The sequence below is a fragment of the Rhizobium sp. GW821-FHT14E12 genome (assembly GCF_058803745.1).
Window position 1 is genome coordinate 339,047 of record NZ_JBXAPH010000004.1, and the last position, 55,917, is coordinate 394,963.

Annotated in this window: 56 protein-coding genes and 1 tRNA gene (2 of these 57 only partly in view); 30 read left to right on the forward strand and 27 right to left on the reverse strand. The window is 60.7% G+C overall.

Going from position 1 to position 55,917, the window contains the following annotated elements; all coding sequences use genetic code 11:
• The 3 genes in view from AC1RO0_RS18500 to AC1RO0_RS18510 are tightly spaced (at most 60 nt apart) and all read left to right on the forward strand, a layout consistent with a single transcriptional unit that may run on beyond the window.
• On the forward strand, positions 1–2,222 hold the 3' portion of the coding sequence (locus AC1RO0_RS18500) for a DUF2339 domain-containing protein (protein ID WP_498594287.1). The gene continues 547 nt to the left of window position 1, outside the view; 2,222 of the gene's 2,769 nt are visible here — the last part of the coding sequence; its start codon lies beyond the left edge, outside the window; it ends in the stop codon at positions 2,220–2,222.
• Between the two features lie 60 nt (positions 2,223–2,282).
• Positions 2,283–2,936, forward strand: coding sequence for an HD domain-containing protein (locus AC1RO0_RS18505; protein WP_498594433.1), 654 nt, complete (start codon positions 2,283–2,285; stop codon positions 2,934–2,936).
• A gap of 9 nt (positions 2,937–2,945) precedes the next feature.
• Positions 2,946–3,794 (forward strand): MOSC domain-containing protein, encoded by an 849-nt coding sequence (locus AC1RO0_RS18510; RefSeq protein ID WP_498594288.1) that lies wholly within the window; start codon positions 2,946–2,948, stop codon positions 3,792–3,794.
• A gap of 121 nt (positions 3,795–3,915) precedes the next feature.
• On the opposite strand, the gene recO is transcribed toward AC1RO0_RS18510, so the two are convergent.
• The 10 genes from recO to rpoZ form a co-directional block, all read right to left on the reverse strand.
• The gene (gene recO / locus AC1RO0_RS18515) at positions 3,916–4,695 is read right to left on the reverse strand and encodes a DNA repair protein RecO (protein ID WP_498594289.1); all 780 of its coding nucleotides are present in this window, start codon (positions 4,693–4,695) and stop codon (positions 3,916–3,918) included.
• Between the two features lie 58 nt (positions 4,696–4,753).
• Positions 4,754–5,263 carry a response regulator gene (locus AC1RO0_RS18520; protein ID WP_498594290.1) on the reverse strand — a complete coding sequence of 170 codons (510 nt, stop codon included), beginning with the start codon at positions 5,261–5,263 and terminating at the stop codon, positions 4,754–4,756.
• Positions 5,264–5,799: 536 nt separating this feature from the next.
• Entirely contained in the window at positions 5,800–6,747 is a 948-nt protein-coding gene (gene era, locus AC1RO0_RS18525) for a GTPase Era (RefSeq protein ID WP_498594434.1), read from the reverse strand.
• Positions 6,748–6,755: 8 nt separating this feature from the next.
• Entirely contained in the window at positions 6,756–7,475 is a 720-nt protein-coding gene (gene rnc, locus AC1RO0_RS18530; protein ID WP_042470223.1) for a ribonuclease III, read from the reverse strand.
• Complete coding sequence (lepB, locus tag AC1RO0_RS18535; protein WP_007693088.1) at positions 7,472–8,218, reverse strand: signal peptidase I; 747 nt, start codon at positions 8,216–8,218, stop codon at positions 7,472–7,474. The genes rnc and lepB overlap by 4 nt, the downstream gene beginning before the upstream one ends.
• A gap of 114 nt (positions 8,219–8,332) precedes the next feature.
• A complete protein-coding gene (acpS, locus tag AC1RO0_RS18540) occupies positions 8,333–8,737 on the reverse strand; it encodes a holo-ACP synthase (protein WP_498594291.1) in 405 nt (134 codons plus the stop codon).
• Between the two features lie 40 nt (positions 8,738–8,777).
• Entirely contained in the window at positions 8,778–9,365 is a 588-nt protein-coding gene (locus tag AC1RO0_RS18545; protein WP_498594292.1) for a DUF2062 domain-containing protein, read from the reverse strand.
• Positions 9,366–9,585: 220 nt separating this feature from the next.
• Positions 9,586–9,735 (reverse strand): DUF3563 family protein, encoded by a 150-nt coding sequence (locus AC1RO0_RS18550; protein WP_007693095.1) that lies wholly within the window; start codon positions 9,733–9,735, stop codon positions 9,586–9,588.
• A gap of 191 nt (positions 9,736–9,926) precedes the next feature.
• On the reverse strand, positions 9,927–12,152 hold the full coding sequence (locus AC1RO0_RS18555; RefSeq protein ID WP_498594293.1) for a RelA/SpoT family protein: 2,226 nt from the start codon (positions 12,150–12,152) through the stop codon (positions 9,927–9,929).
• 100 nt (positions 12,153–12,252) lie between these two features.
• On the reverse strand, positions 12,253–12,657 hold the full coding sequence (gene rpoZ, locus AC1RO0_RS18560; protein ID WP_007693102.1) for a DNA-directed RNA polymerase subunit omega: 405 nt from the start codon (positions 12,655–12,657) through the stop codon (positions 12,253–12,255).
• Between the two features lie 309 nt (positions 12,658–12,966).
• Here rpoZ and AC1RO0_RS18565 point away from each other — a divergent pair, with 309 nt between their 5' ends.
• Entirely contained in the window at positions 12,967–13,554 is a 588-nt protein-coding gene (locus AC1RO0_RS18565; RefSeq protein ID WP_498594294.1) for a LabA-like NYN domain-containing protein, read from the forward strand.
• 141 nt (positions 13,555–13,695) lie between these two features.
• Here AC1RO0_RS18565 and smpB read toward each other — a convergent pair whose 3' ends face one another.
• Both smpB and dapA read right to left on the reverse strand, forming a co-directional pair.
• Entirely contained in the window at positions 13,696–14,175 is a 480-nt protein-coding gene (gene smpB, locus AC1RO0_RS18570; RefSeq protein ID WP_007693105.1) for an SsrA-binding protein SmpB, read from the reverse strand.
• 114 nt (positions 14,176–14,289) lie between these two features.
• On the reverse strand, positions 14,290–15,174 hold the full coding sequence (gene dapA, locus AC1RO0_RS18575) for a 4-hydroxy-tetrahydrodipicolinate synthase (protein WP_498594295.1): 885 nt from the start codon (positions 15,172–15,174) through the stop codon (positions 14,290–14,292).
• 332 nt (positions 15,175–15,506) lie between these two features.
• Here dapA and AC1RO0_RS18580 point away from each other — a divergent pair, with 332 nt between their 5' ends.
• Positions 15,507–17,447 (forward strand): lytic transglycosylase domain-containing protein, encoded by a 1,941-nt coding sequence (locus AC1RO0_RS18580; RefSeq protein WP_498594435.1) that lies wholly within the window; start codon positions 15,507–15,509, stop codon positions 17,445–17,447.
• 83 nt (positions 17,448–17,530) lie between these two features.
• Positions 17,531–18,424, forward strand: coding sequence for an alpha/beta fold hydrolase (locus AC1RO0_RS18585; RefSeq protein WP_498594296.1), 894 nt, complete (start codon positions 17,531–17,533; stop codon positions 18,422–18,424).
• Between the two features lie 126 nt (positions 18,425–18,550).
• Here AC1RO0_RS18585 and AC1RO0_RS18590 read toward each other — a convergent pair whose 3' ends face one another.
• From AC1RO0_RS18590 to AC1RO0_RS18600, 3 genes are all read right to left on the reverse strand, one after another.
• Positions 18,551–19,618 (reverse strand): porin, encoded by a 1,068-nt coding sequence (locus tag AC1RO0_RS18590; protein WP_498594297.1) that lies wholly within the window; start codon positions 19,616–19,618, stop codon positions 18,551–18,553.
• 475 nt (positions 19,619–20,093) lie between these two features.
• On the reverse strand, positions 20,094–21,185 hold the full coding sequence (locus AC1RO0_RS18595) for a porin (protein WP_498594298.1): 1,092 nt from the start codon (positions 21,183–21,185) through the stop codon (positions 20,094–20,096).
• Positions 21,186–21,789: 604 nt separating this feature from the next.
• Entirely contained in the window at positions 21,790–22,311 is a 522-nt protein-coding gene (locus tag AC1RO0_RS18600; protein ID WP_498594299.1) for a DUF6428 family protein, read from the reverse strand.
• A 46-nt stretch (positions 22,312–22,357) separates the two neighbouring features.
• Here AC1RO0_RS18600 and AC1RO0_RS18605 point away from each other — a divergent pair, with 46 nt between their 5' ends.
• The 4 genes from AC1RO0_RS18605 to arsK all read left to right on the forward strand — a co-directional run bounded on the left by AC1RO0_RS18605 (position 22,358) and on the right by arsK (position 25,572).
• Positions 22,358–22,720 (forward strand): ArsR/SmtB family transcription factor, encoded by a 363-nt coding sequence (locus AC1RO0_RS18605; RefSeq protein ID WP_498594300.1) that lies wholly within the window; start codon positions 22,358–22,360, stop codon positions 22,718–22,720.
• Positions 22,721–22,807: 87 nt separating this feature from the next.
• Positions 22,808–23,233: an arsenate reductase (glutaredoxin) gene (gene arsC, locus AC1RO0_RS18610; RefSeq protein WP_498594301.1), complete on the forward strand. Its 426-nt coding sequence runs from the start codon at positions 22,808–22,810 to the stop codon at positions 23,231–23,233.
• A 9-nt stretch (positions 23,234–23,242) separates the two neighbouring features.
• Positions 23,243–24,298, forward strand: a complete 1,056-nt coding sequence (gene arsB, locus AC1RO0_RS18615; protein WP_498594302.1) for an ACR3 family arsenite efflux transporter — start codon at positions 23,243–23,245, stop codon at positions 24,296–24,298.
• Positions 24,298–25,572: an arsenite efflux MFS transporter ArsK gene (gene arsK / locus AC1RO0_RS18620; RefSeq protein ID WP_498594303.1), complete on the forward strand. Its 1,275-nt coding sequence runs from the start codon at positions 24,298–24,300 to the stop codon at positions 25,570–25,572. The genes arsB and arsK overlap by 1 nt, the downstream gene beginning before the upstream one ends.
• 41 nt (positions 25,573–25,613) lie before the next feature.
• On the opposite strand, the gene AC1RO0_RS18625 is transcribed toward arsK, so the two are convergent.
• Positions 25,614–26,246 carry an FMN-binding negative transcriptional regulator gene (locus tag AC1RO0_RS18625; RefSeq protein WP_498594304.1) on the reverse strand — a complete coding sequence of 211 codons (633 nt, stop codon included), beginning with the start codon at positions 26,244–26,246 and terminating at the stop codon, positions 25,614–25,616.
• A gap of 72 nt (positions 26,247–26,318) precedes the next feature.
• On the opposite strand from AC1RO0_RS18625, the gene pdxR reads away from it, so the two are divergent.
• Positions 26,319–27,782 carry a MocR-like pyridoxine biosynthesis transcription factor PdxR gene (gene pdxR, locus AC1RO0_RS18630; protein WP_498594305.1) on the forward strand — a complete coding sequence of 488 codons (1,464 nt, stop codon included), beginning with the start codon at positions 26,319–26,321 and terminating at the stop codon, positions 27,780–27,782.
• Between the two features lie 89 nt (positions 27,783–27,871).
• On the opposite strand, the gene AC1RO0_RS18635 is transcribed toward pdxR, so the two are convergent.
• The 3 genes from AC1RO0_RS18635 to AC1RO0_RS18645 all read right to left on the reverse strand — a co-directional run bounded on the left by AC1RO0_RS18635 (position 27,872) and on the right by AC1RO0_RS18645 (position 30,571).
• Positions 27,872–27,961, reverse strand: a tRNA-Ser gene (locus AC1RO0_RS18635).
• A 128-nt stretch (positions 27,962–28,089) separates the two neighbouring features.
• Positions 28,090–29,307, reverse strand: a complete 1,218-nt coding sequence (locus tag AC1RO0_RS18640; protein WP_498594306.1) for an NAD(P)/FAD-dependent oxidoreductase — start codon at positions 29,305–29,307, stop codon at positions 28,090–28,092.
• Between the two features lie 145 nt (positions 29,308–29,452).
• Entirely contained in the window at positions 29,453–30,571 is a 1,119-nt protein-coding gene (locus tag AC1RO0_RS18645; RefSeq protein ID WP_498594307.1) for a Gfo/Idh/MocA family protein, read from the reverse strand.
• 233 nt (positions 30,572–30,804) lie between these two features.
• On the opposite strand from AC1RO0_RS18645, the gene AC1RO0_RS18650 reads away from it, so the two are divergent.
• The 5 genes from AC1RO0_RS18650 to iolB all read left to right on the forward strand — a co-directional run bounded on the left by AC1RO0_RS18650 (position 30,805) and on the right by iolB (position 37,472).
• Positions 30,805–31,680, forward strand: coding sequence for a MurR/RpiR family transcriptional regulator (locus AC1RO0_RS18650; RefSeq protein WP_498594308.1), 876 nt, complete (start codon positions 30,805–30,807; stop codon positions 31,678–31,680).
• Between the two features lie 184 nt (positions 31,681–31,864).
• Positions 31,865–33,799 carry a bifunctional 5-dehydro-2-deoxygluconokinase/5-dehydro-2-deoxyphosphogluconate aldolase gene (locus AC1RO0_RS18655; RefSeq protein WP_498594309.1) on the forward strand — a complete coding sequence of 645 codons (1,935 nt, stop codon included), beginning with the start codon at positions 31,865–31,867 and terminating at the stop codon, positions 33,797–33,799.
• 25 nt (positions 33,800–33,824) lie between these two features.
• Positions 33,825–35,675 carry a 3D-(3,5/4)-trihydroxycyclohexane-1,2-dione acylhydrolase (decyclizing) gene (gene iolD, locus AC1RO0_RS18660; RefSeq protein WP_498594310.1) on the forward strand — a complete coding sequence of 617 codons (1,851 nt, stop codon included), beginning with the start codon at positions 33,825–33,827 and terminating at the stop codon, positions 35,673–35,675.
• Between the two features lie 68 nt (positions 35,676–35,743).
• Positions 35,744–36,661 carry a myo-inosose-2 dehydratase gene (iolE, locus tag AC1RO0_RS18665; protein WP_498594311.1) on the forward strand — a complete coding sequence of 306 codons (918 nt, stop codon included), beginning with the start codon at positions 35,744–35,746 and terminating at the stop codon, positions 36,659–36,661.
• A gap of 13 nt (positions 36,662–36,674) precedes the next feature.
• A complete protein-coding gene (gene iolB / locus AC1RO0_RS18670; RefSeq protein ID WP_498594312.1) occupies positions 36,675–37,472 on the forward strand; it encodes a 5-deoxy-glucuronate isomerase in 798 nt (265 codons plus the stop codon).
• Positions 37,473–37,523: 51 nt separating this feature from the next.
• Here the strand turns inward: iolB and AC1RO0_RS18675 are convergent, their stop codons facing one another.
• The 3 genes from AC1RO0_RS18675 to AC1RO0_RS18685 all read right to left on the reverse strand — a co-directional run bounded on the left by AC1RO0_RS18675 (position 37,524) and on the right by AC1RO0_RS18685 (position 40,068).
• Complete coding sequence (locus AC1RO0_RS18675) at positions 37,524–38,891, reverse strand: MATE family efflux transporter (protein WP_498594313.1); 1,368 nt, start codon at positions 38,889–38,891, stop codon at positions 37,524–37,526.
• Positions 38,892–38,957: 66 nt separating this feature from the next.
• Positions 38,958–39,395 carry a glyoxalase superfamily protein gene (locus tag AC1RO0_RS18680; protein WP_498594314.1) on the reverse strand — a complete coding sequence of 146 codons (438 nt, stop codon included), beginning with the start codon at positions 39,393–39,395 and terminating at the stop codon, positions 38,958–38,960.
• 226 nt (positions 39,396–39,621) lie between these two features.
• The gene (locus tag AC1RO0_RS18685; RefSeq protein ID WP_498594315.1) at positions 39,622–40,068 is read right to left on the reverse strand and encodes a baeRF12 domain-containing protein; all 447 of its coding nucleotides are present in this window, start codon (positions 40,066–40,068) and stop codon (positions 39,622–39,624) included.
• Between the two features lie 226 nt (positions 40,069–40,294).
• Here AC1RO0_RS18685 and AC1RO0_RS18690 point away from each other — a divergent pair, with 226 nt between their 5' ends.
• Both AC1RO0_RS18690 and AC1RO0_RS18695 read left to right on the forward strand, forming a co-directional pair.
• Positions 40,295–40,696, forward strand: a complete 402-nt coding sequence (locus AC1RO0_RS18690) for a PilZ domain-containing protein (RefSeq protein WP_034519021.1) — start codon at positions 40,295–40,297, stop codon at positions 40,694–40,696.
• An 84-nt stretch (positions 40,697–40,780) separates the two neighbouring features.
• The gene (locus tag AC1RO0_RS18695) at positions 40,781–41,893 is read left to right on the forward strand and encodes a pyridoxal phosphate-dependent aminotransferase (protein ID WP_498594316.1); all 1,113 of its coding nucleotides are present in this window, start codon (positions 40,781–40,783) and stop codon (positions 41,891–41,893) included.
• A gap of 139 nt (positions 41,894–42,032) precedes the next feature.
• On the opposite strand, the gene AC1RO0_RS18700 is transcribed toward AC1RO0_RS18695, so the two are convergent.
• Entirely contained in the window at positions 42,033–42,296 is a 264-nt protein-coding gene (locus tag AC1RO0_RS18700; protein WP_007693152.1) for a sel1 repeat family protein, read from the reverse strand.
• 459 nt (positions 42,297–42,755) lie between these two features.
• Here AC1RO0_RS18700 and AC1RO0_RS18705 point away from each other — a divergent pair, with 459 nt between their 5' ends.
• The 4 genes from AC1RO0_RS18705 to AC1RO0_RS18720 all read left to right on the forward strand — a co-directional run bounded on the left by AC1RO0_RS18705 (position 42,756) and on the right by AC1RO0_RS18720 (position 45,514).
• Positions 42,756–43,094 (forward strand): DUF2147 domain-containing protein, encoded by a 339-nt coding sequence (locus tag AC1RO0_RS18705; protein ID WP_498594317.1) that lies wholly within the window; start codon positions 42,756–42,758, stop codon positions 43,092–43,094.
• Between the two features lie 93 nt (positions 43,095–43,187).
• Positions 43,188–43,571 carry a VOC family protein gene (locus tag AC1RO0_RS18710; protein ID WP_498594436.1) on the forward strand — a complete coding sequence of 128 codons (384 nt, stop codon included), beginning with the start codon at positions 43,188–43,190 and terminating at the stop codon, positions 43,569–43,571.
• A gap of 140 nt (positions 43,572–43,711) precedes the next feature.
• Complete coding sequence (locus AC1RO0_RS18715) at positions 43,712–43,888, forward strand: hypothetical protein (protein ID WP_007693156.1); 177 nt, start codon at positions 43,712–43,714, stop codon at positions 43,886–43,888.
• A gap of 123 nt (positions 43,889–44,011) precedes the next feature.
• Positions 44,012–45,514: an AMP nucleosidase gene (locus tag AC1RO0_RS18720; protein WP_498594319.1), complete on the forward strand. Its 1,503-nt coding sequence runs from the start codon at positions 44,012–44,014 to the stop codon at positions 45,512–45,514.
• 20 nt (positions 45,515–45,534) lie between these two features.
• Here AC1RO0_RS18720 and AC1RO0_RS18725 read toward each other — a convergent pair whose 3' ends face one another.
• Positions 45,535–45,765, reverse strand: a complete 231-nt coding sequence (locus AC1RO0_RS18725) for a hypothetical protein (RefSeq protein WP_498594320.1) — start codon at positions 45,763–45,765, stop codon at positions 45,535–45,537.
• Positions 45,766–45,920: 155 nt separating this feature from the next.
• Here AC1RO0_RS18725 and AC1RO0_RS18730 point away from each other — a divergent pair, with 155 nt between their 5' ends.
• Genes AC1RO0_RS18730 through AC1RO0_RS18745 form a run of 4 tightly spaced genes read left to right on the forward strand, consistent with a single transcriptional unit; the run spans position 45,921 to position 48,301 of the window.
• Positions 45,921–46,280 carry a YciI family protein gene (locus tag AC1RO0_RS18730; RefSeq protein ID WP_498594321.1) on the forward strand — a complete coding sequence of 120 codons (360 nt, stop codon included), beginning with the start codon at positions 45,921–45,923 and terminating at the stop codon, positions 46,278–46,280.
• A 10-nt stretch (positions 46,281–46,290) separates the two neighbouring features.
• A complete protein-coding gene (locus tag AC1RO0_RS18735) occupies positions 46,291–46,653 on the forward strand; it encodes a YciI family protein (RefSeq protein ID WP_498594322.1) in 363 nt (120 codons plus the stop codon).
• 18 nt (positions 46,654–46,671) lie between these two features.
• Complete coding sequence (locus AC1RO0_RS18740; protein ID WP_498594323.1) at positions 46,672–47,049, forward strand: YciI family protein; 378 nt, start codon at positions 46,672–46,674, stop codon at positions 47,047–47,049.
• A 10-nt stretch (positions 47,050–47,059) separates the two neighbouring features.
• Positions 47,060–48,301 (forward strand): RNA polymerase sigma factor, encoded by a 1,242-nt coding sequence (locus AC1RO0_RS18745; protein ID WP_498594437.1) that lies wholly within the window; start codon positions 47,060–47,062, stop codon positions 48,299–48,301.
• Positions 48,302–48,307: 6 nt separating this feature from the next.
• Here the strand turns inward: AC1RO0_RS18745 and AC1RO0_RS18750 are convergent, their stop codons facing one another.
• On the reverse strand, positions 48,308–49,267 hold the full coding sequence (locus AC1RO0_RS18750) for a lysylphosphatidylglycerol synthase domain-containing protein (RefSeq protein WP_498594438.1): 960 nt from the start codon (positions 49,265–49,267) through the stop codon (positions 48,308–48,310).
• 93 nt (positions 49,268–49,360) lie between these two features.
• On the opposite strand from AC1RO0_RS18750, the gene AC1RO0_RS18755 reads away from it, so the two are divergent.
• The 3 genes from AC1RO0_RS18755 to AC1RO0_RS18765 are packed head-to-tail and all read left to right on the forward strand — an operon-like array spanning position 49,361 to position 52,546.
• Positions 49,361–50,380, forward strand: coding sequence for a glycosyltransferase family 2 protein (locus tag AC1RO0_RS18755; RefSeq protein ID WP_498594324.1), 1,020 nt, complete (start codon positions 49,361–49,363; stop codon positions 50,378–50,380).
• On the forward strand, positions 50,373–51,869 hold the full coding sequence (locus AC1RO0_RS18760) for a glycosyltransferase family 39 protein (RefSeq protein ID WP_498594325.1): 1,497 nt from the start codon (positions 50,373–50,375) through the stop codon (positions 51,867–51,869). The genes AC1RO0_RS18755 and AC1RO0_RS18760 overlap by 8 nt, the downstream gene beginning before the upstream one ends.
• 56 nt (positions 51,870–51,925) lie before the next feature.
• Positions 51,926–52,546 carry an NUDIX hydrolase gene (locus AC1RO0_RS18765; protein ID WP_498594326.1) on the forward strand — a complete coding sequence of 207 codons (621 nt, stop codon included), beginning with the start codon at positions 51,926–51,928 and terminating at the stop codon, positions 52,544–52,546.
• Here the strand turns inward: AC1RO0_RS18765 and AC1RO0_RS18770 are convergent, their stop codons facing one another.
• Entirely contained in the window at positions 52,547–53,914 is a 1,368-nt protein-coding gene (locus AC1RO0_RS18770) for an aspartate aminotransferase family protein (RefSeq protein ID WP_498594327.1), read from the reverse strand. It abuts the gene before it with no gap.
• Positions 53,915–53,996: 82 nt separating this feature from the next.
• On the opposite strand from AC1RO0_RS18770, the gene AC1RO0_RS18775 reads away from it, so the two are divergent.
• The gene (locus AC1RO0_RS18775; RefSeq protein ID WP_498594328.1) at positions 53,997–55,337 is read left to right on the forward strand and encodes a glutamine synthetase family protein; all 1,341 of its coding nucleotides are present in this window, start codon (positions 53,997–53,999) and stop codon (positions 55,335–55,337) included.
• Between the two features lie 6 nt (positions 55,338–55,343).
• Here the strand turns inward: AC1RO0_RS18775 and AC1RO0_RS18780 are convergent, their stop codons facing one another.
• Positions 55,344–55,917 carry the 3' portion of a diacylglycerol/lipid kinase family protein gene (locus tag AC1RO0_RS18780; RefSeq protein ID WP_498594329.1) on the reverse strand. The gene runs 374 nt beyond the window's last position, so the window shows 574 of its 948 coding nt (coding positions 375–948); its start codon lies beyond the right edge, outside the window; its stop codon occupies positions 55,344–55,346.

Genomic DNA, 55,917 nt, shown 5'->3' on the forward strand with positions numbered 1-55,917 from the left:
ATGCGATGATCCCCGGCGTGCTGACGGCAGCGGGCGTCGTCGCGCTGTTCGGCTCGACTTACGCCGCGCATGGCATTTACGGCTTCATCGGACCAGCGACAGCTTTCGTTCTCCTGGCTCTGATCTCCCTTGCCACGCTCGGCCTGTCGCTGTTGCATGGCCAGGCGCTTGCCGGCCTCGGCTTGCTGGCCTCGATGGTCACCCCGGCCCTGATCGCCTCGACAGCACCAAAGCCGTGGGTGTTGTTCGGCTATCTCATCCTCACCTGGCTCGCCACAGCGATTGCCTCCCGGTTGCGCCGCTGGCAGATCGCGCCCGCCTTGGCCAACGTCTTCCTCAGCTTCTGGGCGTTGCTCTACATTCTCAATAGCCCCGAAGTCGAACTCATCCCCGTGACCCTGGCCATGCTGGCGATGATCGCCGGTACGATCTTCATCTGGCCGGGACGTTATGAAGCCGCAACAGCGCCTAGTGAAGAGCCTCCAGCGCCAGCCGAGCTAAGCGACTCAGAAGAGTCGCCAGCCTCGCAACCCGTGAGCAATCCGGTCCTGTTCCTGGCCCGAGAACCGCTCGGCATGACGCTGACGGCGTCCATCGGCGCCAGTGCCGTCGCCCTGTCGCTGCTCGGCTACAGCCTGTTGAACGGATACCCGCTCCCCAACGCCACCCTTCTGTTTGGAGCCATCGTTGCGGCGGTCGCCGCCTTCGGAGCCAGCCGTTTGCATGCGGCCTGGGCGGCAATCCTGTCGGCTGTCGCTGCCGGCCTTGGCATGTCCATGGTACTAACATCGCCGATGAATGCCGTGGATTGGAGTCTCGCGGAGGTCTCGCCGGCGCTTTATGATGTCGTAGTCTATGAAGGTCTCGGCCTCGGTGCAGTCTTCGTGCTGATCGGCGCCTTCTTCCTCAAACGGTTCGGCGAGAGCGAGAAGCCCTTTGCAGCGCTCTGGAGCGTCGTCATCGCGGCCACACCGCTGGCGATCGCCGTGATCAGCTACATCACCTTCGGCAACTGGACCCGCGACTGGCTGCACGGACTCTATGGCATCGGGCTCGCCGTTGTTCTGATGGCGCTTGCCGAATGGCAGTATCGCCGCTCCGCCGAGGGCAGCTTGGCACTGCCGACAAATATCCTCGCGGCCGGCTCCTTTGCCGCTGCCGTCTTTGCCCTGCATACGCTTGCCCATGACGCCGTGCCGACGATCCTGCTGCCGGTACTAGGCGTTGCCTATCTGCTGGCCGGGCGGATCCGCTCGTGGCTGGTGCTGCCATGGACGATGGTCGCGGCGCTGATCATCACCATGGGACGCATCGCCTGGCAGCCAACCATCGTCGATCCGGGTGAACTCGGCACGACGCCGGTCTTCAACATGCTGCTGGCCGGCTACGGCATCCCCGCCGCACTCGCGGTCTGGTCCGCATTCGAAGTCAGGCGCTCGCCAAGCCTCAGGCTGCGCAACGCATTGCAAGCGCTGGCGAGCCTTCTGGTACTGCTGACCATCGCCATCTTGGTGCGTCATGCGATGAACGGCGGCGTGCTGAATTCAAACGTTCCGACGCTTGGCGAACAATCGATCTACACATTGCTGGCGATCGGCGGCTCGGCAACGCTGATGGCGCTCGATCTCAGCGCATCGAGCCCCGTCTTCCGCTATGGCGGCATGGCGGTCGGCGTCCTCTCCGTCATCTCGATCCTGACGTTGCATCTGCTTGGGCTCAATCCGTTCATCACCGGTGAGAGCACGGGCCGGATCCCCTTCTTCAACCTGCTGCTGCTTGGCTATCTTCTGCCAGCGCTCGCCTATGCCGGATTGGCGCTCTATGCACGGAGCAGGCGGCCCCTGCCTTATGTGACGATGCTGGCCGTCGCCGGCGCCGTCATGACCTTTGCCTGGGCGACACTGTCGGTGCGCCGCTTCTGGCAGGGCGAATATATCCCGTTCTGGAACGGCTTCATTCAAGGGGAGCTCTATTCCTACTCCGTTGTCTGGCTGGCGATCGGCATCGCCCTTCTCTGGCTCGGCGCACGCTTCGATGCCCGTAGTCTGCGCATTGCATCCGCCGCGCTGGTCTTCGTCGCCGTCGTCAAGGTCTTCCTGATCGACATGGCAAATCTGGAGGGCTTCCTGCGGGCGCTGTCCTTCATCGGCCTCGGTGCGGTGCTGATCGGCATCGGCCTGTTCTATCAGAAGCTCCTGACGGGCAAGAAAGCGCCGGAGTGATTGCAGAGAATCTCCGCGCTCGATAGGAACAAGGCAGATCATTTCGAGGCGGGGCTGACGATGGACACCAACAGGATGGCGCGGGCCTTTGCCCCGTTCGAAACGCTGGCAGCGGACCTTATCCCGCATGCAGCCGACGGCGACGATGGTTCGCATGACATCGCCCATATCCTACGCGTATTCAGGAACGCCATGGCCATCCAGGCCGAGGAAGGCGGCAATGCCCGCATCCTCGCCGCGGCCGTATTGCTGCATGACTGCGTCTCGGTCGAGAAGAACTCGCCGCATCGCGCCCAGGCATCAAGGCTCGCCGCCGAGAAGGCGTCCGGCATTCTCAGAGAGCTTGGATGGACCGATGAGGATATCATCGCCACTGCGCATGCGATCACCACGCACAGCTTCTCTGCCAATCTGCCGCCGGAAACGCTGGAGGCGAAGATATTGCAGGACGCCGACCGGCTGGATGCGATCGGCATGGTCGGCGCAGCCCGCTGCTTCTATATCGCCGGGCGTATGGGATCCGGTCTCTATGACCCGTTCGATCCGCTTGCCACGGAGCGGCCGCTTGACGACAAGCGCTTCGCCATCGATCATTTCGAGACCAAGCTGTTCAAACTGGCGGATGGGTTCCAGACCGAAACCGGCAGCAAGTTCGCCGGCGCGCGGCATGAGCGGCTGAAGACAGTGCTGGCAATGTTCATCGACGAAATCTGAGGACTATTCATGCAGGTCAGCGACCTCTTCATCTATCCGCTCAAGAGCGCGCGCGGCATTGCCATTCCGTCCGCCGCCATCGATGCCTTTGGACTGGCCGGCGACCGGCGGGCCATGCTGGTCGATCCCTCGGGCCATTTCATCACCCAGCGCGAGTTGCAGGATATTGCCCGCATCGATATCCAGCCAGCTCCCTCTTATCTGCGGCTGAAGATGGAGGGTAAGGCCGACATCATCGTGCCCCCACCGCACCCGGACAACCGCATGGACGTCGTCGTCTGGAAGTCGGCCGTCAACGCCTCGGTCGCCGACGACGCGACGAACACGGCGCTGTCGAGCTGGCTCGGGCGCGACGTCAGAATAGTCTTCTTCGACAGGCTCGCCACGCGCGTTGCCAGTCCGGAATGGGCGGGCGACGGAACGCCGGTTACATTCAGCGACGGCTACCAGATCCTGATCACCACCACCGGCTCGCTCAAGGCGCTGAATGCCAATCTTGCCGCCCATGGCGAGGGATCGGTCGGCATGGAGCGTTTCCGCCCGAACATCGTCATCGACTGCGACGAAGAATGGCCGGAGGACCGCTGGGCGGCGATCGAGATCGGCGGCATTCGCCTCGACCTCGTCAAGCCCTGCGCCCGCTGCATCATGACGACACAGGACCAGCAGACGGGCTCGCGCGATGTTCCCAACCCCATGCCAGCCATGGGCCGTGTCCGCATGTCCGCCGATCGGCGCGTGCCAGGCCCGCTGTTCGGCTGGAATGTTGTCCCGCGCGGCGAAGGTACCGTGAAGATTGGCGATACGGTGACGGTGGTCGAAGAGCGGCCGGAAGGCTGGGCATTCAAGCGGCGCTAAAGCAATTCCAGGAAAAGTGCGCAGCGGTTTTCCTGGAATTGCGTAAAAACAAAGAGGTAGAGCGTTTCTGTGCTTCCATGAAGCGGTGAAACGCTCTAGTCGCTTCGCCACTTCACATGCCTCAACGTTTGGCGGCGATGACCGGCTGATTGTCCGGCCGGTCCAGCGAAATAGCATTCACCGCTTTCAGCGCGGCTTGAATGAAACCGTCGCGCGCCGCGGCGATCTCGATGCCGCGCGGCTCATAGACATGACGATGCAGGAAAAAGCCGGTCAGGCGGAAGGCGGCGGCAAGACTTTCGCCATTCGCAGCCTCGACAGCCCCGGAAGCAAGGAAAGGCGGCAGCGCCAGCATCTTGTCGGCCCAGGGGGCGCCTGCTGCACGGCAGACGGCGCGTCCGGTCTTTGGCGACACGAAAGCCAGATCCTCGCGCACACCGGTCGCGGCGCATTCGCCCAGATCCAGGCCATAGCCGAGCTCGTTGAGCACCGCCAACTCGAAGCGGACGAAAAGCTCGCCGGCGTCCAACGGATTCTGCATATTTTCGAGGATGACATCGAGCGCGTCATAGAGATAGGGATGCGGATCGCGCTCCGGCAGCAGACGCAGCAACGCGCCCATGGCCTGCACGCCATAGACCGCAGTCGCCGTCTCCATCAGCCGTGCCGCCCGCAGCCGCACCGGCTCCATGCGGAATTCGCCAAGATGTTCGTGCAACCGCGCGCGCCACGTCACCTCGACCAGATTGCCTGGCTGTAGCACCGGCTGCATGGAGCGCGACCGGCCGGACCGCACCAGCCCCATGTGCCGGCCGCGATCACGCGTCATCACCTCGGCGATGACACTGGTCTCGCCAAGGCGCTTGACGCCCAGAATGATCGCATGGTCCTGCCACTGCATCGGCCGGTTTGTCCCGTAGACTGTCTTGATTCGAGTTTAGGACAAACGGCGGGCGCTGTCACATCTCGGAGGATCTGCTTGCCGATGACAGCTTGTCGACGAACACCCGCATGGCCGCCTCGTCGAAGGGCTTGTTGAGCAGCGGCACATGCCGCAGGTCCGCCGGAAAGTCGAGCGTATCGGAATAGCCGCTGACGAAGCCGAAGGCGATGCCGCGCTCGACCAGCAACCGGGCAAAGCCGAAGCTCATCGACTCCCCCAGATTCACATCCAGCATCGCAAAATCATAATGATCGGTATGAATGGCGTTGACCGCCTGCTCCAGGTTCGAGGCGATTTCCACCTCCTCGACCCCGACAAGGCGAAGGATTTCCTCCGCCTCCATGGCAATGATCAGGTTATCTTCCAAAATAAGAGCGCGCTGAACCGTCATATCAGCGCCACCCCTGCATGCGTGCGCCTGGCGACGCCATGCCCCGTAGTACTTTCCACATCTATCCCTCCGGCGCCAATCATCGGCCCGTGTTGAATGGACGGCATTCCCCCATCCGTGTTGGCTCGGTCTCAAGTCACATGACCTTGCCCTAACCCGCTTCGCACTTTTCGCCCCGCGGTACTATGGGCTCGTGATCATGCTCCAATCGCTTTTGCCGCTGCGGTTAGTAAGAGGTGAAACTGGTCGAAAAGTGACGGTGATACTAGTCTATGTTGATACACTATTGGCCGCCATTAAAAAGACATGTGCCAGATCGTGTCAACGCCCCACCTGCCGAGCATTCGCCTGCCCGAACAGAGCCGTCGCGATTCGCGCAAGCGTGGAGACCCCGTTGGCCCGCCAACACGTCACAGCTGCGCGCCGCGAGTGGATCAACCCGCGTTTAGGCAGCTTTTTCAATATCTTGTTTGTCTGAACAGCGTAGAGGCGGATGAGGCCGTCGGAATCAAATGGGCGACGGCCTGCCAGCACCCTTCTTCAAAGGGGCTGCTGCGAAATATCCAACCGAAGAGATACGTGAGGGGGTAACCACCCCAAAAAATCGCCTTGCCGGCCCTGGCATTTGTCCGGCGATTGTCACGAGGTGAGACAATCGCCGGCACTTAATTCTATCCGCGCGGAAACTCGAGACCCATTTCGCGGAAGCGTTCCGGATCGTCGCCCCAGTTCTCGCGCACCTTCACGAAAAGGAAGAGATGCACGGGCTGCTCCAGGATCGCGGACAGTTCCTTGCGCGAGGCGGTGGAGATCGCCTTGATCGCCTCGCCCGATTTACCGAGGGTGATCTTCTTCTGGCTTTCGCGCTCGACATAGATGACCTGCTCGATGCGAACCGAGCCGTCCTTGCGTTCTTCCCACTTTTCCGTCTCGACATGCGAGGAATAGGGAAGTTCCTGATGCAGGCGCAGGAACAGCTTTTCGCGGGTGATTTCGGCGGCGAGCTGACGCATTGGCAGATCGGAAATCTGGTCTTCCGGATAATACCACGGTCCCTCGGGAAGGGTCTTTGCCAGATAGTCCATGACATCGTCGCAGCCCGAGCCGTTTTCGGCCGAGACCATGAAGGTCTCCTGGAAAGCAATCTTCTCGTTGGCGGCGGCGGCAAGCGCCAAGAGGTCCTCGCGGCGAACACGATCGATCTTGTTGAGCACGAGGATCTTCGGCTGAAAGACGTCCTTCAACCCTTCGAGAATGGCTTCGGCATCGCCGCGTATTCCGCGCTCGCTGTCGATCAAGAGCATGATGAGATCGGCGTCCTTGGCGCCGCCCCAGGCGGACGTCACCATGGCGCGGTCGAGGCGGCGGCGCGGCTTGAAGATGCCTGGCGTGTCCATGAAGACGATCTGCGCATTGTCGTGGATGGCGATGCCGCGCACGATGGCGCGCGTCGTCTGCACCTTATGGCTGACGATCGACACCTTGGCACCGACGAGCCGGTTGACGAGCGTCGATTTGCCGGCATTGGTCGGGCCGATAAGGGCCACGAAACCCGAATGCGTCGGGCCGCTATTTTCAGCCGCGCCTTCGCCGGCAGCCGTGTCTTCCTGATTGGTCATTTTTTCCGTCATTTCTGAGCCGACTGCGGCTGCCATATGCCTTCGCGCTCCAGGATCCGCGTCGCGGCCACCTGCTCGGCGGCGCGCTTGGAGCGTTCTATACCGGTCTCGGGCGCGGCTCCCGCCACTTCCACCGTCACCGTGAAGCGGGGATCATGATCCGGTCCGCTGCGGTCATCAACCCTATAAACGGGTGTGACGCCGAATTTCGCATGCGCCCATTCCTGCAATTCCGTCTTGGCGTCGCGTCGGGCACCATCGGGCCGGACGGCGCGCCCTTCCCAATAGCGCAAAATGAACTTGCGCGCCACTTCGAGGCCGCCATCGAGATAGAGCGCCGCGATCAGGCTTTCGACGACATCGGCGCGCACATTCAACATGCGCTTGCCGGTCAGTTTCTTCACATCGGCGCCGGTGCGGATGAAGAGATGCAGCTGCATCTCGTCGGCAACCGCCGCACAAGTCTCGGCACTGACCAACTGGTTGAGGCGCACAGAAAGCTCGCCCTCGGTCGCCGCGCCAAACGTGCGGAACAGGAGCTCGGCGATACACAGGCCGAGAACCCGGTCACCGAGAAATTCCAGCCGTTCGTAATTGCCGGCCTTGTGCGTGCGGGCGCTGGCATGTGTCAAAGCCCAGTCCAGGCGCTCCTTTTCCACGAAGGCATGGCCTATCGCGGCTTCAAGCGTAAGACGATCCGCCTGCGAGAGCGTCGGCGTCTTCGTCATTCGACAACCTTGAAGAGGCGGTCCCAGCGCATGTTGGTCGGCCATTTCCAGATTTCGCGGAAGGATGTGTCATGTCCGAGCGAGAAGAAGATGACACTGGCGCGGCCGATCAGGTTCTCAGCCGGCACATAACCGACATCGAAACGGCTGTCGTCGGAATTGTCGCGGTTATCGCCCATCATGAAATAATGGTCAGCCGGAACGACGTATTCCTGGGTGTTGTCGCCGCGCGAGGTCGGAGAGAGGTCCAGTGTATCGTAAACCTTGCCAGAGTCGGCCAGTCGCTCGCTATAGACGGGAATCTTGTCGCCCGGCTCCTGGCTGTAATCGGAAGCAAACGTGCCGTGCGGCTCACGCGGAACGGCCTCGCCGTTGATGTAGAGAATATCGTTCTTCACCTGAATGCGGTCGCCCGGCAGACCGATGACGCGCTTGATATAGTCGACATCAGGATTCGGCGGGAAACGGAAGACCACGACGTCGCCGCGCTTCGGTTCGCTACCGAAGATGCGGCCGCTGAACAGGTCAGGCGAGAAAGGCAGCGAATATTTCGAATAGCCGTAAGCGAACTTATTGACGAAGATATAATCTCCGACAAGCAGCGTCGGCATCATCGAGCCGGACGGAATGGTGAAGGGCTGAAATAGCACCGTGCGGATGATCATGGCCAGGACGAGCGCCTGTACGATAACCTTGATATTTTCCCAGAGGGCGTTCTGCTGTTTTTCGGCTTTCTCGGACACGCAGTCTTATTCCTTGTTCGCACCCCACCGGCGCACTTTCATTCAGGCACTCTCTACCCGCTTCATACCACGGCGGCAATGGCGCCGGTATCAAAAGCGACATACGGCTGTCATTCAGCCGGCAACCGGCAGCGCCTCGATAATCACAAAAGCTTGAGCAAGAGGGAAATCATCGGTTATCGTCAAATGAATGGCGGCACGGTGATTTTCCGGCAGCATGGCGGCCAGCCTCCTGGCTGCTCCGCCCGTCAACTGCATGGTCGGCTTACCGCTCGGCAGGTTGACCACACCCATGTCACGCCAGAAGACCCCTTGCGCCAGGCCGGTGCCGAGCGCCTTGGAGCAGGCCTCCTTGGCGGCGAAACGCTTGGCGTAGGAAGCGGCCTTGTTCTTGCGCCCTTCGGACTTGGCGCGCTCGATGTCGGTGAAACAGCGCTCGGTGAAGCGGGTGCCGAAACGCTCGATCGATTTCTCGACGCGGCGGATGTCGATGAGGTCGCTGCCGATCCCGATAATCATGAGAAGGCCCTCCAACCGGCCGCGACGATATCAGCGCCCGTCAGACGCCCGATGCGTTTTCGGCAAGCGACATGCGCTCGCGGGCGCGTTCCATCAGCCGTTCCTTGCGGCGGGTCTTGAAGCTCTTCACGCCGTAATAGGTCAAGGCGTAGACGATGACACCCGAAACGATCGCCGGCGGAATGCCGCCGATCAGCATCGGCTTCAGAACCGGGTCCCAGATTTGCGAGAGATCGCCCTTGTGCCACAGCGCCGGCAGATCGATGCCACCGCCCTGCCCGCCGCTGTCGCGCGCCAGGATCAGATGGCCGATTTCCCAGGTGAAGGCCCAGATGAAGGGGTAGGTAATGGGATTGCCGGCCGCCAGACAGCCGAGCGCGGAGGCAATCACGTTGCCGCCGATCAGATAGGCGATGATGATCGCCATCACGAAATGCACGCCGATGAACGGTGTCCAGGAAACGACGATACCCGCGGCGAAGCCCGCCGCCACCGAATGCGGCGAAGCAGCAAGGCGCACGAGGCGTTTTCCAAAATATTGGAATGAGCGGACAAAACCCTTGCGGGGCCAAAGATGCTCCCGCAGTTTCTCGCTGAACGTCAGTGGTTTTCGGCGTCGAAATAACATGCGGCTTATCTAGTGTATTGAGGGCCGTCATGACAAGAGCGGCAAGGCGTTCATATGCTGATTGTACAGCAACCGTGCCCTGCTCTTTGGAGCGTTACGTGTTCAAAACACGAAAACCGCTCCAGCTTCTGGATCAGGAACATTCAATCCGCTCGTGGCGGGATGCTCCAAGGGCGCAGCAACTGTCACGCCCCTTCCCATTCGAAAGTATTGTCAGCGATTAACGCTGGCGGAACATGCCGCGATCAACCTGACGCTGACGATATTCAAGGTCAAAGCGGTCGTGCGAGCCGTTCAGGTAAGCCATTTCGCGCTCTTCAGCACTCGGAACGCGCAGGGCACGGGCGAATTTCTTGATAGGACCAAACATTGTCTTCTCTCATCTCTGTTTCGTTTCTTCGATGACCAGAAGATAAGCGTTGCAAAGGTTAATTACCAACGCTGTAAAACCGATGCAGCCATGCACATATCGCATGGCTTCACATAATGGCGGTCGGGTTTGACCATAAATTGGTCACAAAATATGCAGCCACACCGGATCGGCGCCATCGCTACAGATAATTATTCGTAGAGCCGCTTTACAGTGGCAATGCAGTCGAGCTCTTTCAGCTGCACCAGGAGCTGGTTAAGCTGGCGCAGATCCCAGACTTCGACGTCGAGGGCCATCTCGGTAAAGTCGGCGGCAACCCGCACCGTGTTGAGAATGCGGATATTGACGTCGACGCCGGCAACCGTCTGCGCGACCTTGGCGAGCGTGCCGGGTTCGTTCAGCGCGTTGATCAATATCCTCGCGCCAAAGCGGGACTTGTTGGCCTCGTCCAGATCCCAGCGCACATCGATCCAGCGCTCCGGCTGATCGTCGAAGCGCTGCAGCACCGGCGACTGGATCGGATAGATGGTAATCCCCTTGCCTTTTTCCATGATGCCGACGATGCGATCGCCGGGCACGGCGCCCGTCGGGGCGAAATGCACCTCGACATCCGCCGCCAGCCCGCGGATCGGCAGGGCATCGATACCCTCGATGCTCGCGGCGAGATCGGCCTTGGTTTTGCCGGGGATCTTGAAGATCATACCGGAGGCGCTGCGGACGTTGAACCAGCCTTCGTCTCCGGCGGGCTTGACGGTCACGCGCTCGTCCTGATGGTCGGGATAGACGGCGCGCAGCACGTCGAGCGACGACATCTCCCCGCGACCGACAGCGGCAATCGCGTCCTCGACATCCTTCTGGCCAAGGCGATGCAGCGCCGGCTTCAGCGCCTCGCGCGAAAAGACCTTGCCGGCGCGCTCGAAGGTACGCTCCAGAATGCGATGGCCGAGGCCGGCATATTGCTTGCGGATCGCGAGGCGCGTGGCGCGGCGGATGGCGGCGCGCGCCTTGCCGGTCACGACGATCTCTTCCCAGGCGGCTGGCGGCACTTGCACGCCGGAGCGGATGATCTCGACTTCATCGCCGTTGGTCAGGCGCGTCACCAGCGGCATGATGCGGCCATTGATCTTGGCGCCGACGGTGGTGTCGCCGATATTGGTGTGAACCGCATAGGCGAAATCGATCGGCGTGGCGCCGCGCGGCAGCGCGATCAGCTTGCCCTTCGGCGTGAAGCAGAAGACCTGATCCTGGAAGAGTTCGAGCTTGGTATGCTCGAGAAATTCTTCCGGGCTGTCGCCTTCGGCCAGCGCCTCGATGGTATGGCGCAGCCAGGAATAGGCATTGCTCTCGCGCGACAGCAACTCGCCGTCGCCGTTGTTGCCTTCCTTGTCCTTATAGAGCGCATGGGCGGCAATGCCGAACTCGGCGATTTCATGCATGCGCTTGGTGCGGATCTGCAGCTCGATGCGCTGGCTGGACGGGCCGACGATGGTGGTGTGCAGCGAGCGATAGTCGTTCTGCTTCGGCGTCGAGATGTAATCCTTGAACCGGCCTGGCACGACGCGCCAGCGCGTATGCACGATACCGAGCGCGCGATAGCAGGAGGGAATATCATCGACCAGCAGACGGAAGCCATAGACGTCGGATAGCTGCTCGAAGGACAGCGACTTCGACTGCATCTTGCGGAAGACCGAATAGGGCTTCTTCTGCCGCCCCTTGACCATCGCATTGGCAAGGCCGTTAGCAACCAGCAGGTCGCGCAGTTCCACCTCGATCTTCTTCACCAGACCTTCGTTGCGCCGCGACAGCTCCTCGAGGCGCTTGGTCACCGTTTCATTCGCTTCGGGATTGATGTGGCGGAAGGAAAGCTCTTCCAGCTCTTCGCGCATGTCCTGCATACCCATGCGGCCGGCGAGCGGCGCATAGATTTCCATCGTCTCCTCGGAAATGCGGGCGCGCTTCTCCGGCGACATATGGTCGAGCGTGCGCATATTGTGCAGGCGGTCGGCCAGTTTGACCAGGAGCACGCGGACATCGTCAGAAATTGCGAGCAGCAGCTTCCGCAGGTTTTCCGCCTGCTTCGCCTTCTTGGTGACGAGATCGAGCTTCTTGATCTTGGTCAGCCCTTCGACCAGGCGGCCGATATCCTCGCCGAACAGCTCATCGATTTCGGCACGCGTCGCGGTCGTGTCTTCGATCGTGTCATGCAGCAGGGCAACGGCGATCGTCGATTCATCCAGACGCATGTCGGTCAGGATGGCGGCAACTTCGAGGGGATGGGAAATATAGGGGTCGCCGCTGGCGCGTTTCTGCTGCCCATGTTTCTGCATCGCATAGACATAGGCCTTGTTGAGAAGAGCTTCGTTGGCATCGGGCTTGTATTTCTGCACACGCTCGACAAGCTCGTATTGCCGCATCATTCCCAAGCTACTCCAGCAAAAACAAAAGCGCGCCAGTCATACGACCGGCGCACACATTACTTCATCATATCGCTCTTGGTTAGAGCATCAAGCTCGACGATCAGTAATCGTCGCTTTTTTCTGGCGGAACAAGGCCTTCGATGCCAGCCAGCAGTTCTTCTTCCGACATCTGGTCGAAAGTGACGGCTTCCGGAGCATCTTCTTCCTCGTCGCCCGAAGCCGAGGCGTTGCCGCCGGCGGCCAGCAGGCTTGCCGGATCGGGTTCCGGCTCGTCGATTTCGACGTGCTTCTGCAGCGAATGGATCAGATCTTCCTTCAGATCGTCGGGAGACAGCGTCTCATCGGCGATTTCACGCAAGGCCACGACCGGGTTCTTGTCGTTGTCGCGGTCGATGGTGATCGAGGAACCCTGCGAAATCAAGCGCGCGCGATGGCTGGCGAGCAACACAAGCTCGAACCGGTTCTCAACTTTATCAATGCAATCTTCTACTGTGACACGGGCCATTGCCTGTCCTTTGCGGTCGTGATGTCGTCATCATGTCTCGGAGTAGCACGCCGATACAAGCAAACGAAGGCAAATTCAAGTTTTTCCTGCTTCAGGGGTCCCAATCCCTCCACAATCCGCTAAAATTCAATAGACAAATCATGGATTCTACTTAAGATTGCTTGGAATATCACATTACGTGCCCTAAATCTCGGCTATATGAATGATTCATAAAGTAATACGAATTGTTCGCCGACGTCATGCAAGACATTGTTTTGGCTACATTTTGCGTACAGTAATTGCATTTTGATAACAGTGGATATGTAAGCGATGTTCGACCCACGCGAAAAAATTGCACTTTTTATAGACGGCGCCAATCTCTACGCCGCATCCAAGAGCCTCGGTTTCGATATTGACTACCGTAAGCTGTTGAAGGCGTTCCAAAAGCGCGGATATCTGCTGCGTGCCTATTATTACACCGCCCTGATCGAGGATCAGGAATATTCCTCGATCCGCCCGCTGATCGACTGGCTCGACTACAATGGCTACAAGGTCGTCACCAAGCCGGCGAAGGAATTCACCGACTCCATGGGCCGCCGCAAGATCAAGGGCAACATGGATATCGAGCTGGCGATCGACGCCATGGAGCAGTCCGAAACCGTCGATCATTTGGTGATCTTCTCCGGCGACGGCGATTTCACCACCCTGGTCGAGGCATTGCAGCGCCGTGGCCGCAAGGTGTCTGTCATCTCCACCATGGCCACCCAGCCGCCGATGATTGCCGACGATCTTCGCCGCCAGGCCGATCACTTCATCGACCTCGTCTCGCTGAAGGCTGAAATCGGCCGCGATCCCTCCGATCGTCCGCAGCGTCCGGTCGAACCAGCGGCGGCGACGGCGGCTGATACCGAGGAATAGATGAACCCGCAGCGGATGCATCTCGTATTCGCTGCACCACCCGCCCTTCACTAGAACATCTTGTGTTCAGCCGAAGGCCGCTTGTCGTTGCAAGCGCCTCGCCGGATCGATTGCTCGGGGCCTGCCCACCGCTTCCCACCCTCACCTATTGTCCTTGAGGATGCGGCCCTTCTGCCGGTTCCAGTCGCGTTCTTTTTCGGATTGACGCTTGTCGTGAAGCTTCTTGCCCTTGGCAAGCGCCAGTTCAAGCTTGGCGCGACCATTGTCGTTGAAATAGATCTTCAACGGGATCAGCGTCATGCCTTCGCGATTGATGCCGGAGCGCAACCGGCCGATCTCACGGCCCGAGAGCAACAGCTTGCGGCGGCGGCGCGGCTCGTGATTGAAGCGGTTCGCCTGCAGATATTCCGGCAGATAGGAATTGATCAGCCAGATCTCGCCATCCTCATCCGAGGCATAGGATTCGGCGATATTGGCCTTGCCCTCGCGCAGGGACTTGACCTCGGTGCCCATCAGCACGATGCCAGCCTCATAGGTATCGATGATCTCGTAATTGAAGCGCGCCTTGCGGTTCTCCGCGACAATCTTCTTCACTACGCGTTGGCTGCCTTTGGGGGCCATGATTTTTCTTCTTCTTTTTCGTGCGTCAATTCCGAGGTTCCAGACCTTAAATAGGCGAGACCGCCCTCCTTGTGAAGAGAGCGGCCTCGAATAGGACTGGCGTCGGCGTTGCCGTCAGTTCAGCAGGCCGGCGTGGCGCATGGCGGCATCGATGGCCGCTTCCGTGCCCGGCTCCAGCGTCGAGAGCAGCGGCGAGCGTACATTGCGGCTCATCCGGCCGAGGCGGGACAGGCCGTATTTGGCGCCGCAGAGGCCGGGCTCCAGGAAAATCGCCTTGTGCAGGGGCATCAGTCGATCCTGATAAGCGAGCGCCTTGGCATAATCACCGGCAAGCGTCGCCGCCTGTAGTTCGGCACAAAGACGCGGCGCGACATTGGCCGTCACCGAGATGCAGCCGACGCCGCCATGGGCGTTGAAGCCGAGCGCCGTCGCATCCTCGCCGGAAAGCTGACGGAAATCGTTGCCGCAGGTGATGCGCTGCTCGGACACACGCTCGATCTTGCCGGTCGCGTCCTTGACGCCGACGATGTTGCCATAGGCCTTGACAAGCGCGCCCATGGTCTCCGGCGTCATGTCGACAACCGAGCGACCAGGAATGTTGTAGATATAGATCGGCAGCTTCACCGCTTCCGCAACGGCCGCGAAATGTGCGTAAAGCCCCTTCTGCGTCGGCTTGTTGTAGTAAGGGGTGACCACCAGAACCGCATTGGCGCCGACCTTTTCGGCGTGCTGGGCGAGCTCGATGGCTTCGCGGGTATTGTTGGAGCCGGCGCCGGCCATCACAGGGACGCGCTTGTTCGCAACTTCGATTGAGAGCTCGACGACGCGCTTATGCTCATCATGCGACAGGGTCGGCGATTCACCCGTCGTGCCGACGGGAACGAGCCCGCTGCTGCCTTCTTTGATCTGCCAATCGACATGGGAAGCGAAGGATGCTTCATCCACCTTGCCGGCGTCAGTGAAAGGCGTAACGAGTGCGGGAATGGACCCCTGGAACATGCAAGTCTCCTCGCGGCGGCGCTTTCACGCTTCAGCCGCAATCCATGGTTATGAATCCGCGCACCATAAAGCGCCGACTTGCCGGCGACAAGCAGGCTTTCGATGGTGAAGGGCAGTTTCCGATATCATAATTGATTGAAATTCGGACCAGCGCTAAGGTTTCGTTAATATAAATTTCGGCAAATGGAAGGGACCTGTTTTTTGTTGTGAGTAACCGGATGAAAAGACCTCTCGTGATCATGACTGCTGTGGGCGTGGCGGTCGCGTGGGGCGCTTTTGCGTCACAGCTTCCCGGTGAACAGGCACTGTCCAGCAAGACGACCGATGTGGCTATGAGCGCGCCGGATCCGTTGAACACGGGATCCATTCCACGCGGCACCGCCGTTGCGCCTCTCAACAGCGACCTCAAGGCCGGCCTCGACGCCCTTTCCAACAAGAACCCGATGCAGGCGCTCGCCATCCGCAACGGCATGGGCCAGGGCACGCTCGACCGTCATATCCTGACCTGGGCGATCGCCACCTCGGGCCAGGCCGGCGTTCCCTCCGGCGAAATCGCAGCAGCAGCACGCGAACTCGTAGGATGGCCGGGTCTCGGCAGTCTGCGCGCCAATTCCGAACGGGCGCTCTACACGGAAAATCCGCCGACCGATCAAGTGCTTGCCGCCTTCGGCAACACGCAGCCGGAAACGCCGGAAGGCAGCGTGATCCTGTCGCGCGCGCTGGTCTCACGCGGCGCATCGGCACAGGCCGCCAAGCTCATCCGCAAGATCTGGCGCGACGAGGCGCTGGACAAATCCTTCGAAGACAAGATCCTCGCGGAATTCTCCCCTCTGCTGACGCCGGCCGATCACAAGGCGCGCATGGACTATCTGCTCTATCGCGATCGCACGGCGCAGGCCAAGCGCTTCGGCGATCTCGGCAGGGCGCAATCGCTCTACAAGGCCTGGGCGGCAGTCAACAATCGCTCCGCCAATGCCGGCACACTGCTTGCCAATATAGATGCACAATGGCGAAAGGATCCCGCCTATCTCTTCATGCGGATCGAAAACCTGCGCCGCCAGGACAAATATGACGATGCCGCCAGTCTGCTGACACAAATGCCGCGCGATCGCGCAGCACTCGTCAATGGCGGCGCATGGTGGAACGAACAGCGCATCGTCAGCCGCGGCCTGGTTGACCAGGGCAACTTCAAAACCGCTTACCGCGTCGTCGATACCAGCGCCGCGGAAAGCCCGCAGGATGTCGGCGAGGCGGAATTCCACGCCGGATGGTATGCTCTGCGTGGCCTGCAAAACGGCGCTGCGGCATCGGCACATTTCCGCAAGATCTTGCAGGTGTCGAACGGCCCAATCTCGCAATCGCGCGCCTGGTATTGGCTCGGTCGCGCGGCCGAAACCGGCGGTCCCGGCAAGGCTTCAGAATTTTATGCGAAGGCTGCCTCCTATCCGAGCACTTTCTATGGTCAACTCGCCGCCGAAAAGCTCGGCCGGCGGACATTGAATGTCGCCTACCCCTCGCCGACGAGCGACGACCGGCGTATCTTCCAGTCACGCGAAGCTGTCCAGGCCATCACTCGGCTTGAGGCGGCAGGCCATGGCTGGCGGGCCGAGGCACTCTATCGGGCACTGGCCAAGCAACTGGACAGCCCCGGCGAGATCGCCATGCTGGCGGCGCGGGCCGAGCGTTCCGGCAATCATCAGCTTTCGCTTCAGGTCGGTAAGATTGCCTATGGCCGCGGCATCGATGTCGCGGCACTTGCCTTCCCGATCGGCGTCATTCCGGACAATGCCAATATTTCCGGCTCGGGCAAGGCGCTCGCCTATGCCATCGCACGGCAGGAAAGCGCCTTCAATCCGGCCGCAGTCTCCTCGGCCAATGCGCGTGGCCTGCTACAGCTTCTGCCAAAGACGGCAAAGGCGGTCGCCGGGCGACATGGCCTGGCCTATTCCGACGCCAAGCTGACGCAGGATGCCGGCTACAACGCGACGCTCGGCGCTCACTATCTCGGCGAGCAGATCGACGCCTTCGGCGGCTCCTACATTCTGACCTTCATTGCCTACAATGCCGGCCCGAACAAGGTTCCGGAATGGATCAGCCGCTATGGTGACCCGCGTGGCAAGTCGATCGACGATGTCGTCGATTGGATCGAGCGCATCCCCTTCCCCGAGACGCGCAACTACGTCCAGCGCGTCATGGAGAACTATCAGGTGTACAAGGCGCGGCTCGGGCAGAAGACCGATATCGAGCATGATCTGATCAACGGCCGCGGTTAAGTCCATCTCTCGCAAGCCCGATTGTCCGCAGCGGTAAAATGGCGTTACATCCCTCGTGAAATATCATCCACGAGGGATTATCGATGACCAGCGACGATGAAAGCGGCTTTGTTGTCGCAATGATCTCGGCACCGGACGGACTGAGGCTTTATGCGCGCGAATACGGCCGCAGCGAATCATTGGCCGCCGGCCCGCCGCCTGTCATCTGCCTGCCGGGCCTCACCCGCAATTCGCGGGATTTTCATCAGTTGGCGCTGCTTTTGTCCCGCGATCCAATTGCGCCACGAAGGGTACTCACGCTCGATGCGCGTGGGCGCGGTCTCTCGGCCTGGGATGACGATAAAAGCCACTATAATCTCGCAGTGGAAGCCCAGGACGTGCTTGCCATGTGCGCCACACTCGATATCCCGCAAGCCGTCTTCATCGGCACATCGCGCGGCGGCCTCATCCTGCATCTGCTGGCCGCAAGCCGCCCCGATCTTCTGAAGGCGGTCATTCTCAACGACATCGGACCGGTTCTCGAGAAGGAGGGGCTTGGCGATATTCGCGACTATCTGAACCGCGACCGGAAGCCGGCCGACTGGAGCGAGGCCGTCGACATCCTGCGGGAAAACCACGGTGCCACCTTCTCGGCGCTCGTGGATGAGGATTGGCGCGACATGGCGCTCGCCATCTACACCGTCAAGGATGGAAAGATCGTCGCCGATTATGACCCGGCAATTGCCGCACAGATGCAGGCACTGGACCTCAAGGCGCCGCTTCCGGATCTGTGGCCGCAATTCGAGGCGTTCCGAGACATCCCACTGATGGTGATTCGCGGAGAAAACTCCAAACTGCTGACAACGGCCACGGTCGAGGAAATGGCACAGCGCCATCCCGGCATGGCAATCAAGATCGCCCTTGGGCAAGGGCATGCGCCGATCCTGCACCTCGGGAATATCCCGGCTGCGATCGAGGATTTCCTCGCGGCGAGCTGAACCTCGCGCGACAGCAAGCGTAAGCCAAGAACAGAAATGGCCCGGTTGGGAAAACCGGGCCATTTCCTTCTGATCGGAGGTCAGATCAGAATATGAGCTATATCAAATCCGGTTCTTCGAACCGAATTAGAAGGTACGCTGGAAGCGCAGGATACCAGCCCAGGTATCCTTGTTGGCAGCGTCGTAGTTCACGTAGGTCAATTCCGGCTCGATCAGCAGGTCCTTGACAGGGTTGAACTTGACGTTCGTCGTCGCAGCGAAAGTCTTCACGTCGTCATACGAAAGCTGCAGGTTCCACTTCAGCTTGTCGTTGACCGGAACGCCAACGCCGCCCCAGACAGCCCAATCACCCCAGCCGAGACCATCTCCGCCTGCACCGGCATACTTGTTGAGCTTGTTGCCATCGGTGTTGTAGCCACCCATAACAAACGCAGTCAGAATGCCGAAGTCGGCATCGACACGAGCCTTGACAGCGCCTTCTTCAACGATCGAGTCGTAGCCACCTACGACGCGGAACTGCCATGCGCCGGCCTTGTAGCCCGCACCGGCGACAACATCCGGAGCATAGTGATCGGAGCTGTTTTCGCCGTTTGCACCGGTCGCGTTCGCGCCAGAATTGGAATCTTCCAGCGAGATGACGGCGGTGAAGCCGTTGCCGGCATCGTAGTTGTAGGTGAGCTGGTTCAGCTCGTCGCCACCATTGATACCGTACTCGATCACGTCGTCGTTGATGACGTCGCCGGCATAGCCGAGGAAGGTCGAGTAGACCGAATCGTTTTTACCAACGAGGAAGCCACCGAGGCTGATATTGGCCCAAAGCAGCTTGCTGGTGGTGGCGTTGCCGTCGTTCCAGTCGTAGCGATAGACCGTGCTGGTCTTCAACGGACCGTATTCGGTGTCCGAAGCCGTCGAAAGTCTCAGCTCGGCGCGGGTATGCCAGTAGGTGCCGCGTTCACCGGCTTCCTGGCCAGCCTTGTAAGCATTGTACCAGCCGCCTTCGGTACGAACCATGCCGCCGATCTTGAGGCAGGTTTCGGTACCCGGGATGAAGAAGTAGCCGGCGCCATAGGCGTCGCAGATGCGAACGTATTCAAGCGGCTCGGGCTCGGCAGCGACGATAGCGTCGGCTGCGTGAGCACCGGAAACTGCTGCCAGCGCAGCAGCGGAGCCGAGGAGAAGGCTCTTGATGTTCATGGTAACTCCAGTTCCAATATAAATTTAGGTAAGAGAATCCGCGCCGAAAAACGACGTGCCCCACCCCACCTTGCGTTCAAAGTTGACCCCTGATCTGGGAGAAACGAAACCGTAAGCCTCGCTTCTGATTTGCGAACCTACAGATCGAATTTTTCAGAGCAATATCAGAGATAAACTATGAGCGTATGTGACGTTCGTTTCGAATTTTGCGTTGCACAAAAATCACGTCGCAAAATTGTCACATGAAATGGCCGAGCTCGCCACCGCTCTTTACCCGACATTACTTTCCCAGAACTCTCAAGTTAGGCGGCGCCATCTAATTAAACAAAACTAATACATAAAATGGGAAAAATGTGCTTCCGATCCTGAAAATAGATGGCGATCGACCATGCCCGGAACGCAAAAAGCCCGGCTCGAAAGCCGGGCTCTTCGTCACTTGTGTGACAAATCAGATTATGACCGAGGTCAAATCAGATTAGAAAGAACGCTCGAAGCGGAGGATACCAGCCCACTGATCTTCGTTGATCGAATCCCAGTTGGTGTAGGAGACTTCCGGCTCGATCAGGAGGTTCTTAACCGGGTTCCACTTGACGTTCGTGGTAGCGGCGAAGACCTTCGAGTCGGTATAGGCGAGCTGGAGGTTCCACTTCAGCTTTTCGTTGACCGGTACGCCAACGCCACCCCAAACTGCCCAGTCACCCCAGCCGATATCGCCAGCAACACCGCTGCTGCCTGCACCAGCATACTTGTTCAGCTTGTTGCCATCAGTGTTGTAGCCACCCATAACGAAGGCCGAGAAAGCACCGAAGTCGGCATCGACACGAGCCTTGACAGCGCCTTCTTCGACGATGGAGTCATAACCACCGACGACCTTGAAGGACCATGCGCCAGCCTTGTAGCCAACACCGGCGACAACGTCAGGAGCGTAATGGTCGCGGCTGTTTTCGCCATTGGCGCCGGTAGCGTAAATGGGATCGCCGTTACGGTCCGTTCCAACCTGACCAGAGTTGCTGTCTTCGAGCGAGATCACAGCCGTGAAGCCGTTGCCTGCATCGTAGTTGTAGGTGATCTGGTTGAGTTCGTACGGGCCGTCATAGATCACGTCGTCGTTGATGACGTCGCCAGCATAGCCAGTGAACTGGTTGTACTGCGAGTCGGTCTTACCAACGGTGAAGCCACCGAGGCTGATGTAAGCCCACAGCAGGTTCGTGTTGGTCGAAGCGCCTTCCTGCCAATCCCAACGAACGATGGTTTCGGTCTTCAGCGGGCCGTATTCAGTGTCGGTCGCGGTGTCGACGTTCAACTCAGCGCGGGTGTGCCAGAGCGTACCACGAACATTCTTCGGGTTGTAGGCATCGTACCACTGACCTTCGGTACGAACCTTACCGCCGATCTTGAGGCAGGTTTCGGTGCCCGGAATGAAGAAGTAACCGGCGCCGTATGCGTCGCAGATGCGAACGTATTCAAGCGGCTCGGGCTCGGCAGCAACGATAGCGTCAGCTGCATGAGCACCGGAAACTGCTACCAAAGCAGCAGCGGAGCCGAGAAGAAGGCTCTTGATGTTCATTATTGACCTCCAGTCAAAGTTTCATTCGAGAATGAGAACTACCCGAAGGTATTCCCTGCCCCATCCTCGTGTTTCAAGAAGTGGACGATCAATCGCCCTCGCTTCCGAATTTGAAAATACAAGACGCGAACTGTCACGCAATCTACATCTTGCCGGAAAGGGGGATTCACAGGAGCCTTACGCAATTCCTGTTGCCGAAAGGACACAAGTCAGCAACACAGGCGCCACATTTGTTTAGACTTCGTTAAGAAAGTCCTTAATGTACCGACACTTACGAGCCGATTTTAAATAAGACATGGAAATGGGACAAGCTGCCAACATGGCAGATCCGCGGCAAATCCGTGACATCAACGACGCCGCGCGCGCTATTTCCGACATTTACCACGCCCCTATCAATGATGCGGAACGGACAAACCCCACTCCAAGGTGTCGGACCGATACTCACGAGCACGCGATTCTGTTGCGACCGATTCGACGGGGAACGACGATTTGAGTATTATTCGCTCGCACGATTGCAGCAGAATGACAGAATGGGAGCGACAAAACTTATAATGGAGGAAACGGCAGCCGGAATGGATGCCGTTTCAGCACGCCCTCCCCACCTCTAGGCCGCGCAGCAATCCTTGCCAGCCACCCTCGGACCGCAACATGCTGTTTCCTGTCTTACCGGGTGCCTCGGCTTACAGATCGCCGAGCGAGCGACGAGCCGCAATATGACGCGGCCGGCCTCGATGCGCAGCCTATCAACATCGAAAATCTGCATGGCGGCATCCGGAGGTCCTACCTCGAAGGTAAGCCGCGCGCCGGCGTCGAGCTCGACCCGCTGGGCAACCTGTTCAAGAATCCCCCGAAATTTGTCGACCGACAAATAGTCAACCTCGCCTTCCTGGGCGATATCCTCGATCTGTAGAATCGTCTCGCGCCATACATCCGGGTTTCCGCCGCAGTCGAGCGTGACGAATGAGCCAGCCTTCACCTCAGTAACGTGATAGCCGGGCCGGATCGTCCGTCCGCCATAATCGATTACCAGCGCCTTGCCGGCATGCGGCTCCAGTGCGGCCAGAAGTGCGCCAAGCGAAGCGTCGCCATGAAAATCCATCTCCAGGGGTCTGGTGTCATCAATCATCTTCGTATACCTTTATCTCAATTACTCTTGAGATATTGAGGCGATAATGAACGAAAAGCAAGCCCTCGACGCTTTCGCGGCACTCTCGCAGGAAACCCGGCTGCGAATCGTCCGCCTGCTGGTGACGGCCGGACCAGAAGGATTGCCGGCCGGCGCGATCGGCGAAGCCATGGACGGCGCCTCCTCCTCGCGCATGTCCTTCCATTTGGGCCATCTCGAACACGCCGGCTTGGTCGAGTCCCGCCGCGAGGGCCGCTCGATCTTCTACACCGCCGCCTATCCGGCTCTCTCCGGTCTCATCGAATTCCTCATGCGCGACTGTTGCCAGGGCCATCCCGACGTCTGCAACCCGGCTGTCGCGGCGCTGTCCTCCTGCTGCGAGCCCGAGAAGGACGCCGCTCATGCGTGATGCCAATCAATCAGACCGCATCTTCAACGAAATCGCACAATTCGAAGGCACCGACGCGCCTTCGCACAAAGCAAAGTGAGACAGATCATGGATGTCATCATTTACCACAACCCCGATTGCGGCACTTCGCGCAACACGGTGGCGCTGATCCGCAATGCCGGCATCGAGCCGCATGTCATCGAATATCTGAAGACGCCGCCGTCGCGCGCGATGCTGATACGGCTGATCGCGCGGATGGGAATAGCCACTCGCGAGTTGTTGCGGGAAAAGGGCACGCCCTATGCGGATCTCGGCCTTGGCGACCCGAGCCTGACGGATGATCAGCTTCTCGACGCGATGATGCGGCATCCTATCCTGATCAACCGGCCGATCGTGGTCAGCCCGAAAGGTGTGAAGCTTTGCCGGCCGTCGGAAGAGGTTCTCGATCTGCTGCCTCCCCAGCTCGGCGAGTTCTTCAAGGAAGACGGCGAACGCATTGTCGACGAGCACGGCCGCCGCGTTGCGAGCGCGTGAGGAGGCGCCATGTCGATCTTTGAACGCTATCTCACCCTCTGGGTCGCCCTCTGCATCGTCGTCGGCATCGCGCTCGGTCACATCATGCCCGGTGCATTCCAGGTCGTCGGCGCGGCCGAGATTGCCCGGGTCAACCTGCCGGTCGCCTTGCTGATCTGGCTTATGGTCATTCCGATGCTGCTCAAGATCGATTTCGCCGCCCTTGGCGAAGTCAGCCGCCATTGGCGCGGCATCGGCGTGACCCTGTTCATCAACTGGGCGGTGAAACCCTTTTCGATGGCTCTGCTCGGATGGCTGTTCATCGGCTGGCTGTTCCGGCCCTATCTGCCTGTCGGCCAGATCGACAGCTATATCGCCGGGCTGATCATCCTTGCTGCCGCGCCCTGCACCGCCATGGTGTTCGTCTGGTCGAACCTGACCAAAGGCGAACCGCATTTTACGCTGAGCCAGGTGGCGCTCAACGACGCCATCATGGTCGTCGCCTTCGCGCCGCTCGTCGGCCTGTTGCTCGGCCTTTCCGCCATCACCGTGCCGTGGGGCACGCTTGTCCTGTCGGTCGTGCTCTACATCGTCATTCCGGTGATCATCGCACAGCTCCTGCGCCGTCGATTGCTTGCCTCGGGCGGGCGGGAGGCTCTCGACCGGCTTCTGGCCGAGCTCGGCCCGGTCTCGCTCGTGGCACTGCTGGCGACGCTGGTGCTGCTGTTCGGGTTCCAGGGCGGAGAGATCGTCGCGCAACCGCTGGTCATCGCGCTCCTTGCGGTGCCTATCCTGATCCAGGTCTATTTCAATGCCGGGCTTGCCTATCTGCTGAACCGCATCGCCGGCGAACAACATTGCGTCGCCGGCCCTTCGGCGCTGATCGGGGCGTCGAATTTCTTCGAACTTGCCGTCGCCGCCGCAATCAGCCTGTTCGGCTTTCATTCCGGCGCAGCACTTGCCACGGTCGTCGGCGTGCTGATCGAAGTGCCGGTCATGCTCACCGTCGTCTGGGTCGTGAACAAATCCAAGGGCTGGTACGAGCGCGGTGACCGGGTCGCGGCGGTCACCGAGGCTCATCGCTGATGTCTAGCGATCTTACGGATGCGTCCGGTGATTGCCTCGACGGACCATCCGCCAAACCTTCAGCCACTGCGCCGCACGTAAGCCCCTGGCTCGTGATTGCCGCGCTCGGCCTGACACAGATCATTGGCTATGGCACGCTCTACTACAGCTTCAGCATTCTGGCGCCCGCCATGGCGCGCGACTTTGGGTGGCCGACCGAATGGATCTTCGGCGCACTGTCGGGCGCGCTTTTGATCGGCGGCCTGACCGCGCCATGGGCGGGGCGCTGGATTGACCGCTACGGCGCGGGACGCGTCATGTCAGTCGGGTCGCTGGCGGCAGCCGTCGCTCTGATCGCTGGCGCCCTGGCACCCGTCGGCATCGCCTTCGTGCCGGCACTGATTGCCATCGAGATCGCCTCTACCCTCGTGCAATACGGCGCCGCCTTTGCTTTTCTGGTGCAGCAACAGCCCCGGACCGCGCAGCGCAGCATCGTCCACCTGACGCTGATCGCCGGCCTCGCCTCGACGATCTTCTGGCCATTCACCACGGCGCTCCACAACGCACTGTCGTGGCAGCAGGTCTATCTTGTCTTTGCGGCGATGAACCTTTTCATCTGCCTGCCGATCCACGCATGGCTGTCACGGCTGACCCGGCGCCCCGATGAAACAGGTGACGCCGATGCCACCGCGCCGAACGTAACCGTCGACGGCAGCCTTCCCCTCACCGCGCGACGGAGAGGCTCCATCCTCCTGTCGATCGGCTTTGCGCTCCAGAGCTTCGTCGGCTCGGCCATCCTCGTGCACATGCTGCCGCTTCTCGGCGCGCTGGGGCTTGGCATTGCCGGCGTCATGGTCGGCACGCTCTTCGGGCCTGCGCAGGTTGCAAGTCGCTTCATCAACATGATGTTCGGCAAGAACCTGTCCCAGATCAGGCTTGCGATGATTTCCGCCGCATTGCTGCCGGCATCGGCGGCGCTGCTGCTTCTGACTGCGCCTTCCGTTCCCGGAGCATTAACCTTCGCCGTGTTGTTCGGCATGGGTAACGGACTTTACAGCATTGTCAGCGGCGTGTTGCCCCTGGCCCTTTTCGGCAGTGAGGGATACGGCGCCCGCCAGGGTCAGCTCATGTCGGTGCGCCTGATCGTCTCCTCGGCCGCGCCCTTCGCCTTCGCCCTGCTGATGGAGAATATCGGTGTGAGCTGGGCGCTAACGATCACCGCCATTCTCGGAAGCGGAGCCTTGCTGGCGTTTCTAGGGATTGCCCGATTGTATCGCGAGCCGCGCACTGGTTGACGCCACTAGCCCTAGAGAAATCAGCAGCGACGGCGACAATCTCAAGCACCGTCCACCGGAATGAGACCCGCGACGATCCGGTCCATCGGCAGATCGCTTTTGCCGAGACCCTCGGCGACACCAGCCCGATCCGCCGCGCTGCGATTCTGGCTCATCTTGCGTTTGCCCTCGATCCGGCCGATGGGCAGGCGTAGCCCGACGATGCCCTTGAGCTGCGCCTTGATGAAAGGCTCCGGCGCGTCCGTCACGGCCCATGGCTCGGCGCGCGGCCGTTCGTAAAGATTGGTCAGGCGCGACACAACCTCAAGCAACCTGTCAGCATCTTCAAAAAATTCCACCGCCCCATAGGCATGCACGGCGGCATAGTTCCAGGTTGGCACGACCTTGCCGTGCTCCTGCTTGGTCGCATACCAGGAGGGGCTCACATAGGCGTCCGGACCCATGAAGATGGCGAGAGCCTCGCCGATTACCGGCGTCTTCCATTGCGGATTGGCCCGGGCAAGATGGCCGTAGAGCGTGCCATGCTCACCCTCGCCCGGATCGAGAAACAGCGGCAGCGGTGTCGAGAGCAATCCGTCCGCGGTTGCCGTGACGAAATTGCAGAGGCGCGCCTCCCGCATCATGGCATGGAGCTCGGCGGGATCGTCCTCCCGAAAGGCTGGCGGAACATACATGGACATCATCCTTGGTTTTCCGAAGCAATAGCGGCACACTGGCATGCTATAAACTTCCAGTTTGGAGAATAAATGGAAGACCAGTCAGAGAGTAGGATTGGCGATGTGCCCAGGCTCGGCGCCCGCCGCATCTATGAGGAGCTAAAGGCGCAGATCGCAAACGGTATCTATGCTGCCGGCTCGCCCATGCCCTCGACCCGCTCGCTCGCGGCCGAACTTGGCGTGGCGCGCTCGACGGTGACGATTGCCTATGAACAGTTGCTGTCTGAGGGCTTCATCGACAGCAGGCAGGGCGCGCGCACCCGCGTCGCAATGCTGCGCCCGATCGAATCTCCTCCGGGGCAAGCCGTCTCAGCAACCACGACCAGGCACCGGCTCTCCGCCTATGGCGAACGGTTACAGGCGTTGCCGCATCCGCCGCAGCACAATCCTTCAAAGCTGATCGCCGATTTCCGCTATGGAGACCTGGCCGCGTCGGACTTTCCGACATTGCTGTGGAAACGCGCGGTCGACGACACGATCAAGCGGCGTCGGGACCGGTTGGCCTATGACGACCCTCGCGGCAGCCTTGCGCTGCGTATGGCGCTGCAAGCCTACCTCTGGCGGGCACGCGGCATTCGCTGCGAACTGGACCAGCTTATCATCGTCAACGGATCGCAGCAGGGGCTCGACCTCTGTACACGCCTACTCGTTGATCCCGGCGATGCCGTGGTGATCGAAGACCCCTGCTATACGATGGCCCGAAACGTCTTCACGGCCATCGGCGCAACCGTCGTGCCGGTCCCGGCCGATCACGAAGGGCTGAGGACAGACTTCCTTCACGTCATCGATGCGCGACTGGCCTTTGTGACGCCCTCACATCAATTCCCGCTCGGCGGTGTCATGCCGATCGGACGCCGGAATGCGTTGCTTGCCTGGTCGCGGCAATGCGGGGCCTACGTGATCGAGGACGATTACGACGGCGAATACCGTTACGACATAGCGCCGGTCCCACCGCTTCAGACGCTGGGCGGGGCGGACAACGTCATCTACCTGGGCACCCTCTCCAAGACGCTGTCACCGACCCTTCGCATCGGCTACATGGTCGTGCCGCAGGAGTTGGGCGACGCATTCGCGGCCGCCAAGCGGCTCACCGACCGTCATTCGCCGCAGCTCGAACAGGAGGCGGCCGCGGCCCTGATTGCGACCGGCGCCTATGAACGGCACGTCCGAAGGACCAGACGACGCAATGCCGCCAGGCGGGCAACCCTGCTTGCGGCGTTGCGCGCCAAACTCGGCGATCGCCTCACGATAGTCGGGGCGGATGCCGGCCTGCATGTCATCGTCTGGTGCAACACCATATCCGCGCGACAAGAAAGCCAACTGATCGAACGCGCCAGGCAAGTGGGAATCGGCCTTTATCCTGTGACGCCGACCTACGCCGCCGCTGATGCCCCCTACCGGCCCGATCGCGCCGGCTTCATCATAGGCTATGCGAGCCTTGACGAGCATCAGATCGAACGTGGAGTGGAAGTGCTGGCAACGGTGCTGTTGTGAAAGGTCCCTGTCGCGACTAACGCCTAGAAGGTCGACTGACCGCGACTCACGACCGCTGAGAGAGGTCGGCTTTCGCATTTTTAGGAAAATGGCGGAGAAGATGGGATTCGAACCCACGATACCATCTCTGGTATACTCCCTTAGCAGGGGAGCGCCTTCGACCACTCGGCCACCTCTCCGGTGCGGCCCTGATAGGGCCATTCATTTATCGACGCAAGCCCTTTTTCACCTGCGTGTACGTTCTCCCTGCATTCAGCGTTGCACGCATCCTGCAGGGAGGAACCCGATAGCCGGCTTGCGGCCTCTCTCAGGCCAAGAGCTGCTTGAGGTCCGTGGCGGGATCGGCCAGAACGGACTTTGCCGGGTTGATACCGCTTTCCAGCAGCTTCTTGCCGGTCACATAGGCCTTTGCGTCGTTGATGGCGTCGACTGCGATGAAACGGCCTTGCTTGAAATACCAGACAGAAGCCGAGCCTTCACGGGTGCCGGGGCGCAAAAGGGTCTCGTCGTAACCGAGGTTGAAGCCGGCGATCTGGAGCTTAACGTCATATTGGTCCGACCAAAACCAGGGTTTCGGATCATAGGCCGCTTCGCCGCCGGCGATGATTCCGGCTGCGGCTTCCGCCTGATCGACGGCGTTCTGGACCGATTCGAGGCGAATGCGGCCGCCGTTCCAGGGCAGTTCGGCGCAATCGCCCGCAGCGAAGATCGAAGGATCGGAGGTGCGGGCGAGCGAATCAACGATGATGCCGTTGCCGACCTCCAGGCCAGCTTCCTTGGCGAGCCTGTCGTTCGGAGCGACACCGATACCGACGATGACGAAATCGACATCGATGATGGAGCCATCGGACAGCTCGGCGGCAACGACATGACCGTTCTTGCCGATCAGCTGCTTGAGGCCGGTCTTTTCACGGATGATAACGTCATGTTCCCGGTGGATCACCCGCATGATGTCTGCCGTCTCCTTGGCGGCGACGCGCTGCAGGATCCGGTCAGCCATTTCGATGAGGGTGACTTCAAGACCACGATGGCGGGCGACAGCCGCCGCTTCGAGGCCGATATAGCCACCGCCAATGATGAGGACACGGCGGCCGGCGCGCATTTCGGCGGCAAGCTGGTCGGCATCGCGCTTGTCGCGGGCGACATAGACGCCTTCGAGGGCGCCGCCGACGGCGGGCGGCAGCCGGCGCGGCGTGGCGCCGGTCGTAAGCGCCAGTGTCTCGTAATCGAGCGCGGAGCCATCCTGCATGATGACCTGCTTTGCGGCGCGCTTGATCTGCTCGACCCAGGTGGACAGGCGGATCTCGACATTGTTGTCGGCATACCAATGCTCCGGGCGGAACAGCAGCCGGTCAAAGGCCATGTCGCCGAGAAGGTACTTCTTCGTCAACGGCGGCCGCTGATAGGGAAGGCTTTCTTCCGCGCCGACAATGGTGATCGGCCTCAGATCTCCGAGCGCCCGCACTTTGGCGGCAAGCGCGAATCCGGCCTGCCCGGCCCCGACAATGACCAATCTGCCCGTCACGATCCTTACTCCATTATTGTTATAGCGGCTCGCCGTCCTGATATAGGGCGTCGAGCCTATGGATTTCAGGGGTAACGCTTACCCTTGCAAGCGTCAATTGCAGCTGACCTTGCATCTCGGATCGGGCAGAAATTAGGGCAGACCCTTAGGCTGTTACGTCAACCCACCGGCGCTCATGGAAGGAACGCGCCATGGCATGCACCGATTTTTCGATGCGCAGGCCGTCCGCGAAGCTGATGACCGACGCCGCATCGCCGGAAATGGCGCGGATCAATTCGCGGCACTCGATGATCTTCAGGTCGTTGAATCCGAGACCGTGGCCGGGCGCGGGGATGAACCGGTCATAGGGCTTGTGGGCGGGAGCCGCGAGGATCTTGCGGAACCCCTGTTCGGAGCCCCTGCCATCCGCCTGATAGAGCTCAAATTCGTTCATGCGCTCCTGATCGTAGGTGATCGAGCCCTTCGAACCGAAGATCTGCAACGCGATGCGACCCTTGCGGCCCCAGGCGGAGCGATTCGCCATCAGCACTGCGGAAATGCCGCCACCGAGACGCATCAGCACGTTGGCGAGATCGTGATTCTCGACCGTGCGACGGCCACCTTCCTTCAGGGGGCGTTCAGCATAGGGCTTCGCCATATCGGTGATGACGGCCTCGACATGCCCGAACAGGAACCAGAGCAGCGACAGCGGATGCACGGCGAAATCGTCCAGAGCGCCATAACCGGAGGCAAGCTCGCTCTTCCAGTAGAACAGGCCTTCCGGGTCGGCCATGAAATCCTCGTCCATCTCGACGCGGATATGATTGACCTCGCCGATGGCGCCCTCGCCGATCAGCGCCTTGATGTGCCGCATCACCGGGTTCTGGATATAGTTGTAGCCGAGGATGGCAACCTTGCCCGAGGCCTTGGCGGCGCTCAGCATACGTTCGGCGTCGGCGTAGCCCGGCGCCATCGGCTTTTCGCACCAGACGTGCTTGCCGGCTTCCAGCGCCGCGATCGCCATTTCCGGATGGAATTGATTGGGTGTGGTGACGGAGACGACATCGACCTCTGGGTCGGCGATCAGCGCGCGCCAGTCGGCGGTCGCCTTTTCGAAACCGAATTCATCGCCGCGCGACCGCGCCAGATCGGCATTGGCCTCGGCGAGATGCACGAGGCGCGGCCGTTCGACGTCACCGAACACGGTCTTGACCGCATTCCAGGCCAGCGCATGGCATTTGCCCATATAGCCGGTTCCGATCAATCCCACGCCCAATGGCTTCATTTCCGTTTCCTCCACACGCTTCCCTCTGAAGCAGGCGCATTTTTTGGAATATTTAGACCGTTTTGACAAGCCGGCTCGTTGAGCGATTACATCTCAAGATCCGAGGAATCGGAATTTATATAAGTTAATTCATAGTCTTAAAAATAATCGTGCCGACTGTTTCAAAATCCGTTATCGTTCGAAATATGGAATATTTGTTTCATTAACGGGCATAGCGGCGAAAAGGCGGGGGCATGGATAACAGTATCGAGACGCGAACCAAGGTGCCGCGGGATTTCGAAAGCCTGCGCAGCATCATCATCGAGCGCAAGGATTCCATGCCGAAGCGGCTGGCACAGGTTGCCGCCTTCGCGCTTGCCAATCCCGACGAAATCGCCTTCGGCACGACGGCGAGCATCGCGGCGGCCGCCGACGTCCAGCCGTCGACGCTTGTGCGCCTCGCCCATCACCTGGGCTATGAGGGTTTTTCCGACCTGCAGAGCATCTTCCGCGAGCGGCTGCGAGACCGGACGCTGAGCTACGAGGAACGGCTGATCACGCTCGAGCAATCCGGCATCAAGGATGAGGAGGCCGGCATTCTCTCCGGCTTTCTCTCGGCCGCCAGCCAGTCGGTCAACAAGCTTGCCGCCACCATCGAGACCGATACCTTCGCCAAGGCGGTGGATGTGCTCGCAGCGGCCGAGACCATCTATCTGATCGCCAAGCGCCGCTCCTATCCGCTGACGGCGCATCTGACCTATGCTTTTTCGAAGCTGAACATCCGTCATCAGATCGTCGCCTCGCCAAACGGTATCGACGGCGAACTCGCGCGTTTTGCGACCGAGAAGGATGCGGCGATTGCCGCAAGTTTCTCCCCCTATGCCGCCGAAAGCCTGTTGCAGGCGCAGGATCTTGCCGCGCGGAACGTGCCAGTCATCGCCATCACCGATTCGGCCTTTTCACCCCTCACCACCTGCGCCACCCACTGGTTCGAAGTGGCGGAAGCAGATTTTGCCGGCTTCCGTTCCTTGTCGGCGTCCATGGCGCTGATCATGGCCTTTCCCGTCGCCATTGCCGAGCGGCGGCGGAAAGAGACGGTAGGAAAACCTCAGAAAACTAAAATGGAATAAATATTCCGAATTGACAAAATTTCGGAACCACTGTTTCATTGCATCCATGATTGCGGTCTCGGGAGACGGCCGCGAAATCGACCACAACCCGGATGAAACGAAGACGCACCGGGACTTTCAATGACGCATGATCCCCAGGAGAAACTGAAGAGTTTCCCGGATCATGCCTGGACGGGAGGACATCATGGCTCACGACAATCCTGGCACTCAGCCGGAGGCGACACTCGATGTCATCACCATCGGCCGCTCTTCCGTCGATCTTTACGGCCAGCAGATCGGCTCGCGGCTGGAGGATATCGCCTCTTTCGCCAAATCGGTCGGTGGTTGCCCGGCCAACATCGCCATCGGCACGGCCCGGCTCGGCCTGAAATCCGGCCTCATCACCCGCGTCGGCAACGAGCAGATGGGCCGCTTCATCCGCGAGCAGACGGCCCGCGAAGGCGTTGATATCAAGGGGATCGCCACTGACAAGGAACGGTTGACGGCGCTGGTGCTGCTGGCGGTCGAGGCCGAAGGCGTCTCGCCGATGATCTTCTATCGCTCCGACTGCGCCGACATGGCGCTCGACGAGAACGATATCGATGAAGGGTTCATCAAGTCCTCCCGCGCCGTGCTGGTCTCCGGCACGCATTTTTCCAAGCCGAACACCGAGGCTGCCCAGCGCAAGGCGATCCGCATCGCCAAGGCGAACGGCCGCAAGGTGATCTTCGATATCGACTACCGGCCCAACCTCTGGGGCCTCGCCGGCCACGCGGAAGGGTTCGAGCGCTATGTGAAGTCGGATCGCGTTTCCTCGAAGATGCGGGAGACGCTGCCGGACTGCGATCTCATCATCGGCACGGAAGAGGAGATCATGATCGGCTCGGGCGTCGACAATGTGCTCGGCGCGCTGAAGGAAATCCGCCGCCTTTCTTCCGCGACCATTGTGCTCAAGCGCGGCGCCATGGGCTGCATCGTCTATGACGGGCCGATCTCGGACGACATCGAAGCCGGCATCGTCGGCGAGGGCTTCCCGATCGAAGTGTTCAACGTGCTCGGCGCCGGCGATGCCTTCATGTCCGGCTTCCTGCGCGGCTACCTGCGCGACGAGCCGCTGAAGACCTGCGCCACCTGGGCGAATGCCTGCGGCGCATTCGCGGTCTCGCGCCTGCTGTGCTCGCCGGAATATCCGACCTGGGCCGAGCTCGACTTCTTCCTGAAGACGGGCAGCACGCACCGGGCTCTGCGCAAGGACGAAGCGATCAACCACATCCATTGGGCCTCGACCCGCAATGGCGACATCCCGCTTTTGATGGCGCTGGCCATCGATCATCGCTCGCAGCTCGTCAGCGTCGCCGACGAACTGGGTATCGGCCATGACAAGATCGTTGCCTTCAAGCGCCTAGCGGTGGAAGCGGCGGCACGGGTTGCCGACGGCCGACAGGGTTATGGCATGTTGATCGACGAGCGCTTCGGTCGCGATGCCTTCTTCGATGCCGCCACCAAGGACTTTTCCTGGATCGGCCGTCCCGTCGAACTGCCGGGCTCCAAGCCGCTGAAATTCGAATTCAGCCAGGATATCGGCTCGCAGCTCGTCGAATGGCCGCTCAACCATTGCATCAAGTGCCTGTGCTTCTACCATCCGGACGATCCGAAGGAATTGAAGGCGGAGCAGCAGGAGAAACTGCGCACCTTGTTCGAAGCCGCCCGCAAGGTCGGCCGTGAACTGCTGGTCGAGATCATCGCCGGCAAGAACGGGCCACTCACCGACGACACGATCGCAATCGCGATGGAAGAGCTCTATGCCCTCGGCATCAAGCCCGACTGGTGGAAGCTGGAACCACAGGATTCGACCGCTGCCTGGAAAAAAATCGATGCCGTGATCGCCAAAAATGATCCATGGTGCCGGGGTATCGTGCTGCTTGGCCTGGAGGCACCGGCGGATGAATTAATCCGCAGCTTCGAAGCCACACTGGCCGCGCCTTCTGTGAAGGGTTTCGCCGTCGGGCGGACGATCTTTTCCGATGCGGCCCGTGCCTGGCTGTCGGGCGGCATGAACGACGAGGAAGCGATCGCCGATATGGCTGGCCGCTTCCGGCAACTGACCCAGGCGTGGTTGAAAACCCGCGGCCTGCAATAGTTTAGAAGCATTTGGGAGGCGCCCCATGGGCAAGACGATCCGATTGACGATGGCACAGGCCGTCACACACTTTCTCACGAAGCAGATGACCGTGATCGATGGTCAGAAGCTGCCGATCTTCGGCGGCGTCTGGGCGATCTTCGGCCATGGCAACGTCGCCGGCATCGGTGAAGCGCTCTATCAGGTGCGCGACGAACTGACGACCTATCGCGCTCACAATGAGCAAGGCATGGCACACGCTGCCATCGCCTATGCCAAGGCGAGCTTCCGGCAGCGTTTCATGGCCTGCACCAGCTCGATCGGCCCCGGAGCCCTCAACATGGTGACCGCCGCCGGCGTCGCACATGTCAACCGCATCCCCGTGCTCTTCCTCCCCGGCGATGTCTTCGCCAACCGCGCGCCCGATCCGGTGTTGCAGCAGATCGAGGATTTCGGCGACGGCACGGTGTCCGCCAACGACGCCTTCCGTTCGGTCTCGCGCTATTTCGATCGCATCACCCGGCCCGAACAGATCATCACGGCGCTGAAGCGCGCCATGCAGGTCTTGACCGACCCGCTCGATTGCGGTCCGGTGACGCTGTCGCTTTGCCAGGATGTGCAGGCCGAGGCATATGACTACCCCGAAAGCTTCTTCGAGGAGCGCATCTGGACGACGCGTCGTCCACAGCCGGATGCGGACGAACTCGCCGAAGCGATTGCACTCATCCGCAAGGCTGAAAAGCCGGTCATCATCGCCGGCGGCGGTGTGCTTTATTCGCGGGCGACCAAGGAGCTTACGGAGTTCGCGGAGAAACATGGCGTACCTGTCGTCGTCAGCCAGGCCGGCAAATCGGCAATCGACGAACGCCATCCGCTGGCGCTCGGCTCCGTCGGCGTGACCGGAACCTCGGCTGCGAACGCAATCGCCGAAGATACCGATCTGATCATCGCTGTCGGCACGCGATGCCAGGACTTCACCACCGGCTCCTGGGCGCTGTTCAAGAACGAGAAGCTCTCCATCCTCGGGCTCAATATCGCGGCATACGACGCATCGAAGCATGACGGCCGTCCGCTGGTTTGCGACGCGCGCGAAGGGCTGAAGGCACTTTCGGCGGGGCTCGCCGGCTGGCGTGCCTCGGCAGCGCTCCTGGAAAAGGCGACCCAGGAAAAGAAGATCTGGGTCGAAGCTGCGGCCAAAGCATTGGCCTCGACCAATGCTGCCCTTCCCTCCGACGCCCAGGTCATCGGTGCGGTAACTCGCACGATCGGTGGAGAGAATGCTATTTCCGTCTGCGCGGCCGGCGGCCTGCCAGGCGAGCTGCACAAGCTCTGGCCGGCGACGGTTCCGGGCAGCTACCATATGGAATATGGCTTCTCCTGCATGGGCTACGAGATTGCCGGCGGCCTTGGCACCAAGATGGCTTGCCCGGAAAAGGACGTCATCGTCATGGTCGGCGACGGCTCCTACATGATGCTGAACTCCGAGATCGCCACCTCGGTCATGCTCGGCCTCAAGCTCAACATCGTGTTGCTCGACAATCGCGGCTACGGCTGCATCAACCGGCTGCAAATGGAAACCGGCGGCGCGAACTTCAACAATCTGCTGAAGGATTCCTACTATGAGGTAATGCCGGAGATCGACTTCCGGGCACATGCGGAAAGCATGGGCGCCATTGCCGTCAAGGTTGCCTCCATTGCCGAGCTCGAGCAGGCGATCGAAGCCTCGAAGAAGAACGACCGCACCACGGTCTTCGTCATCGATACCGATCCGCTGATCACGACGAGCGAAGGCGGGCACTGGTGGGATGTCGTCGTTCCTGAGGTTAGCCCTCGCCCGCAGGTCAACAAGGCCCGCGCGGCCTATGAACAAGCACGCGGCGCCCAGCGTATCCGCTGATCGATTTCTGTCATTTTTCTGGAGGAGCGTTGCTGCTCCTCCAAACTATGCCTTTAAGGAGACTATTGATGAAGGCCAAACTCGGCATGTCGCCCATCGCGTGGTGGAACGACGATCTTCCTGAGCTCAGCGACGACGTGTCCCTCGAGGAATGCCTACGGCAGTCGCGCAGCGCCGGCTTTACCGGCATGGAAAAGGGCCGCCGCTTCCCAGATGATCCCGAGGTGATGCTGCCCATCCTGCGCGCCGCCGACGTGACGCTTTGCGGCGGCTGGTTCTCGGGCACACTGGTCGATGAGGAGCTTGCCGCCAATAAGGACCGCATCGCGCCGATGATCGAGCTGTTCAAGGCGGTCAATGCGCCTTGCATCGTCTATGGCGAAGTCGGCCGCTCCATCCAGGGCGACCGCTCCAAGCCGCTCGCCACCAAGCCGCGCTTGTCGGATGACGAGATGAAGGCCTATGCGCGCCGCCTGACCCAGTTCGGCGAATGGTGCGCCGAGCAGGGCATGCCGCTCTCCTATCACCATCACATGGCCGCGGTCGTGGAAACCGAACCGGAACTCGACGCCTTCATGCGCAACTCCGGCGAAGGCATTCCGCTTCTGCTCGATGCCGGTCATCTTGCCTTTGCCGGCGGCGATGTGCTCCGCGCCATCGACAACCATCACGCCCGCATCAACCACGTTCACGTCAAGGATATCCGCAAGCCTGTCGTGGACGGGCTGGATCGCAGCCGGCAATCCTTCCTCGATGCTGTGGCGCTTGGCGCGTTCACGGTACCGGGCGACGGATCGCTCGATTTCGGCGCTATCGTCCAGCGTCTGGCCGGTTACGGCTATGAAGGCTGGTTCGTCGTCGAGGCCGAACAGGACCCACGCAACGCTCCGCCACAGAAAATGGCAGAGATCGGCCATTCTGAATTGATGCGTGTCATGACGGCCGCAGGTTATACGGTGGAAACCGAAGGTTTTCCCAAGGGATAGAGGAAGAACGTCCATGCCAAATCTCAAGGTCAAACCTGATGGCTCCCATGGTCGCGTCACCCATGTCACGCCCGAAAGCGCCGGCTGGACCTATGTCGGCTTTGACCTTCACCGGCTGAAGCCGGGCGAAACGGTTTCGGCCGAAACCGGCGATCGCGAGGTCTGCCTCGTCTGGGTCAGCGGCAAGGGAAGCGCCAAGGCAGGCGCCAAAGATTTCGGCCTGCTCGGCGGCCGCATGAGCCCCTTTGAGGGCGCGCCCCACGCGCTCTATATTCCAGCCGGTTCAAGCTGGTCGGTGACCGCGGAAACCGAGCTGGAACTTGCCGTCTGCTCGGCTCCGGGCGGCGGCTCCTATGAGACCCGCGCTATTCCACCGGGTTCGCATCCGCCTGTGACACGCGGCAAGGGTACCAATGTCCGCCACGTCAACAACATCATGCCGGAAGACGATGGCGCGGCGCATTCCTTGCTGGTCGTCGAAGTGATCACGCCGGGCGGCCACACCTCCTCCTACCCGCCGCACAAGCACGACCAGGACAATCTCCCGAACGAGAGCTTCCTCGAGGAGACCTACTATCATCGCCTCAACCCGCCGCAGGGCTTTGCCTTCCAGCGCGTCTATACGGACGACCGGTCGCTGGATGAAGTCATGGCGTTAGAAGACGGCGACGTGACGCTGGTGCCGAAGGGATATCACCCCTGCGCCGCCTGCCACGGCTACGATCTCTATTATCTCAACGTCATGGCCGGTCCGAAGCGCATCTGGAAATTCTACAATGCGCCGGAGCATGAGTGGCTGGTCAAGGCTTAGCCTCCCTGGATATTGAAAAGGCCGCACCTCGATAGCGCGGCCTTTTCCGCTTCATGCCGGCAACAATCCGTATCGCCAGCCACGATCCCGTGCGTTGCGCGACAGGACCAGCCAGGCAAGCGCGAACATCCCCGCCTCCGCAAAGACCGGCACCATCCAGATCCCGCGCTCGCCGAAGATGAAGGGAAGCAGGAATGTCAGCGGCAGCGTGAACAGATAGGGTCTCGACAGGCCGAAGATCGCCCCCCGCTTCGCATCGCCGATCGACTGGAAATAGGACGAGAGCATCATCATCTGCCCATAGAGGAAGTAAGCGCCGATCGTCCAGGGCAAGATCCGTCCCACTTCCCCGACAATGACGGCATCGCCGACGAAGACGCTCCCGAGATGCCGGGCCAGCAATTCGACAACCAGCTCCACCGTCGCGCAATAGATCAGCGCGGAGACCATCGCGATCTGCAGGCTGCGGCCGACACGGGCCGGAAGCGCCGCGCCGTGATTGTGGCCGGACACGGTTTGCAGCGTGATGCTGAGGCCGAGCAGCGGCAGATAGGCAAAGGTCAATATCCGGGTGATGATCCCGTAGGCGGCGACCGTCGCGACATAATCGCGTTCATGCCAAATCGACAGGTTGAACAGGATTGCCGCCGAGCTCAGCGATATGCCTATGAAGCCGAGGCTCATCGGTGCTCCGAAGACGATGATTCCACGCCATTCCGAGACCGCGACCGTCCTTGTGGGCCTGAGCGCGACGGGATGACGCCAGCGATAGACAAGAACGATCATCAGGCAGATGAACTGCGCTGCGATCGAACCGGCGGCCGACCCGATGACACCCCAATGTGCAACTGCGATCAGCAGCCAATTGGCGACGATATTGAGCAGTGTCGAGGCAAGGGTCACCAGCGTCATGAAACCGATCTTGCCTTCGCAACGCAGCGCGTCAATGTGCAGCGACAATAGGAAACTGACCGGCGCGAAACCGACCATGACCCCCATGAAGGCATTGGCATTGGCGGCAACCGCGGCGTCGCCGGCCGCGCTCGCGGCGATGACATGCCGGCCGACGGTCCAATAGACGGCATTGACCAGGATCACCACCGCGAGGGCAAGCGCATGGGCTCCGGTAAAGACTTTTCCCGCTCCCACGCGATCCCCCGCCCCCAGGCGGCGCGCCAAAATGCTTGCCATGCCGTTCGAGACCAGGGCTTGCAGGGCGATCAGCAGCATGAGCGCGGGAAAGATCAGGCTTACCGCAGACAGCGCCGCGGCGCCGACATAGATGCCGAGGAAATAGGCGTCGACGACGGAAAACAAGCCGCTGATGGTGGTGATCATGACGATCGGTGCGGCTGTGCGGGCAAAGACGCCGGGTAGCCAGCCTGTCAGGAAGATATTGTTTTCGGAATGCTTGATCATGGCAATATCCACGCGGCATCGCGCGCCACCCTTGGCGGCGGCGATCCATCGATAAAAAGAGGATTGTCAGATGTCGAGTAACAAATGCGGCACGCCGTCCGACGTCTTGCGCGGCGAAATGCCGTCGGCGTCGATCTGGGCGTTGATCCGCCGGCGAAACGCCGAAAAGCTCTCGAAGGTCACAACATCCACCGGTTCGTCGAAATGGATGGTGATCTTGTGGAGCCCACCCGCTTGCTCCGAAAGGGCCAGAACCTTGCCGGTGAAGGGCTGGTTTAGATAGCGGCCACGAACGGCAGCGCCGACCGCAAACGGCACGCGTGGCGCGGCATTCGGTTTCGCGGCGAGCGCCGACAGCGTATTCCAGTCGCGCAAGCCATGTTGCTTGGCAACCAGCTCTAGCGCGACGCTATGGGCAATATCGTTGCCGCGCTCAGCCATGGCCTGGCGCAGACGCCTGGCTTGTACCTTCAGTTCATCGATGGACGGATAAATCGTCGTCACGGTATCAGCCTTTGCTAAGGCATGCTTTTACGACTGCGGATCGGGGCTCGCATTACCGTCAGTCAGCACGCCTTCAAATGGCTGTGACCATATTCGCGAGGGCTTCACCTTGGATTTTCATCCGCGAGCGGCCGGCGCCTCGAACCGTCCTTCGTATGGTCGAAGCCGAAGCCCCTGTCAAGACAAGGCGCCGGAATGTGAACGCGGCTCACGCCTTCCATCCCGCTCAGGCGGCCAGATAGCGCTCGATATGATCAACCGGGAAATTCGTCAGGTCCTTGGCAAGTTCGGCGACGATGGCTGTCTGTGAGTGCGCCCCCAGCCGAGGCCGCAGGACACCGAGCGCATGGGGCGGCGCCACGAGGATCATGCTCTTGATGCCCTTGCTCTGCACAAGCAAATCGATCTTCGCCGCCACGCCCTTCAGGAACTCCTCTTCCGCATGATTTTGCCATGTCGTTTCCTCCACAGCGCTGCCTCCGATACCTGCGGCCTTATGGCTGCGCCCCGGCTTACCCGTGCCGAGTTCCCGATCCGGCGTATGCGGCTGCTCCAGGATTTCGCGCGTTTTCAAATCCAGCTTCAGATCGCTGCTCATATTCTCCAGAAACAATGCCTTGGCGCCGTCGCAAATGACGACCCATGCCCCGCCTGCAATCCTGATATCGACCATTATCTCTGTCCTCATGCTTTCATGCCACGGCTAGAATCGCCGATGGGAGGGAACGCCTCATGGCCCGAAGGGTTCAAAAATCGACATATTCGATAAGCGCGTTAGCCCAATCGGCTGCGAAAGCGTCGATTCGTTAAAATTCGACGGGCACGATTGACGCTTATGCAAAACCTCCGTGCAAGGTTCATGCTGTACCGAGATGAATTCGGGCCGCCTCCAACGGGGAATGACAATGCTTCGCTCAACGCATCTGGCGAAAGTCAAATCCGAAGTCTACGAACGCAGCTGGGAACGGTTCCACGTTCAGCGTCCAGCGCGTCTCATCGCCGTACGCCCCTGCCTGACCGGCATCTCCGTGCGCAGTGCCGAGATCGTCGATATCTCGCGGGGTGGCGCCAGTTTCTTTGTCGGCACGACCGTCGGGCTGCCGGCGCATTACTACCTCAACATCCTCGGTCTCGCCTACCGCATCGCCTGCGCCGAGGTCAGCCGGATCGATAACCGCATCTACGTCCGCTTCATCAATCTGCTGGAGCCGGAAACGTTGAGACGTGTTGTGCGCGCCGATTTCATGATCGGCAACACCGAAGCGCTGGCCGCGCGCGGCAAGCGAATTGCGCGCGCCTAGCGGCACGTTTTTCCACTCTTGCAACCGCCCGCCAAGCGCCTATTGTGCTGCGCCTTGCAACAGAATTCGGGAAAACCAGCCAGAATGTCCGCCTTTTCGCGCTTCATCCCGCTGATCAGCGCCCTTCCCTCCACGGTGCCCTTCGTCGGCCCGGAAGCCCTCGAGCGTCAGCGCGGGCTGACCGTTCAGGCGCGTATCGGCGCCAATGAAAACGGCTTCGGCCCCGCTCCCTCCGTCATCGAAGCGATGCGCGAGAATGCCGGTGACATCTGGAAATACAACGATCCTGAAAATTTCGCGCTGAAGGAGGCGCTGGCCGCGCATCTCGGCGTCAAGCCGGCGAACATCGCCGTCGGCGAAGGCATCGACAGCCTGCTCGGCCTGATCGCCCGCATGGTGATCGAGCCGGGGACACCCGTCGTCACCTCGCTCGGCGGCTATCCGACCTTCAATTTTCATGTCGTCGGCTTCGGCGGGCGACTGGTGACGGTGCCCTATGTCAACGATCGCGAGGATCTGGATGGGCTGCTGGACGCGGTCGCCCGCGAAAATGCGCCGCTCGTCTACTTCGCCAACCCCGACAATCCGATGGGAAGCTGGTGGGATGCCGATAGGATCGTCGCCTTCGCCCGCGCCCTGCCGGAAAGCTGCCTGCTCATCCTCGACGAAGCCTATAGCGAAACCGGTCCCGCCAACTCCTTGCCCGACATCTCAGCGCTGATCGATCTGCCGAACGTGCTGCGTACCCGCACCTTCTCCAAGGCCTACGGCCTTGCCGGCGCCCGTGTCGGCTATGCCATCGGCGTACCGGAAACGGTGTTGGCCTTCGACAAGATCCGCAATCACTTCGGCATGAACCGGCTGGCAACGGCAGCAGCGCTCGCCGCACTGAAGGACCAGGCCTATCTCACTGAAGTCGTCGGCAAGATTCGCGCTGCCCGCGAGCAAATCGGCATGATCGCCCGCGACAACGGGCTCTCGCCGCTGGCCTCCGCCACCAATTTCGTCGCCGTCGATTGCGGCCGCGACGGGACCTATGCTCGCGCCATCGTCGACGGGCTGATCGAGCACGGCGTCTTCATCCGCATGCCGGGCGTGGCGCCGCTCAACCGCTGCATCCGCATCAGCGTCGGCCCCAGCCAAGATCTCGATCTTCTGGCGGAAGCCCTGCCGAAGGTGCTGAAGGCGATCGGCTAAAAGCCTGAACAACAAAAAAACCGCGCCGGCCTTGTGTCCGGCCGGTCGCGGTCTCCCTGTTGGTGGCAGCGCGCTTCTCCGCCCGCTACCGGTCGCCCCTCTTTTGAGGTTATTATTGTCGTATTCTTTGTGGCACGCTTCAGTGCATGGTCATCCATTCGCGGGCGGCGCGGAGCGCTGCGGCGAGCTGCATCTTGGTCAGCGTGGCGGCGACGTCGGCGCGAAGCTCGGCGGCGCGGTCGCTGCCCTTGATGGCGGCGATATTCAACCATTTATGGGCGGCAACCGGGTCTGCCTTGCAGCCCCTGCCGGTTGCATAATTGACGCCCAGTTCGCAAAGGGCATCGGCGCTGTTGCCACCCATCATGGCCATTTCAGACATCGGAATTTCGAAGCGTGCCATCGGTTTTATCCCTGTTTCAGTCTCGTTGCGTCTGCCCTGTTTTCCGTCCGGACCTTGCCGTCTATCGCGGCTTGATGGTCCTTCCGGCCGGCGGGTTTGCCCCGCTCGTTTGATGGCTTCACTATCGCAGACGGCTTTCAAAAAACGGCTAAAATGCATGCTTAATTCGATGCAAACAAAGTACAAATGCTTGGTAAATTTGGGATTTTGTTAAACATCGCTTCCCTTGCAAATTAAGGACTTTTGAGCGAGTTTTACCCATTGTTAAGATCTGGATTTAAACCCTTCATTCACCATGAAAAGAGCTGGCAAAACAAGACTTGCCATTTTCCGGCGTGACGAACAGGGCTGACAAACAGGAAAATTGCGATTGAAAACTATATTTACCTTTACGTTCGCGTCAGATAATTTCACCACGATCCCGGCTATGGGAACGGGAAACTTTCGGGGAGGAAAGATATGATCCGCACGACCATCATTGCCGTTGCGCTGGTTTTCAGCGCAGGCACCGCTTTTGCCGACGAGCAGATCGTCGGTAATTGGAAGACCGAGGCGGGCGATACCGCCGCCATCACATCCTGCGGCGGTGAATATTGCGTGACGCTGAAAAGCGGCAAATATGCCGGCCGACAGATCGGCAAGATGCATGGCACAGGCGGCACCTATACCGGCGAGATCACCGACCCTGCCGCCGACAAGACCTATGCCGGCTCCGGCTCCGTAAAAGGCAACGCTCTGAAGATGCAGGGCTGCGTCCTGAAGGTCTTCTGCAAATCGCAGACCTGGACGAGGCTTTAGCCTCTCTTGATCGACAAGGCTCAGCGAGGGCGATAACGCCCTCGCCCGGTGCTCTCGTTTACAATGTTCGGCATCTTCAAGGATACGCGCAACGTGATTGATCACATAACAATTGCCGTCAGCGATCTGGAGAAGAGCAAGCTCTTCTATGAAGGAGCGCTCGCACCCTTGGGATATCGCCTCTCCTTTGGAAAGGAGGGCGTATTCTGGGCTTTCGATGTTGGCGAGGGCAGTCTGTTCGAGATTCAGCAAACAGACAGCAAGCCACCACTGACACATCTGCACGTCGCCTTCCGGGTCAAAAGCAAGGCGGAAGTCGAGGCATTTTATAGTGCTGCTCTTGAGGCGGGAGCCGCGGACAATGGCGCACCCGGCCCGCGACCGGAATATACGCCAAGTTATTACGCCTGCTTTGTTCTTGATCCGGATGGCTACAACATCGAAGCCATGCTCAATGAGCCTTCCACGCAGGCGTGATCAAAGCGCTGTCGCCGGACTGGCGTGGCGCGTTTTCGTAGTCATCTTCCTGAACGCCGGATGAACCGGTATCTCAGCACCCGTTCAGCCTGACCATGGCAAAACAGTGTCCAGTATAGGGCATGGGTAGGTCCAGGAATATGAATACGATCATCATGGCATGGCGTTTCGCAGTTATCATGCTGTTTGCCGCCGTCTTTGCGTTCACGTTTTCGATGGCGGTCGAACATACCGGTCGCAGCGGCGCGCAATCGCATTTCGGTGCAAGCTTCACTTGCCTGCAGACGGGAGCCCCCTATTGCACCACGGTGCAATAGTCGGGGACCTCTGGCCGTTTTTCAGGAACTGAACCGCGCAACGGCATAAAAATAGCTGCGAAAATCCCAGACCGTGCCTTGCAACGTCGTTTGCTTGTTAAAGATGCCACTATATAATAGCGCATGAGCAACCGAATCTCTCCCTTTTCGCCCCTCGAAATCTCCTCCCCGAGCCCGTTTCAGCCGCGGAGCTTTACCGATCCCGGCAAGGCGGTCGAGGCTCTGACCGAGCTTTACGATCGCAACACCGACTTCCTGATCGATAATTTTACCAAGCTCGCCAACGGTGAGCCGATCACGGCGCGCTATCGCGCCTTCTACCCTCAGGTCAGCATCGAGACGACCAGCTTCGGCCATGTCGATTCGCGCCTTTCCTACGGCCACGTCACGGCGCCCGGCGTCTACACCACCACCATCACCCGCCCGCAGCTCTTCAAGCACTATCTGAAGGAACAGCTCGCGCTCTTGATGCGCAGCCATAATGTGCCGGTGGTGGTGTCGGAATCGACGACGCCGATCCCCTTGCATTTCGCCTTCGGCGAAGGTGCCTATGTGGAAGCATCCGCCGCCGGCTTCGCCGATATTCCGCTGCGCGACCTCTTCGACACGCCGGACCTGAACACCACGGACGATGAAATCGCCAACGGCGAATATATCCCGCCGCCGGGCGAGCCCTCGCCGCTGGCACCTTTTACCGCGCAGCGCATCGACTATTCGCTCGCCCGCCTGTCCCACTATACGGCGACCAGTGCGAAGCATTTCCAGAACTTCGTACTGTTCACGAACTATCAGTTCTATGTCGACGAATTCTGCAACTGGGCGCGCGACCTGATGGCCAAGGGCGGCGACGGCTATACCGCCTTCGTCGAGCCGGGCAACATCACCACGCCGGCCGGCTCCAGCCAGCCGGAAGGCGATACGACCCCGCCACGGCTGCCGCAAATGCCGGCCTACCATCTGAAAAAGAAGGGCCATGCCGGCATCACCCTGGTCAATATCGGTGTCGGCCCGTCCAACGCCAAGACGATCACCGACCATGTCGCGGTGCTGCGCCCGCATGCCTGGCTGATGCTCGGCCACTGCGCCGGCCTGCGCAACAGCCAGCGGCTTGGCGACTATGTGCTGGCGCATGCCTATATGCGTGAGGATCACGTTCTCGACGACGACCTGCCGGTTTGGGTGCCGATCCCGGCATTGGCCGAAGTGCAGGTCGCGCTGGAAGCAGCCGTTGCCGAAATCACCGGTTTCGAAGGCTTCGAGCTGAAGCGCATCATGCGTACCGGCACGGTCGGCACGATCGACAACCGCAACTGGGAACTGCGCGATCAGGCTGGCCCGGTCAAGCGCCTGTCGCAGGCCCGCGCCGTGGCGCTAGACATGGAGTCGGCAACCATCGCCGCCAACGGCTTCCGTTTCCGCGTCCCCTACGGCACGTTGCTCTGCGTTTCTGACAAGCCGCTGCACGGCGAGCTGAAGCTGCCGGGCATGGCGACCGCCTTCTACCGCACCCAGGTGAACCAGCACCTGCAGATCGGCATCCGCGCCATCCAGAAACTGGCCGAAATGCCACCGGAAAAGCTGCATTCGCGCAAGCTGCGCAGCTTCTTCGAGACGGCCTTTCAGTAAGATAAGGGGCACTTTGCCCCTTATTCCTTTACTTCAGACATCAGCGATGTGTAACCGACCGCAGCCACTTGCGGATGATCGGTCGTGGGCTCCGCTGCCCAGCTGAGGCAGAGGATCAGTACGGCAAAGGCGCCGAAGCCGATTGCCGTGCGAAGAATGTCCTTACGGAGATCGCCGATCTCCAACAACTCCTTCTCCGACAGGGCCTTCTCTCTCCACTGACTTAGCAGTGCCGCTTCCAGATTATACATGTCCGTCTCTCCTTTGTTGAAGACGGACCTTGTCGACCGGACCCAGCCCTTTTCGACAGCGGTCAATTTTTTTGTCATGCTGCCTGAGGGGATGTCGATTTGCGCGTGGCTCGCTCGTCTATGGCTGTCAGCAAATGGAAGAGGAGACGGCTGCGATGAAATATCTGTGTCAGGTCTGGTTCGACGGCACGAGGCTCGATGCCATGACGAAAGAGGAAAAGCACAGGCTCGATTCGGATTCGCTCGGTTACGACCGGGATCTGATGGCAAGCGGGCACATGATCCATGCCGAGGCGCTGCAATCGCCAAGTTCGGCGGTGACCGTGCGGGTGCGCAACGGCGAGACCTCGGTGACGGATGGCCCCTTCATCGAGACCAAGGAATATCTTGGCGGCTTCATCCTGATCGACGCCAAGGACCTGAACGACGCTATCCGCGTCGCGGCGGGCATACCGCTCGCAAAGCTCGGCGCGATCGAAGTGCGGCCGATCCATTCCTTCGGTCCCGAACTCTGAGGAGACGATGATGAAATTTCTCTGCCAGGTCTGGTTCGACACCGCCGAAATCGCGACCATTACCGAGGAGGAAGGACGGCGGCTGACGCTGGAGTCCATCGATAGCGACAACCGGTTGCGCGACAGCGGGCATCTGATCGTCGCCAATGCCTTGCGCGAGCCAGAGACCGCCAGAACCGTGCGGGTGCGCAAGGGCGAGACCACGGTCACCGACGGTCCCTTCGCCGAGATCAAGGAACATCTCGGCGGCTTTGTACTCATCGAGGCGAAGGACATGGAGGAAGCAACGCGTATCGCCGCTACCTTCCCCGTCGCCCGATATGGCATGATCGAAGTCCGCGCAGCCTTCGACATCCGGTTTCCGGATGAATAGGCGCCAAGGGAGAGAGTGATGCGATTTCTATGCCTGATCTACACATCCGTCGACGTCGACGGAAGGCTGACGCAAAGCGAGATGAACCATCTGATCGGCGAGCATTTCGTCTATGATGAGGGCCTGCGGCAGGACGGCAGCCTCATCGTTTCGGATGCGCTGGAACTCCGAAACAAATCGATCGTCATCCGGCCACATGGCGACAGGTTTTCGGTGACGGATGGGCCATTCGTGGAGACGAAGGAACATCTGGCCGGTTTCTACCTCATTGAGGCGCCCGATCTGGATCGCGCGACCGATATCGCCAAACACATTCCCTCGGCACGTTATGGTGCCATAGAAATTCGCCCGGTGCGTATCCTGACCCTGCGGGGAGACCTTGCGGAGGAACGCTGACGCCGTGTCCCTGAACGCAACCATCGACGATATCTACCGCAGTCAGTCACGCCGCGTGCTGGCGACGCTGATCCGTCTGTTGGGCGATTTCGACCGGGCGGAAGAGGCACTGCACGATGCCTTCGCGGCGGCGGCCCAACAATGGACGGAAGAGACGATCCCGGCCAACCCCTATGCGTGGCTGGTCTCGGCCGGCCGTTTCCGGGCGATAGACCACATCCGGCGGCGTACGCGTTTCGACGCCTCCACAGCCGATATCGCTGACAGCCTCTATCCGGAGGGCGAGATGATGGAGGTCGCCGAGAGCCAGGAGATCGAAGACGATATGCTGCGGCTGATCTTCACCTGCTGCCATCCGCTCATTCCCGCCGAAGCGCAGATGGCGATGGCGCTGCGGGAGGTCTGCGGCCTGACGACGGAAGAGATCGCCCACGCCTTTCTGGTTCCGGCACCAACCGTCGCGCAACGCATCGTCCGCGCCAAGAACCGCATCCGCACCGCCCATATTCCCTATGAAGTCCCGGCAAAGACGGAGCTGCCGGAACGACTGGCGCAGGTGCTGCACGTCATCTATCTCGTCTTTAACGAAGGCTATTCCGCTTCCTCCGGCGCGGCGATCATCCGCGCCGACCTTGCCGCCGAGGCTATTCGTCTCGGCCGTCTGCTGCTGACGCTCCTGCCTGATCCGGAGGTGGCCGGCCTGCTGGCAATGATGCTGCTGCAGGATTCGCGGCGGCTGGCGCGGGCAAGCGCCTCCGGAGACCTCATTCTGCTTGCCGATCAGGACCGTGCGCTCTGGGATGACGCGAAGATCCGCGAGGGGCTGGCCTTTGCGGCCGAGGCAATGGCGGACGAAAGCGTCGGCAGCTATGCGCTGCAGGCGGCAATTGCCGCCGAGCATGCGCGCGCGGCAACCACGGACCAGACCGACTGGCGAGGGATCGTGGCGCTTTACGATCTGTTGCTGGTGGCGCATCCATCACCGGTGGTCGAGCTCAACCGGGCCGTCGCCGTTTCGATGTGCGATGGGCCAGCCGCAGGACTGCGGATCGTTGACGACCTCCTTGGCGAGGATCGGCTGGCTAGATATCACCTCGCCCACGCGGCAAGAGCCGATTTCCTGCGCCAGCTCAACCGCGACGACGAAGCACGGCAGGCTTACGAAACCGCGCTCTCGTTTTGCCACCAGGCACCTGAGCAGGCATTCCTGCGCAAACGCTTGGCCGAACTTGCCCGCAAAACCGAGCGATAGACCCGATCAGGCCCGCTTCCTGGAGGCGAGCAGGCCGAGGGCCGTTCCCGTCAAAGCCGACACGACGATCAGCAGATGGGCGTTGATGCTGGCCTGTGCGAGATTATCGATAGCCGTTTTCGCGCCCGAGGCGCCGAAGGCCATGGCACCGGCGGTGATGCCGGCCGGATAGGTGCCGACGCCGCCGGGCGCATGCACCGGCAGCACGGACGACAGTTCGCCGCCGAGCGCGCCACCGAAGCTGGCCGAGAGCGGCGTGACATTCATCAGGCCGAGCGCCCAGGCGAGCACGGCGACCTTCACCAGCCAGTTAACCACCGTCGTCAGCCATGCGCGGGCAAAGGCGCCGGCGTTGGAGGGCAGGCCGCGTTCCAGCTCATGCACCAGTCCCTGCGCCTTCTTTGGCAATACCTTAGCAGCAAAACGGATCAGCGGTCGGCGCAAGGCAAAGCCGGCGACCGGCAGCAGCAGGAAGGCAACCCAGACTATCCAGGCAAGTGCCGGATAGGGAGAGGCAAGAGCAAGGCCGATGCCGGCCGCGGCCAGCAACGCATGCAGGTCGAACAGCCGCATGACGAACAGCGCCGAGGTGCTACGCGCCAGCGGGATGCCGAATTCCGAGCGCATCAGCACGGGGAAGCTGGTCTCACCGGTGCGGAAGGGCAACATGATGTTGAGAAGATTATGGACCTGCGTCACACGGAAGAGTGCGGCGAAATGACCGCCGGTCTCCTTCGGGAAATAATCGTAGATGCGCCAGGTGCGCAGGAAATAGGTGCCGGTCAAAAGCGCCAGTGCCAGCAGGATGGGCAGGACGCCGACCTTGCCCCATTGCGCCAGGATCGCGCTCCAGCCCCAGAACCACTCGATGAAGGCGGCATAGGCGAGTACGACGACAAGCGTGAGCAACGTCATGCGGTTGCGAATAAACCAGCTCTGTCGGCTGGCAACCATCGGAGTCTTCATGTAGTAGAGCACCCAACGCGAGCGGAGGCAGACGCCGGACATGTCGCTCGCTCCGTCCGGCAGGTTCTGCCGGTCTTTTAGGAGAAAGAACAGTTGCAGACAACGGCAGAGTCGATCCTCTCCCTGGCCGACACGGCAAGCGCCCTTGAGCTTTCGCTGGTTGTGCCCGTCTTTAACGAGGAAGAAAGCGTCGGACCGCTCATCGAGCGCATCTGTTCCGCGATGGTGGATTTCACCAAGCCCTGGGAACTGATCCTGATCGACGACGGCAGCACGGACGCCACGCTCGCCAATGCGCGCCGCTCGCTCGGACGCGAGGGACTGACGCTGCGCATCGTCGAGCTTCAACGCAATTTTGGCCAGACCGCCGCCATGCAGGCCGGCATCGACGCCGCCACCGGCCGGCTGATCGCCACCATGGACGGCGACCTGCAGAACGACCCGAAGGATATCCCCTCGATGGTCGAGGAGCTGGAACGTCGTCAACTGGACCTCCTCGTCGGCTGGCGCAAGAACCGTCAGGACGGGCTTCTCCTGCGCAAGATCCCCTCCTGGTGCGCCAATTATCTCATCGGCCGCATTACCGGTGTGAAGCTGCACGACTATGGTTGCAGCCTGAAAATCTACCGCGCCACGATCATCAAGCAGGTGAAGCTGATGGGCGAGATGCACCGCTTCATTCCGGCCTGGGTCGCCGGTGTCGTACCGAGCTCACGCATCGGCGAAGTCGCCGTCACGCATCACGCGCGCCAGCACGGCACATCGAAATACGGGATCTCGCGCACGTTCCGCGTCATCCTCGACCTGCTGTCGGTGATGTTCTTCATGCGCTACAAGGCACGGCCTGGCCACTTCTTCGGCTCTCTCGGCCTCGGCCTCGGAGCGCTCTCCGCAATAGTGCTGTTCTGGCTCTTCATCGACAAGTTCATCTTCGGCGACGATATCGGCAACAGGCCGCTGCTATTGGTCGGCATCGTGCTGCTGTTGTCGTCGGTGCAGATGATCACGACGGGGATTCTCTCGGAAATGATCGCGCGCATCTATTATCGCGACGATCTGTCCCCGAATTATATCGTCCGCAAGATATTCGATCGGAACGATTTGGATGCATAGACTTCTGGTCCGCCGGCCAGATGCTATCCTCCTCTTGCTTGCCGGTTACTTCCTTCTCGAGTTCGTCGTGCGGCTCGCCATGCCGCATGGCATGCGCTACGACGAGTCGCAGCAGGCACTGTTCTCGCAATGGCTGACGCTCGGTTACGATTCCCAACCGCCGCTTTATAATTGGGTGCAGGCGCTGGTCGTCGCCATCTTCGGCCTGTCGCTGACGACGATCTCCATCGTCAAGAATGTCGTCCTGTTCCTGGTCTACCTCAGCTATTACAAGCTTGCCAAGGAAGTGCTGTCGGACAAGGTCTTCGCGGCGATCGCCACCCTGTCGCTGCTGACGATGCCGCAGCTCTTCTGGGAGGCGCAACGCGACCTGACGCATACGGTGACGCAGCTCCTGGCCATCAATCTCTTCCTCTATGGTGCGATCCGCACGCTGAAGGTACCCAGCACAGGCTCTTATGTGCTCACCGGCGTAGCACTCGGCATCGGCATGCTGTCGAAATACAATTTCGCGCTGTTAGCCGCTGCCGCCACCGTCGCGGTCCTGATGCATCCGCAAGGCCGCGCCCGCATCTTCGACAAACGTTTCCTGCTGACCTTGCTGATCTCGGCTCTGATTTTCCTGCCGCACGGGCTCTGGCTGGTCCACAATCTCGACATCGCCTCCGGACGCACCTTGGGGATCATGGGGCAGAATGCACCCAAAGGCGCCTTTACCAAGCTACTGAAAGGACCGCTGGAATTCGCGAAGCTGGTCATCGTCATCGTCACGCCGACGCTTCTCGTCTATTCGCTCGTCTTCGGGAAGAGCTTCTTCGGGAGCTTACGGCAATCGAACGAATGGACGCGTTTTTTTGAAGTCCTGTTTGTCGTGATCGCCGCGCTGGTGCTGATCCTGATCGTCGCCATCGGCATGACGGCGCTGCGAGACCGTTGGCTGATGCCCTTTCTGTTCCTGCTACCGATCTATGCCTGCCTGAAGATGGACGTGGCTGGCGTCAAGGCGGCGGATTTCGGCAAACGCTTCTTCTTTGTCCCTCTGGCCATGATGGTGTTCGTCCCGGTGCTGCTTTGGGTTTGCGCCACCTTTCCGCTGCTCTTCGGCTCCTATGAACACTACAACAGCCCCTACCCCACCTTCGTTCGCCAGGTCGTCGAGACGGAAGGCAAGAAGCCGGGGCTGATGCTGACGGACAACTGGTTACCGGCCGGCAATCTGCATTTGCAGCTACCCGATGTGCCGACCATGTCGCTCTTCTTCGGAAATCTGAAGGCAAATTACGAATGGACCACAGACCGCCCGATCCTCATTGTCTGGCAGCCGAGAAGCGACGGCGCGGGAATGCCGGCGCCATTGACAAACTGGCTGCATGACACGCTCGGTCCGCAATATGCCGCGCCGGAGGTCAAGCGCGCGGATGTCCAGTATATGAGCGGCAAACCCGGTGATATGATGTCCTTCGCCTATGCCTGGGTCTATCCGAAATAACCGCTGACCATCCGATCCGCGGGGACTGCTGCTCGATTTCAACGCCGGAACCGCTGATGAACCCGACCGATACGCCTGAGAACACGCTGCCTGAGCCTGCCGATCTTCCGCCATGGCAGGTCAAAAGCTCCACCCATCTGCTGCACGACCGTTGGCTGAAAGTCCGAGCCGACACCTGCGTCACGGCGGAGGGGACGGAGATTGCGCCCTATTACGTGCTGGAATATCCAGACTGGGTGGAAGTGGTGGCGCTTGATGCCGAGGACAATATCTACCTAGTCCAGCAATATCGTCACGGTCTGGGTGTCGTCGCATTGGAACTGCCGGGTGGCGCGGTCGACGCGATCGATGCCAGCCCGGTCGAGGCGGCGGCGCGAGAATTAAGGGAAGAGACCGGGCTCTCTGCTCCCGAATGGGAATATGTCGGCAGCCTTGCAGCCAACCCCGCTACCCACACCAACCTTTGCCATATCGTACTTGCCCGCAATGTCGAACTTACCGCGAAGCCGGCGGACGATCCGACCGAACGCATTCGCCTCATCCGCATACCGATCCGGCAGGCCATCGGGCTGGCGCTCGAGGGCAAGATGATCCAGGTCATCCACGTCGCGGCACTGACGCTGGCCCTACACAAGGCGGGCAAATGGGATGCGCCATCCCCGGCGAACAAGAGCTGACTAGGCTCTCGCCTCCGCCCAGACGGCATCAAGCGCCAGCCGGGTGATGCGGACCATTTCGTCCACCTGGTCGTGGCTGATGATCAGCGGTGGCGAGGCCAGCATGCGGTCGGCGGTGGCCCGCAGGACGAGGCCGTTGGTCAAGGCGTGGTTGCGCACGGCCGAGCCGATGGCATCCGGCTTTTCGAAGCGGCGGCGGGTGGATTTGTCGGCGGCGAGCTGTAGCGCACCCATCAACCCGATGCTGACGGCTTCGCCCACCATCTCATGGTCGGCGAGACTGCCCCAGACCTTTGCGAAATAAGGGCCGATCTCGTCGCGGACACGCTCGATCAGCCGCTCATCCTCGATGATCCGGAGATTCTCCAATGCGGCGGCGGCGCAGACCGGATGGCCCGAATAGGTAAAGCCGTGGTTGAACTCGCCGACATCGTTGATCAGCACATCGGCGATGCGATCACTGACCAGCACGCCGCCGATCGGCAGATAACCCGACGACAGGCCCTTGGCGATGGGCGCGAGATCGGGCTCGACACCGAAATGCTGATAGCCGAACCAGGAGCCTAGCCGGCCGAAACCGCAGATGACCTCGTCGCAGACGAGAAGAATGTTCCTTGCCTTGCAGATGCGGGCGATCTCCGGCCAATAGGTAGCGGGCGGAATGATGACGCCGCCTGCCCCCTGCACCGGCTCGGCGATAAAGGCGGCGACATTGTCCTCGCCCAGCTCGTCGATCTTCTCTTCCAGCTCGCGGGCAACCTTGAGGCCGAACTCCTCCGGCGAGAGATCGCCACCTTCGCCGTACCAATAGGGCTGCCCGATATGGACGACGCCGGGGATCGGCAGGTCGCCCTGCTCGTGCATGTATTTCATGCCGCCCATGCTGGCGCCGGCGACGGTCGAGCCGTGATAGCCGTTCCTGCGGGCAATGACCGTCTTCTTCGTCGGCTTGCCCACAGCGCTCCAGTAGACGCGCGCCATGCGGAACCAGGTGTCGTTGGCCTCCGAGCCGGAATTGGTGAAAAAGACATGGTTGAAATGAGGCCCGGCATGGGTGCAGACTTTCTGCGACAGCAGCGTCGCGGGCGTCGTCGTCGTGCCGAAGAAGGTGTTGTAATAGGGCAGCTCGTTCATCTGCCGAATGGCGGCATCGGCAATTTCCGTCCGCCCGTAGCCGATATTGACGCACCAGAGACCGGCAAAGCCATCGAGATATTTATTGCCGTTGCTGTCGAAGATATAGACGCCTTGGCCGCGTTGGATGATCCGCGCGCCATCGGCGTTCAACTTCTTCATGTCCGCGAAGGGATGGAGATGATGAGCGGCGTCGATGGCGGCGAGATTGGAGCGGCTGGAAGTGTCGGGCATCGTTTGCAGAATCCCTATCGGATTGAAAGGCTGGCTTCGATCGTTTACGACCATGACGTGAGCATCGGGGAATGACAAGGGCATGGCGGCTGACAACGCGACCAAGGGACTAGCACGCATCGAAGTGCTGATCGCCGACATGAATGGCCGCCTTCGCGGCAAGCAAATCCCCATCGAAGCCGAAAAGAAGGTCTTGAGCGGCGCAGTCCGCCTGCCGACTTCAACGCAATCGCTTGATATCTGGGGCTATGACAATGACGAGATCACCGGCCTGTCGATGACCATCGGCGACCCCGATGGCACCTGCGTCGTCGATCCGCGCACGCTTGCCGACATGCCCTGGGCGCCTCCTGGATCGAAGCAGGTGCTGGCCACCATGCATGAGCTTGATGGCAGCCCGAGCTTCCAGGACCCGCGCGCGATCCTCAGCTCCGTCCTCGAACGCTACAAGGCGCTCGGACTGACACCGGTGGTCGCGACCGAACTGGAATTCTATCTGCTCGCCGGCGACTGGCGCGAGCGCGACATCCCCTCGCCACCGCCGGCGCTGATGTATCGCGGCGAGCCGAACGGGTACCAGCTTTACGACATGGATGCCGTCGACCTGCTCGGCGACTATCTTGAGACCCTACGCGCCTATGCCAAGGCACAGAACCTGCCGGCCGATGCGACGACGGCGGAGTTCGGTCCCGGCCAATTCGAAGTCAATCTGCTGCATCGACCGGATGCGCTGGCTGCCGCCGACGACTGCATCCTCCTGAAGCGTGTGGCCGAACAAGCGGCGCGCAAACACGGCCTGAAATCGACCTGCATGGCGAAACCCTATACCGACCATGCCGGCTCCGGCCTGCATGTGCATGCCAGCATCATCGACAGCAAGGGCCGCAATATTCTCGACGCGGCGGGCGGCGAGCCGGTGAAACTGAAATCGATCTCTGCCGGCCTGCTGCAAACGCTGCTGGATGCGCAGCTGGTCTTTGCGCCCTATGCCAATTCCTATCGCCGCTTCCAGCCGGACTCCTTCGCGCCCGTGGACCTCACCTGGGGCTACGGCCATCGCGGAACCGCCATACGCATCCCCGAGAAGGATGGACCGGGCGCCCGAATCGAACACCGCGTCGCCGGTGCCGATGCCAACCCTTACCTCATGCTGGCGGCGATCCTCGGCGGCATGCTGCTTGGATTGGAGAGCGATCTCGATCCCGGCGAGGAGACGACGCCGAGCCATGTGCCGGCCGACGCGCCGCGGCTGACGCATGATTTTCTCACCGCCGTGGAGCGCTTCAGCGCCTCTGCCTTTATCACCGATATTTTCGGAGAGCGGTATCAGAAGCTCTATGGCGACACGAAGCACAAGGAAGCGATCCGCCACCTACGCACCGTATCCGATTTCGATTATCGGACCTATCTGCCGCGTCTCTGAAGAACTTCAGACGGCTGCGCTGCGGATCGCCTCTTCCTCGGCGGCGCGCGCGGCCGTGCCCTGCCGGATCATCACCTTCAGTTCGCCGGCATGCAGCTTAAGCGTGACGTCACGTTCCAGCGGAAGAAGCTCACCGTCCATGACGCAATTGGCGAGGCTGCGCAGTTTCGGGAAATGCAGATGCACTTCAGGCGTATGCATGACCATGACATCGGCATTCTCGCGGAACCGGCCGCGCAGCATGTCGACGGCAAGTCGTGCCACGCCCAGCGGCCGCAGGGGCCGTGCCGTATAGAAACCAAGCTCGCCGCTGCGCAGATCGTCGGCATAAAGCAGCGCATTGGCACCATAGGGGTTGTTGGAAACCGAAATCGCGGAGACATGACGATGCTCGCGACGCCCCTCCACCTCGAAATCGACATCGAATTCCGGCGGATTGACGATGACGCCAAAGGCGGCGCGGGTGCTGGCCGATATCTTGCCGATGCGCGAGCGGTAGGTATAGGCATTGCGATAGCGCACCATGCGCGCGTGCAGGCCGGCGGAAAACTGGTGGATAAAGGGCCGACCGTTGGCGCTG

Bases quoted from the DNA above. Each gene is read 5' to 3' on its own strand.
- AC1RO0_RS18505 (WP_498594433.1), top strand. From the start codon at position 2,283: ATGGACACCAACAGGATGGCGCGGGCCTTTGCCCCGTTCGAAACGCTG.
- AC1RO0_RS18510 (WP_498594288.1), top strand. From the start codon at position 2,946: ATGCAGGTCAGCGACCTCTTCATCTATCCGCTCAAGAGCGCGCGCGGC.
- recO (WP_498594289.1), bottom strand. From the start codon at position 4,695: ATGCAGTGGCAGGACCATGCGATCATTCTGGGCGTCAAGCGCCTTGGC.
- era (WP_498594434.1), bottom strand. From the start codon at position 6,747: ATGACCAATCAGGAAGACACGGCTGCCGGCGAAGGCGCGGCTGAAAAT.
- rnc (WP_042470223.1), bottom strand. From the start codon at position 7,475: ATGACGAAGACGCCGACGCTCTCGCAGGCGGATCGTCTTACGCTTGAA.
- acpS (WP_498594291.1), bottom strand. From the start codon at position 8,737: ATGATTATCGGGATCGGCAGCGACCTCATCGACATCCGCCGCGTCGAG.
- AC1RO0_RS18545 (WP_498594292.1), bottom strand. From the start codon at position 9,365: ATGTTATTTCGACGCCGAAAACCACTGACGTTCAGCGAGAAACTGCGG.
- AC1RO0_RS18550 (WP_007693095.1), bottom strand. From the start codon at position 9,735: ATGTTTGGTCCTATCAAGAAATTCGCCCGTGCCCTGCGCGTTCCGAGT.
- AC1RO0_RS18555 (WP_498594293.1), bottom strand. From the start codon at position 12,152: ATGATGCGGCAATACGAGCTTGTCGAGCGTGTGCAGAAATACAAGCCC.
- rpoZ (WP_007693102.1), bottom strand. From the start codon at position 12,657: ATGGCCCGTGTCACAGTAGAAGATTGCATTGATAAAGTTGAGAACCGG.
- AC1RO0_RS18565 (WP_498594294.1), top strand. From the start codon at position 12,967: ATGTTCGACCCACGCGAAAAAATTGCACTTTTTATAGACGGCGCCAAT.
- smpB (WP_007693105.1), bottom strand. From the start codon at position 14,175: ATGGCCCCCAAAGGCAGCCAACGCGTAGTGAAGAAGATTGTCGCGGAG.
- dapA (WP_498594295.1), bottom strand. From the start codon at position 15,174: ATGTTCCAGGGGTCCATTCCCGCACTCGTTACGCCTTTCACTGACGCC.
- AC1RO0_RS18580 (WP_498594435.1), top strand. From the start codon at position 15,507: ATGAGCGCGCCGGATCCGTTGAACACGGGATCCATTCCACGCGGCACC.
- AC1RO0_RS18585 (WP_498594296.1), top strand. From the start codon at position 17,531: ATGACCAGCGACGATGAAAGCGGCTTTGTTGTCGCAATGATCTCGGCA.
- AC1RO0_RS18590 (WP_498594297.1), bottom strand. From the start codon at position 19,618: ATGAACATCAAGAGCCTTCTCCTCGGCTCCGCTGCTGCGCTGGCAGCA.
- AC1RO0_RS18595 (WP_498594298.1), bottom strand. From the start codon at position 21,185: ATGAACATCAAGAGCCTTCTTCTCGGCTCCGCTGCTGCTTTGGTAGCA.
- AC1RO0_RS18600 (WP_498594299.1), bottom strand. From the start codon at position 22,311: ATGATTGATGACACCAGACCCCTGGAGATGGATTTTCATGGCGACGCT.
- AC1RO0_RS18605 (WP_498594300.1), top strand. From the start codon at position 22,358: ATGAACGAAAAGCAAGCCCTCGACGCTTTCGCGGCACTCTCGCAGGAA.
- arsC (WP_498594301.1), top strand. From the start codon at position 22,808: ATGGATGTCATCATTTACCACAACCCCGATTGCGGCACTTCGCGCAAC.
- arsB (WP_498594302.1), top strand. From the start codon at position 23,243: ATGTCGATCTTTGAACGCTATCTCACCCTCTGGGTCGCCCTCTGCATC.
- arsK (WP_498594303.1), top strand. From the start codon at position 24,298: ATGTCTAGCGATCTTACGGATGCGTCCGGTGATTGCCTCGACGGACCA.
- AC1RO0_RS18625 (WP_498594304.1), bottom strand. From the start codon at position 26,246: ATGTATGTTCCGCCAGCCTTTCGGGAGGACGATCCCGCCGAGCTCCAT.
- pdxR (WP_498594305.1), top strand. From the start codon at position 26,319: ATGGAAGACCAGTCAGAGAGTAGGATTGGCGATGTGCCCAGGCTCGGC.
- AC1RO0_RS18645 (WP_498594307.1), bottom strand. From the start codon at position 30,571: ATGAAGCCATTGGGCGTGGGATTGATCGGAACCGGCTATATGGGCAAA.
- AC1RO0_RS18650 (WP_498594308.1), top strand. From the start codon at position 30,805: ATGGATAACAGTATCGAGACGCGAACCAAGGTGCCGCGGGATTTCGAA.
- AC1RO0_RS18655 (WP_498594309.1), top strand. From the start codon at position 31,865: ATGGCTCACGACAATCCTGGCACTCAGCCGGAGGCGACACTCGATGTC.
- iolD (WP_498594310.1), top strand. From the start codon at position 33,825: ATGGGCAAGACGATCCGATTGACGATGGCACAGGCCGTCACACACTTT.
- iolE (WP_498594311.1), top strand. From the start codon at position 35,744: ATGAAGGCCAAACTCGGCATGTCGCCCATCGCGTGGTGGAACGACGAT.
- iolB (WP_498594312.1), top strand. From the start codon at position 36,675: ATGCCAAATCTCAAGGTCAAACCTGATGGCTCCCATGGTCGCGTCACC.
- AC1RO0_RS18675 (WP_498594313.1), bottom strand. From the start codon at position 38,891: ATGATCAAGCATTCCGAAAACAATATCTTCCTGACAGGCTGGCTACCC.
- AC1RO0_RS18685 (WP_498594315.1), bottom strand. From the start codon at position 40,068: ATGGTCGATATCAGGATTGCAGGCGGGGCATGGGTCGTCATTTGCGAC.
- AC1RO0_RS18690 (WP_034519021.1), top strand. From the start codon at position 40,295: ATGACAATGCTTCGCTCAACGCATCTGGCGAAAGTCAAATCCGAAGTC.
- AC1RO0_RS18695 (WP_498594316.1), top strand. From the start codon at position 40,781: ATGTCCGCCTTTTCGCGCTTCATCCCGCTGATCAGCGCCCTTCCCTCC.
- AC1RO0_RS18700 (WP_007693152.1), bottom strand. From the start codon at position 42,296: ATGGCACGCTTCGAAATTCCGATGTCTGAAATGGCCATGATGGGTGGC.
- AC1RO0_RS18705 (WP_498594317.1), top strand. From the start codon at position 42,756: ATGATCCGCACGACCATCATTGCCGTTGCGCTGGTTTTCAGCGCAGGC.
- AC1RO0_RS18715 (WP_007693156.1), top strand. From the start codon at position 43,712: ATGAATACGATCATCATGGCATGGCGTTTCGCAGTTATCATGCTGTTT.
- AC1RO0_RS18720 (WP_498594319.1), top strand. From the start codon at position 44,012: ATGAGCAACCGAATCTCTCCCTTTTCGCCCCTCGAAATCTCCTCCCCG.
- AC1RO0_RS18725 (WP_498594320.1), bottom strand. From the start codon at position 45,765: ATGTATAATCTGGAAGCGGCACTGCTAAGTCAGTGGAGAGAGAAGGCC.
- AC1RO0_RS18730 (WP_498594321.1), top strand. From the start codon at position 45,921: ATGAAATATCTGTGTCAGGTCTGGTTCGACGGCACGAGGCTCGATGCC.
- AC1RO0_RS18735 (WP_498594322.1), top strand. From the start codon at position 46,291: ATGAAATTTCTCTGCCAGGTCTGGTTCGACACCGCCGAAATCGCGACC.
- AC1RO0_RS18740 (WP_498594323.1), top strand. From the start codon at position 46,672: ATGCGATTTCTATGCCTGATCTACACATCCGTCGACGTCGACGGAAGG.
- AC1RO0_RS18750 (WP_498594438.1), bottom strand. From the start codon at position 49,267: ATGAAGACTCCGATGGTTGCCAGCCGACAGAGCTGGTTTATTCGCAAC.
- AC1RO0_RS18760 (WP_498594325.1), top strand. From the start codon at position 50,373: ATGCATAGACTTCTGGTCCGCCGGCCAGATGCTATCCTCCTCTTGCTT.
- AC1RO0_RS18765 (WP_498594326.1), top strand. From the start codon at position 51,926: ATGAACCCGACCGATACGCCTGAGAACACGCTGCCTGAGCCTGCCGAT.
- AC1RO0_RS18770 (WP_498594327.1), bottom strand. From the start codon at position 53,914: ATGCCCGACACTTCCAGCCGCTCCAATCTCGCCGCCATCGACGCCGCT.
- AC1RO0_RS18775 (WP_498594328.1), top strand. From the start codon at position 53,997: ATGGCGGCTGACAACGCGACCAAGGGACTAGCACGCATCGAAGTGCTG.